A 57671-nucleotide genomic window follows, 5' to 3' on the forward strand; every position below is an offset into this window, starting at 1 on the left:
GCATAACCGGTGATGCTTACATGGAACTGAAGAATACAGAAGAAGGTATCAAATATTACAAGAAAGCTGGTCAGTACAGCGACAACGATTTTACCGGTCCAACTTACCTGTTCCGTGCAGGTGTAGCCCTGGAACTGGCTGGTAAAAACGACGAAGCGATCTCCATCTACAAAGAGATCCGCGAAAAATATCCTCAGTCAAACGAAGGTCGCGAGATGGATAAATATCTGGCGAGACTGGGTGCAGTTAGAGAATAATTTCGGAAGAGGAGGATGCAACATTGAATGGTGTATTCTTACTCCCGGTAGAATATATTCAACATGTCAATACATAATCAAAGTTTATTGGACGATACTGGCATTCTCGGAATTGAGGATGCCAGTGTTGTTATAGTGTATACCGAATGGAATGATACTGTCATCAATGAGTTGGTGGCTGGCTGTGATAAGACACTTGCCGGATATAAAGTATCTAAAGTTGCTAAAGTAAAAGTACCGGGGGCATTTGAACTGCCTTTCGCTGCGAAACAATATTGGGAGCATACCCAGAGCACCGGTGCACAGCCTGGCGCTATTATTGCATTTGGTTGTGTGATCCGTGGGGAGACACCGCATTTCGATTACGTTTGTAAAGGGGTCACAGAAGGGTTGATGCAGCTGAACCTGGAATTGCCGGTACCTGTTATCTTCGGGATTTTGACGGTGGATAATATGGAGCAGGCGACGGACAGATTGGGTGGTAAGCATGGACATAAAGGTGAAGAGGCTGCGCTGACTGCATTGAAGATGATCAGTATGATGCGGAAGTTGCAGCAGGGTAAGTAATGCTTTGTGGCCTTACTTGCGGGCTGGTGAATGATCGGCATGATAGGATAGAATTTACAGCAGGGCTGGTAAATCTCTTGTAGCTTGACGGCTGGTATAATGGGGAAGTTGCAGCAGACAATTTAAATTTTCAAGTAGCTAGCAGGTTTCATATGCTACATATAAAGACTAACTCGATGAACGTTCATCTTTTTATCCCCTGCTTTGTAGATCAGTTATTTCCCGAAACAGCCTTCAATATGGTCAAAGTATTGGAGAAACTGGGTTGTAACGTCAGTTACAATGCAAACCAAACCTGCTGTGGACAGCCTGCTTTTAATGCAGGGTATTGGGATGAGTCGAGAGCTGTGGCGACCAAGTTTGTAAAGGATTTTCACACTTTTGACTACATCGTGGCACCCAGCGGCTCCTGCACAGGGTTTGTACGCAATTACTATGGGAAGCTGTTCGACAATTCTGCCGCTCACAATGATGTAAAACTGTTGCGCAAGCAGCTGTATGAATTTACAGAGTTTCTGACGGAGGTACTGCATGTATCTGATTTAGGCGCTACGCTGAATGGGGTAGCTACCTATCATGATTCCTGTGCAGCGCTGAGGGAATGTCATATCAAACAGGGGCCAAGAAACCTCCTGAGTAAGGTGAAAGGACTGGAACTGACGGAGATGAACGATTGTGAGACCTGCTGTGGTTTTGGAGGTACTTTTGCTGTGAAATACGAACCTATTTCGATTGGAATGGGTGAGCAGAAGGTTCACAATGCAATAGCCACAGGGGCGGAATACCTGATATCTACGGATCTTTCCTGCCTGATGCACCTGGATGGGTATATCAAAAAACATAACCTGAATATTAAAACCATGCATATTGCCGATGTATTGGCGAGTGGCTGGTAAAAGGATATGAACTGATAGCTAAATCCTGCCAATGTACTGGCCAGTGATAGGTAATTCAGTAACCATGACTTGAATATTAATACCGTGCATACTGCTGATGTAGTAGCTGGTAATTTTAAAACTTTCTTTTGATGAATTATTGGTTAGTTAAATCGGAACCGTTTAAATATTCCTGGGAGCAGTTTGAAAAAGATGGAAAGACGTTTTGGGATGGAGTGAGAAACTACCAGGCCAGGAATAATATGAAGGCGATGAAGAAGGGTGACCAGGTGTTGTTCTATCATAGCAATGAGGGACTGGCGGTAGTAGGGATTGCAAAAGTGGCGAAGGAGTCTTATCAGGATCCGACTACACCTGATCCTAATTGGGTGGTGGTAGATCTGCAACCGGTGAAGCCTTTTAAAGAGCATGTGACACTGGCGCAAATGAAGGCGGAGAAGAGATTGGCGGATTTTCAGCTGATCAGACAGGGAAGGCTTTCAGTATGTGCCGTGACGGAAGATGAATACAATACGATCCTCGAATTGGGAGGGATGAAGAAATAGTTCGAAGTTGGCCTGCGGCAGCATGGGAATACTCAAATTCATAGCCAACAATAAGTTCAGCGAGATAATTAACTTCTGAATACCAGGAGAAATTATGGTACAAAATCCTTTCTGATAAAGGATTCTGACTTATTTCGATTCCTCTTTCTCTTAATAACTACTCACTAACTTTTTAATGTTACCCTAATTTTGTATCAACCGGACATCAGCTTCAAAAAAAGTTTTTAATAGTTGAAAATGTTTTTATCGACGATGAAAAACATTTTTCGCAGGAATTGACTGTTACTAAGTTGCATTGTAAAGAATAAATTGTAAATTGAACACTATATACCTTATCACTTCCAATACTTAAATGTTACCCATTGGAGGCAGAGACTTAAGCAATCATATACAAGGAATATGCGTATGAACCTACTTATGATCCCACAGGTATCATGGCCAGCTACTTTCAGAACCCATTATTATTAAAGAGTAATAATAGTTCGTTAATTCAGTCTTTAAACACGCTCGCCGCTTTGTAGGATTTTCTATGTACATCTGAGAGATTTTTTAAACCCAAATAAAAACAAACATGAAAAGTTGTTGTCCCCTATCCTGATTTCATTTGGCTTATATGCAGCAAATTAGGTCATGCTGCAGATTAGTTTAATTTTACAGGCGTCTTTCATAGCAAAAGGTGCTTGTCTAATTCCGGTGGAATGAGTTTTTATAAACACGTATTTGTTTACCTGATATTATTTGCCTCCTTTACTGTGCACGCCCAACAAACCGGTAAAATATATGGCCAGCTGTCTGATACCGTTAGCCATCAACAGCTCAAAAACGCATTTATTACTATCACACAGGATAATATTATCAGGAAATCCATCTTCTCAGATCATACAGGTGGTTTCAGCGCTGACAATATTCCTTTTGGGCAGTACACCTTAAACATTTCCTTTCAGGGCCTCGCCCCTATGCAAAAAGCTTTTACCATAGACGGCAATCAAAAGGTAGTAAACATGGATACCATCTATATGTTCATCCGGGTAAAAGAACTGGATACTATTGTAGTACAGGAACCTCCCATCGTGATAAAGAAAGATACCCTTGAATATAACTCCAGTGGCTTCAAAACAAAAGAATATGCTGCACTTGTAGAACTGCTTAAAATGCTTCCAGGTATACAGATCCGGAATGATGGCACTATTACTATCAATGGTCAGCCTGTGGACCAGATCACAGTAGACGGTGAGCCCTTCTTCTCAGGTGAACCTTCTAAAGCACTTGAACACCTGCCCGCAGAGATTGTAAAAAAGATCCAGGTATATGCTACCAACTTCAACAACAATATGCCCGGGCCACCGCCCCCACCGGGTTTCTCGGGCAGCAAAACGCTGAACATTGTATTGAAGGCGGACAAAAGAAAAGGTAACTTCGGTAAAGCTGGTGCAGGTGCCGGTACAGGAAATACCTACATCCTGAGTGGTGACCTGAACCATATGAATGGCGGTCAGCAGCTTTCTATCATTGCAGATGCAGGTAATGTAGACAAAGAGAAAACCGGCACTGATCCCATACATAGCAATGGGATCAGACGGGTGATGAACGGCGGCGTGAACTACCGTGACAGCCGTAATGCTTTATTTAAGTTTGCCGGCAACTATCTGGCCAATGACACCCGCAGCGAAATTGAATCCAGATCACAGATACTCAACATATTTCCAGGTGACTCCTCTACTTCCCTGAGCCAGTTTACCACCGGAGTAAACAATATGTACGCACACCGCTTTAATGGTAAGATAGATATTAATCCGGATGAGCTGACTACACTCAGTATCATACCGATGGTAAATCTGCAAAGTTCGGATAATACCAGTGTGCAACAAAGTACTCAACATTATGCAAGTTCAGGTGAGCCGCTCTATCAATCATCCGGTACAAGCAATTCTAATAGTAATAACACACAGCTAAGTTCAAATTTCCAACTCACCCATCGTGCTAAAAAGATGGGTGAATTGCTGATGGCAAACCTGAACATACGCAATAATGAAAACAAGCGTAGCTCTTTGAACGAAACCCTGACGGAATATACATCCTACAGCAAAAATATTCATCAGCTGTCGGACAATAAAAGCGGTAGCTTCAATGTCGGTGCCAATATGATGTATACCATACCACTGGGAGAAAAATATAATTTCACAGCACAGGGTAGTTATGGTTTTAACAGAGACAATAACATCTACAACACCTACAAATTCAATGATGCCAACCAACACTATGATCAGCTGGATTCCAGCCAGAGTAATAACTTCGTCAGCAACTATCACAGCGGGTTAGCACAGGCTTCCATCAGGGGGCAGGCAGGCAAACTAAATATCACTTTGGGTGGAGGCCTGCAAGGCGACTGGCTGCTGACAGACAATGTGAGTGAACACATAAAACTTTCCCGTCGCTTTATCAACCTGCTACCACAGGTGATGGTGAGTATTAGCCCGAAAGGTGGAAAAACATTGATGTTGGGTTATAACGGCAGGCCAATGGCGATATCTATACAGCAATTACAACCCGTGACCGTAACATCAGATTCTCTCTTTATACAGGAAGGCAATCCTGATCTGAAACAACCGTATACCCACTCCCTTAATCTGAGTTACAATGCCATTAAGATGGGCACTATGCAGCTCTTTACCATCAGCATGGGTGCCAGTGTCACAGAACATAGCATTGCGCAGTCTACCACCTTACTCGATAATGGTGGCCAGCTAACTAAACCAGTGAACCTGGAAGGTGCGCAAAGTGGTAACATCACACTCAATTACTCAACTTCTGCACTGAAGGGCAGGTTGATTATCAATATGATGGGAACTGCTGCATATTCAAAGAGTCCTGTGTTAAGCAATGGTGCACGGAATGACAGTCGTACCTTCACTACCAATAGTGATTTGACCTGTACCTACAATGACCAGAAAGGCTGGGATCTGAGTCTCAGTGTTGGCCCGGGGTATAATATGATGACGACAAGTAGTGGCGTAACGACCAACTATTTCCAAACTGGTATCACTGGTAAAGGATTCTATTCATGGAAGAACCTGGAAAGCGGGTTATCCTGGTATTATAACTTCAACAGCAGTCTGCCCTCAAATTACCAGCCCGATTTTCCCATTCTTTCACCGGTGGTACGCTACCGGTTTTTAAAAAACAGGGCGTTGCAGGCGAGTTTGACATGTGTGGATCTGTTGAATCAGCAGTCTGGTGCCAGCAGGAGTGTGAGTGCTTCGATGGTTGCTGATTCATGGACAAGGACGAGGGGACGTTACTTACTAATCAGTTTGATATACAATTTCAGACATTTCAAATAGCCATAATTTTTTTTAAACCCAAAAATCCCTCACATGAAAAAAACAATCATTTTGCTCTTGCTTTGTGCCTGTTCCATGATTGCCAAAGCAGATCCCCCTTCCAAGTATTACATTGTATCAGCCACTAATATTGTAGGCTACGTTGTAATCCAGACGACTAATATTGGTATTACGACTTCCCAGACCACCTCACCGGGTGTGACGGAAAGCTGGACCAATACTGCACCAGGTGGTTACTACACCAATCCTTCCGGACAGTTTTCTTATGGTGCATATTGGTCTGATCCAACCTTGTTTACGCCTGTGACAATACAGGTATTGTCAGGTTACACTGCGACTGTTTATAATGCCAATTCAGGATCTCAATCAGTGCGGATTGGGCTTGCGTTTACAAAGCCTAATGGTACAGAGACGTACTTTTATGGGCCTTCTGTGACAGTGGGATATGGGCAGACCGCAACGGCAAGTATTCCGGCGGGGGCTTATACCTATACGGCGGCATTGCCGATTGCTTCAGGAGAGGTTTATCCTACGCCGATGAGGATATTCCTGACTTATGGTGATTAAAAAAAATAAGGTTGCAGTCAATGGGCTGCAACCTTATTCATAAGATTTTATCAATAACTTTTACATCGTGGCTGCTCTCGCCGCCAATGCCTTCTTCCGTTCCATTTCCCGCTGATGCCGGAATACACTTTTCGTCACAAAATACCCTAACGACGCCCCTACCCATACATCACTACTCCAATGCCTGATCTGGTACATTCTCGTAGCACCAGTGGCAATCGCAATACTATACGTCACCCACGGCACCCACGGATGTTTCTCCCCATAGATCTCTGCCAGTGCAGTCGCCACCGTAGTCACCGTATTCATATGCCCTGAAGGGAATGACGTATGCTGCTTATTCATGGTAAACGGACGATTGTAATCAAACGGAGAATCAAAATAAGTAGGTCGTCCACGACGAATAACAGACTTGGCAGTCGTATAGAGCAGTGTTGAAATCAATAGGGATTTTGCTGACATGAGCCCCGCATTCTCCAGTTTCCGGTCCTTTGCGATCACTCCCGCCAGGTACATCCCACCAATCAGATAAGGGGAATACGCATTGCCAAATGGCTCGATTTGCCCGGTAATAGCATTCCATCCACCGGTATGATTGCGCAGCAGGAACTGCTTCACTTCATAATCAGCTGTGGTCATCAATATGCCTGCACCTCCCACAACTACACCCAGGCGTATAAAATCGCGCTTCTCCCAATGAGCAGGGCGGGACACCGTATATTTTAAATCTGTCCAGATACTCTTCAGGTATACACCATTGATGCGGTAACTGATAGCAGTATCTTCCTCCGTCAGGGGTTTATTATGCTGTAAACTATCCAGCTGTTTTTTAGCGATGGCGCTATCTGCTGGCACATGGGTTGTATCGTTCTGAGCACTGGCTGTTGTATGTAATAATATAATCAGCGAACAGAAAATAAGCGTATAAATGATCTTCAAGGCTGGTCCATTTAGAAAATAATATATAAAGTTACGTTAAATGTTAAAACCAGTATATTCGAATCAGAAAATCATAAAAAACATTCATTGTATGAAACTTCGGATGGTTGTATTAACAGGAGCGGGCATCAGCGCAGAGAGCGGCTTAAGAACGTTCCGTGACAGCGATGGACTGTGGGAGGGTTATAATGTATACGAAGTGGCCTCTCCGGATGGCTGGAAGAAGGATCCCCAGCTGGTGCTTGACTTTTATAATATGCGCAGACAGGATATCCTGAAGGCGCAACCCAATGCCGCACATACAGGGCTGGCGGACCTTCAGGGGCATTTTGACCTGCACATCATTACCCAGAATATAGATGACCTGCATGAAAGAGGTGGTGCCACACAGGTTTGGCATTTACATGGAGAGATCACTAAAATGAGGAGTGTATTGGATACAGAACGTACTTACCCTTATAATGACGATATCAAATTGGGTGATCTGGCAGCAGATGGTGGTCAGTTACGACCTTTCATTGTATGGTTTGGAGAGGAAGTACCGATGATAGAACAGGCAGTTCAGCTGGTCAGACAAGCGGATATTTTTGTGGTGATTGGTACGTCATTGCTGGTGTATCCGGCAGCAGGATTACTGGATATTGTGCCGCGACATGTACCCGTGTACGTAATAGATAAAAATCTGCCGCAGGTAAAGCAGCGGCCGTATTTGCATCTGATAGAAAAACCTGCTACAGAAGGGGTAAAAGAATTTAAAGAACTGGTGCAGACATACATTCAGAGCCAGCAAAACTGATATTCATTTTCGGTAAACTGATATTCAGACAAAGCAAAACTGATATTCATTTCCGGCAAAGCTAATATTCAGCTAATCATAACCATCCTTCATTTCCATCAAAACTCATATCCACTACTAATATTAAAGGCTGACCATTTGGTCAGCCTTTTCCTTGAATGAGGGTCATTTACCATAGGAAAATATTATTCTATTCGAAACTCTCCTCAAATCGAATATTATACTCTTCCAGTTCTTTCAGAACAGGATTATAAATATCAGGTGTGACAGGTATCTGCAAACCAGTAAGGTTCACTTTACCTTGTAAAATCATCTTTGCCATAATGCCCAACGGCAGTCCCACAGTCTTTGCCATAGCGGTACGCAGGTGATCTTCACCCTGTACTATCATGTAACTATGCAACCTTGTAGTGATACCTCTGCGTTCGAATTCTATCTCATGGATCATCACGATCATATCCTTGTCAGTCGGTTCCATAGCCAGTTTGGACTCTACGATGTTCTGCAGCACGCCGGCGTTTGTAAGTGTACCCTGGTGGATCGTTTCCCCATTCAGTAAACCTAAAAACTTCAGCTGACGAATGATCTTGGACTTGGCAGATATACCAAGAAAGTGAGCGATGTTTTCTTCATTACTCAGGTCCTTCGCTGGTTTCAGGTTCTGACTCGCCCATTGATAATAGGTCATATCATCCGTCTGAATCTTTGTGTTATCATCCGTAAGTCCCAGTTTTACGAGAGTACTCCATCCTTCGCAGAAGTCAGGATACCGCAGGGTAGCGCGCATGAAGGTCTGGATATCTTCCAGCTTATAAGCTTTCATATACGCCAGTGAATCCCTGTTAGGATACCATGCGAGTTTGCCCAGGGTAGGGATCTGTATAGTTTTGCTCTGATCAAACAGGTGCTGATAATCTGTTTCTTTGACCTTCCCTTTCTCCTTATAGATAGCGCCTGAACTACCTGCCATCACGATATTGCGGGCATTCCACGAGATCTTGTACTGCCATGGATTATCATTACTCTCGGGAGAAATGAGTCCGCCGCAATAAGATTTAAACGAGGAAATTTGCCCGCCTTTCTTTTCGATAGAATGGATCAGTTTCATGGCGCTCATGTGATCGATACCGGGATCCAGTCCCATTTCGTACATGAACAGCAGACCGGCGTCTTCAATTTCTTTTTCCAGCGCTTTTATTTCCGGATCGATATAAGATGCGGTGAGCAGATTTTTGCCAAATTTCAGGCAGTCCTTTGCTACAATAATGTGTAGGGGTGGAGGGAGCAGAGATATTACAAGATCAGTTTCCTGTATGAGCTGTTGTCTGGCTGCTTCATCCTGGATGTTGATAGCTGCTGGGGTTACATAGTACGACTTGCCGGTTTTTGACCTGATCAGCATCAGGTCATGATCCGCTACGGTCACATGCCACTTCTGCCGGGGAGCATTTACCAGCAGATAATCGATCAGGCAGGTGGCCGATTTACCAGCACCAAACAATAAAATATTCTTCATGTTACCTAAATATATTCTTTACTATGGTTTACGGAACAGGGATTTAACATCAGTGGTAATAGTAATGTTCGAAATTTTAGGAAATTTCGAATTTATATTTGACTCTTTAACTGCGCTTTGTCCCACGAGAATCTGATTTTCATAGGGTTAAAAACAAATTGTTTGCCAATATTTCATTTCTCCTATATAGTAATTATTTATGATATAGCATAAATATTGGCAGTGAGTGCAATTTAAAAGATTATTCAGACTCAGCTACAAAAAATATTTATTATCGCATTGTGTTTTAGCGCAATATGACAATCCCTTTTTTATTCACATTTAATGTCAAAATGGCCGTATTTCGGCCTGAAATGGCTATATTTGCGCTCATTTGTTTTTAAAGCAAAACAACCATCTAAATGTCAGAAAATACTGAAAATTCTCAGGACGGAAGGATTGTCCAGATTAACATCGAGGAGCAGATGAAAACGGCTTACATCGATTACTCCATGTCAGTAATCGTAGGTCGTGCGCTTCCTGATGTAAGGGACGGTTTGAAACCCGTGCACCGCAGGGTGTTGTTTGGTATGAGTGAGCTGGGTAACAACAGCAATAAACCCTACAAGAAATCAGCCCGTATTGTGGGTGAGGTAATGGGTAAATACCATCCTCACGGTGATGCTTCCATTTATGACACCATTGTACGTCTTGCACAGCCCTGGACACTGCGTTACATCCTTGTAGACGGTCAGGGTAACTTCGGTTCCGTGGATGGTGATGCGCCAGCGGCCATGCGTTATACGGAAATCCGTCTGCAGAAAATTGCAGAAGCCATGTTGGAAGATCTCGACAAAGAAACAGTGGATTTCTCCCTGAACTTTGACGATACCCTCGAAGAACCTACTGTATTGCCAACCCGCATCCCTAACCTGTTGGTGAACGGTGCATCTGGTATCGCTGTAGGTATGGCTACGAACATCATGCCCCACAACCTTACCGAGGTGGTGGATGGTCTGATCGCTTACATCGAAAATAAAGAGATCACCAGTGAAGAGCTGATTAAATATGTGAAGGCGCCTGACTTCCCAACCGGTGGTATCATCTACGGTTATGAAGGTGTAAAACAGGGTTTTGAAACAGGCCGTGGCCGTGTGGTAGTACGTGGTAAAGTCAATGTAGAAACTACCAAAGCCGGTCGTGAACGCCTGGTGATCTATGAACTGCCTTACCAGATCAACAAGGCGGTACTGCACCAGAAGATTGCACAACTGGCCGATGATAAGATCATAGAAGGGATCGCTGAAGTACGCGATGAAAGTGACCGTGAAGGTATGCGCCTGGTAATCGATCTGAAACGTGAAGCGATTGCAAACGTTGTGATCAACCAGCTGTATAAATATTCTGAGCTGCAGACTTCTTATGGTATCAACAACGTGGCGCTTGTAAAAGGTCGTCCACGCGTATTGGCACTGAAAGAACTATTGTCTGAATTTGTTGAGTTCCGCCATGAAGTAGTGGTGAGAAGAACACGTTTCGACCTGCGTAAAGCAGAAGAAAAAGCACACATCTTACAGGGTTACCTGATCGCTCTCGATCACCTGGATGAAGTGATTGCTTTGATCCGTGGTTCACGTACACCTGAAGAGGCGAAAGACGGACTGATCTCTCAGTTCGAACTGAGCGAGCTTCAGGCAAAAGCAATCCTGGAACTGCGTTTACAACGTCTGACAGGTATGGAGCGTGATAAGATCAAGGAAGAATTTGATGAGATCATGAAACTGATCAGCCATCTGAAAGACGTATTGAACGACGAAGGAATGCGTTTCAAAATTATCCGTGAAGAACTGGAAGATGTAAAGAAACGTTTTGGCGACGAGCGTAAAACTGAAATTCAGTACCTGGCCAGCGAAATGAGAATGGAAGATATCATCGCAGAAGAAGATGTGGTGATCACCATTTCACACCTGGGTTATATCAAACGTACTTCTGCATACGACTACCGTCAGCAGAAACGTGGAGGCCGTGGCGCACTGGGTGGCAAGACCCGTGAAGAAGATTATATCGAGCACCTGTTCGTAGCGTCTACCCACCATACCATGTTGTTCTTTACAGAAAAAGGACGTTGCTACTGGCTGAAAGTTTACGAAATTCCGGAAGGAGAGAAGAGCGGTAAGGGTAGAGCGATTCAGAACCTGATCAACCTGCCTACCGACGATAAGATCCGTGCGATCATTGATATTAAGGACCTGGGTGATAAAGACTTTATCAACAGCAATTATATCGTACTCTGTACAGCAAATGGTATCATCAAGAAAACCATGCTGGAAGAGTTCTCCCGCCCACGTCAGAACGGTGTAAACGCAATTACCATCAATGAAGGCGACCAGTTGCTGGAAGCTAAGCTGACAAATGGTAACAGCGAAATCATGATGGCGATCAAGAGTGGCCGTGCAATCCGCTTCCCTGAAAACACAGTACGTGATACAGGTCGTGGTGCGATCGGTGTAAGAGGTATCGAAGTGGACAATGATAAGGACGAGGTAGTTGGTATGATTTGTGTAAATAAAGACGAAAATCGTACGGTACTGGTGGTTTCTGAGAACGGTTTTGGTAAGCGTACAGATATCGAAGAGTATAGAGTCACCAACCGTGGCGGTAAGGGTGTAAAAACCATTAACGTAACGGAAAAAACCGGTCGTCTGATTGCTATCCTGGACGTAACTGAAAAGGATGACCTGATGATCACCTGTAAATCAGGTATCACTATCCGTATGGCAGTAGGCGATATCCGCGAAGCGGGCAGGGCTACCCAGGGTGTGAGACTGATCCGCCTGGATGATACTGATCAGATTGCGGCAGTAGCCCGTCTGGATGAGCAGGAAGAACAGGGGGTAGAGCAGGACCTGGAAAACGTTGAGCAGGAGATCGCTCAGCAGGAAATCAGTGATGCTGAAGCCACCAGCGGTGAAGAGACAACTGATGAAGATCAGGCCCCTACAGAGGAAGCACCTAATGAATAATTGATAAAATTACCGCAATTTGCCTGTGCGAACTAATGGTTAAGCAGCGGTTGGTTGTATTTATATAATAAAATGCTGAACTCGTAAATAATACCTTAACCATACTTATAGCAAATAAAAAAAATTGATCATGAAAAAACTATTGGTATCATTTGTCTTTTGCAGTGCAGGATTAGCAGCTGTCGCTCAGCGTGCTAAAGTGAATAGTGCTGAGGAGGCGTTGAAAAGCAAAGATTACGCTAAAGCAACGGCTGACATTCAGGCTGCCCTGGAAAATGATAAGACCAAGAACGAGGCAAAGACTTTTTATGTAAAAGGTAAGATCCTGGAAGCACAGGCTACTGAGCATAAGAGCTCTGCTGAAGCACTGGAAGCATTCGATGCATATAAGAAAGCACTGGAAATCAATCCTAAATTGCCAGAAGCTCTGCTGGAACTGAATCAGCGCATGTTCAACCTGTATGCTACTATTGGTAACGCAGGTTATGGTAACCTGAACGATCAGAAATGGGATTCTGCTTATATCCACTTCAAAGAAGCGTTCTCTGTTGCAGAATTCTACAACAGCAAGAGCCTGGGTGGTTCCATTCCAACTGATACATCTATGACCTTCTACACTGGTTACGCTGCTAGCCAGGCAGGACAGAAAGATGATGCGATCACTTACCTGAGAAAAGCTGCTGACCTGCAGTTCAAAACTGAACCTGCGCTGTATGTAATCCTGGCTCAGGCTTACGAAGAAAAAGGTAACAATGAAGGTTGGCTGAAAGCAATCGAAGAAGGTAAAACTGCTTTCCCTAAGGACAAGCGTTTTAGCGATATGGAGATGATCTACTACTCCAAAACCGGCAAGACCAACGAACTGCTGGCTATCCTGGAGAAGAAGATGGCTGAAAATCCAAATGATTTCAATACAGTACTGGATTACGGTATCCGTGTAGATAACGTAGCTAACCCACGTGCAGAAGATGGTAAAGATGCTGCTAAACCAGCTAATTACGAAGAACTGATGGGTAAAGCAGAAGGTGCTTATAAGAAAGCAATCGAGCTGAAAGCGGATGATGCTACTGCAAACTTCCAGCTGGGTGCTCTGTACTTCAACCGTGCGGTTGGTTTCAACAAGGAACTGAACGATATGGATAGCAAGCAACAGAATTCACCTAAGGCAAAAGAACTGCAGACTAAAGTACAGGCCCTGATGGATCAGTCACTGCCTTACTTTGAGAAAGCTGACCAGAACTTCACTGCGAAGGCTTCATCATTAGATGCAAGCGATAAGCAAACTTACCAGAGCTGCCTGTATGCATTACAGAAGATCTATGCAATCAAGAATGATAATGCAAAGGTAGAAGTAACTAAGAAGAAGCTGGATTCACTGAACTAATTATAAGGGTTCCAGGTATATAACAAAGGCCCGTAGCATTCGCTACGGGCCTTTGTTATTGTGATAGGTTTAGAATTGGCCTGCGGCAGCAAGGAAGAATTCTCTTTTTGGCTGGCGTGGGTTTGAAATTAATTACCTCGCAGGATGTGTTACAAAGTGAAACGCCCAGAATGCTGCCAGCAGCATAAATAGTATAATGATACAGATGATCGCCAGTTGTGTATGACTCGCTATCTGATCTTTCTTTTGTTTTCTGTTTTTTAATTTCTTCATCATCTGCCATTTCATCTGGCGCAGATACACTGGAATAATTTCCTTCTTCTCAAACGCACTTAAGCCTTCCACTGCTTCACTGCACAATTCACAATCTGACAGATGCAACTCCACTTCATGCTGCTTCTCTGCCGACAACTTCCCCTGCACATAATCCAGCAGCTCCTGCTGACTCGGACACTGTGTCGTCGTGAACAAATCATTATATGCATCATTCATAAAATCGTCCATGATTATTGCTTTCCTTGTTTGCTTAATAACAACTTCAAATTTCTTTTCCCGTTTTGAATATAGCTCTTTACCTGTAGCAAACTATATCCTGTCTTTTCCGTAATCTCTGAATAAGAGCATTTTTCAAGATAGAACAATTTTACGCAGATACGTTGTTCATCATTCAACTGTTCCAGTGCCTGTTCCATATTAGTAAGGAGCACTTCTTTCTCTGCTAAGTTAGCTTTTTCTTCAGGAGGGGCAGGATCGTTCAGGTGTTTTTCGTTTACTTCTTCCTGTCTTACATGGTTGCGTTGTCTGAGTTGCATGAGACAATGGTTTTTGGTGACCATATAAATCCATGCCCTGAAAAACTGTACCTGGTGTTTGTTGATATCTGCTAATACTTTCAAAAAGATCTGTTGTACACTATCCCTTGCATCTTCCTCATTTTTAAGGTATTTCATGCACATACCGAGTAGGAGGATGGCATACCTGTCAAAGAGGATGCCTACCCATTGGCTGTTGTCATCGGATTTGTACCGTTGCAGCAGTTCTTCGTCTGTTAATTCCTGGCTGTTCTTGATATTCACGCGATAAAGATAGAAACTTATAATATATAGATGCAGGGTTGGAGGAATTCCATAAAAAAAAGGGGGCGCTACCCAAGGTAGCGCCCCCTTTTTTCTTTGAAAATAGTTCGTCCAGGCCATAATTTGATATGACTCTATAGGATTAAAATTTTCTTTTCGTGCTTATAGCAACAATCGTTTGTACTTAGAGTCTTAAATCAGTTTTTTCTACAGGCTGAAAAAGCACCAATAAAAGGTCGATTTTTGTAACTTAGTAATCTTATTGAGATGGGGGTAATGCCTCAAGCTCGCGCAGGCGTCTGAGATAATTATTTATCTGCGCCTGCTTTCTTTTTTAGCCACTCCTGATTATCAGGTTCCATATATGGCACTCTATTTTTGAGTATAAAATAAGCGGCAATTAGGATTTTGTGTGAAATTGCAATAAGTGCTCGTTTTTTGCCTCTTCGTATACTCAAAGTATAATATTTTCTTTTCAGATAAGTATCTTTCGTATGTGCTGCAGCCCATGCTGCTTCCACGAGTGCGGTTTTAAGGGATCTGTTGCCATGATTGATTCTTTCACTTTTCTTTTTCCGGCACTTTCATTATTACCAGGACATAAACCACACCAACTAGCCAAATGATGCTGATTAGGGAACGCATGCATATCTGTACCTATTTCGGCTAAGATGGCGGTAGCTGTTTGTTTTTGTACTCCGGGAATAGTCTGAAGTAATTTTACTTCTTCCTCCCATTTTTTAAGTACTGATCTATACGGTTATCCACCTGACCAAGTAGGTCATTTAGCTGTAAAATAACAGTTTTAGACAGGCTGAGCATAAAACGGTGATGCTCATTAAGATGGCCTTCTAATGCAAGAATAAGCTCTTGTTTTTTGATTTTGAGCCTACCTTTTGCCAAATTGGCCAATATCATAGGATCCTGTTCTCCTTCAATAATGGCAGTGATCATTGACCAGCCACTTACACCGAATACATCACTGACTACAGTGCTCAATTTGATATTGGCTGTCTCTAAAATGTTCTGTAACCGGTTATATTCACTGGACCGCTGTCCTATTACTTTACGTTTGTATCGGTACAATTCCCGTAATTCGCGAGTGTATTGCGGTGGAATAAAACTTCCCTTTAGTAGCCCGCTTAGCAATAATTTTGCAATCCAGGCACTGTCATTGCGATCGGTCTTATGCCCCGGCACATATTTAATATGCCGGGCATTGACCAGAATAAGTTCAAAGTGAGGTTCCAGTATATTAAAAACAGGCTTCCAGTAAACCCCCGTGCTCTCCATTGCGACATGTGTAATGCCGGATTCTTCAAGCCAAGCTACCAGGTCCCTAAGTGAACTTGTGAAAGTGCTAAAAGTGCGGGTTTGTTCTTCCAACCCATTTCCTCTGATGGTGGCTACTACATTCTCCTGGTGAACATCGAGGCCACAGCCGCGACTCACAACCTGTTCAAAACTGATATGTGATTGTTCCATGGTAGTACTTTTGTCGAAGGTACCACCATTTTCATAGTCGTTTGTGAACCCGGTTCATGAGGGTTTTTTATGAAGAAGAAATAATTACAAACTATCCAGTGCAGACTGTGCTTTATCTTTCATCGGCCCATTCATCCGCACTACTTCTTTAAACATCCTGCGGGCTTTTCCTGTCTGCCCTTTGCTACGATAGCAGACAGCCAGTTGATAACGGGACAGCTCCCCATATTTGGATTTACTATCTGAAAGGTGTTTATACCTCGAAATCGCTTCGTTTAAGTCACCTTGCTGATGGTAGACCATCGCTGCCTTGTACAGGAATTCATCCGTACCTGTGGGTTGTACATCGGCGGTCTTTTTATCATCGTCATCATCCTTTTCCTTCTCTTTTTTAGGAGCAGGAGGGGTTTCTTTTTTCTCTGCTACCGGGGCAGGTGTTTCTTTAGCCGGTTGCAAAGTGGATTTTTCCTCCTTTTTGGCCGGTGGTGAAGTAGACTTATCGTCCTTTTGCTCTGCAGGAGGAGTTTTCTTTACAGAATCTTTTGGAGGAGCCGGTTTTGGTGCTACTGGCGCCGATGCCGCTTTGATGGTGTCTTTTTTCACCACAGGGATTGGTTTTACCTCCCCTGGCACAGGTTGCCTCCGTTGCAATGTATCTGCTACAGGAGCAGCATGAGCCGTAGCTGCCGCCCTTTCCGTTGCCTGTACGACCGGCTGACTCTGACTCGTCTGAATTGGTTCTATCACTTTGTCAGCTGCCGCTAACTGCTGTACCGGATTCATTGCCCTGAACCGATTCTGATGCTGTACCAGATAAACCCCGCCAGCACCCAGTGCTACGGCTGCGACTACCCAGAAATATATCAGGAAACTCTCTTTCTTCTGCTCCAACCGCTGATACCGTTCTACCTTCTGTGTAGTCGATACCTTGCGCACACTATTGCGGATATACTGCTGTATATTCACTGACAAGGGTTGGTACTGCTCTCTATGTTTCGCCTGCGATAATGCCTGCAACGCATCAAAGCAAAGATCACAATCCACCAGGTGCTGTTCCAGCAAATGTTTTTCCAGGTCTGTGAGTCGCCCGTCTAAATAACGGGGCAATTGGTCCCTGTTCATACACCGAACCGTGCTGAAGATCTTGAGTATCTTATCGTTATTTTCCAAATTACTGCTCATTGGATTGTTTCATGAGTATTGAAGCCATATGCTGTTTAGCATTTTTCAGGATCTGCCTGGCTTTTTCGATGGAATACTTCTTACTCCCGGCCAACTGGGCCAAAGGCTGCTGTTCCAGGTAAAATTTCGTCAGGAATAATTTCTCCTCAGCGGGCAATTGACTAATCACCACATTCATCTGCGCTAAGAGCTGCTGCTGTTCCTTTTGGTTCATAGCAGCATGTTCAATCCTGTTTTCGACTTGCTGGATTTCTCTGGATTCAGTTGTAGAGAAGAAGGGCAGATTCCTGTCAGACTTATCCTGAATGGCCTTTACATTGTAATGGATCCACTCATTCACCTTATGAATGGTTTGGGTCTTCAAAGAATTACTCAGGCGCTGTAGCAGCACCGGAAACACTTCATCCGCGCCCCTTCCGGGGGCGGTATTTAAATAAGGCAGGCATACAGCCACCATGAGGTGACTATACCTTTCCAAAAGAACACCTTCGGCTTCCTGGTCTTTCAACTTTCTCGCCCGGGATATTAATTCTTTGTCCGACAAATTAGTTAACTGCTGTAGCATAGTGTTACCTATATTTACATATGAGAACCCAAAAGGTTTCATTAGACATATAATTATTTTAGACAATTAATATGCCATATGCAATTACGGTGGTGCCTGTCATGCCTTTAAGGGCAGAACCTGCCCACAGAAGTGAAATGATCTCACAGGCATTGTGGGGAGAATGCGTAACCATCACAGCACACGGACAAGATGGCTGGGTAAAGGTAAAATGTCAGTACGATGAATATGAGGGGTGGGTGACTGTTAACCACCTGGAAATCATAGAAGAAGAATTATTTAATGCGCCCTATACACACTACACTGCCAAATGGGCCAACACTGTCAGCATGAACGGTCAGCCTATGCAGGTGCCTTTGGGCTGCTTAGTAAAAACCACCGATGAGGCTGTAACAGTTTGGGGAAAGTATACGGTACAATTTGAGGAAAGCCTTTTAAAACCATTTTTGGACGAGGCAGGCCTGCGTGAACGGGCATTTCAGTTCCTGAATACAGCCTATTTATGGGGCGGAAAGTCTGTATACGGCGTGGATTGTTCCGGCTTTACACAGACGGTTTTTAAGACGCTTGGGATCTCATTAATGAGGGATGCTTATCAGCAGGCGGCACAGGGTACGGTGGTAGATTTTTTACAGGAGGTGAGATTGGGAGACCTGGCGTTTTTTGACAATGAAGCGGGTAGGATCACGCATGTGGGAATTCTGTTGAATGATCAGGAGATCATACATTCATCTGGTAGGGTAAGGGTAGATCCAATAGATAATCAGGGGATCATTAATTCAGAGACAGGAGTGCGTACCCACAACCTCAGAATCATCAAACGATATATCTAAAACAATACGCCGATTTGTATGGCCGGCTTGCAACAAAAAAGGTTTTGCCGGAGGCAAAACCTTTTTTGTTGCACTTTTTTAATTTAAAAGGGGGGCTGGCTGGCGCTCCCTTTTAAAAACTACTTATTGAACTTCTTCTTGTAGCCTTCAATGCTCTCAAGAATAATCCTTTCAGCAACTTCTTTATTCTGGAATTCAGCCACTTTAACTTCCTTATGCTCGAGTCTCTTGTACTCTTCAAAGAAGTGACGCATTTCAGCTGTGAAATGAGGCGGTAATTCAGAAATATCGTTAATATAGTTCACACTCATATCATTTGCAGCTACAGCGATGATCTTATCATCTGCCTCACCACCATCGATCATCTGCATTACACCGATAACCTTTGCTTCCATAATACACATTGGCACTACATCCACCTGTGACAGGATCAGGATATCCAATGGATCATGATCATCACAATATGTCTGAGGAATAAAGCCATAGTTTGCAGGGTAGTATACGGAAGAATACAGCACTCTGTCTAATTTAAGCAGACCAGTTTCCTTGTCCAGCTCATATTTAGCGCGGCAGCCTTTTGGTATTTCAATAATCGCATTTACGACTTTGGGTGATTCAGATCCTGTGCTGACTTGATGCCAGGGATTGTTCGTCGTCATCTTCAAAACTATTTATTTGTTTATTATTATTTTGGTGTCGCCGGCATCGTCAATATTACAAAAAGAAAGAAGCTGTCCAAGTCGGTTGCGGGACTTAGGTCAGCTGTTTAACTTTATGCAATGTGGAATTTAACTTTTGCTGGCGCGTAGCAAAAATAAGGAACTCAACTGTAAATCCAAACTTACAGGGATGTTAGGACTATTTTTGGTCCGGAGACTGTACTCCAACCGAATCCGGCTGCATCGCGCTGGCAGAATCCATGATCGGGGTAGCCGGAGGCATATAATTAGGAATTATACTTTCTAATGACAGCGATATTTTCCACTGGCCATTCTCTTTCACCAACAGTAAACGCTCCTGCTGTTTAGAGGAAGAGTTAAGCACGGTCACTGTCGCTTTATCTCCATTTTCCTCTGCATTTACGACCTCTATACCCGCTTTTTTGATCTTTTCTCTTTCTGTCTCATTCCTGCGGGCATCAAAAAATGAATATAACTGAATCACCTGCTGCGATTCCCTCGTCGCGTAATCTCTGGCGAGATCGAAGTTAGATTCCTGAATAGCATGCATAAAATTCAGTGCTACCTCCTGTGGGGAAGCCCGCTTTTTGCAACCGCTCAGTACAACACCGGATATTAAAACCAGGACAAGAAAGCGCAGATAATTGGTCATGCAATTGTTCATTATAGATAAGAGGTAACAAAAATAGGAGGAAAGTAGAAATTTACAAAAAAGCGATAATGAGTTAGTGGCCATGGTTGCAGACTTGTATTCCCTAAAAGAATAATTGTTGTGTCTGGCCATCGGTACAGGTTCGTGTTGTTGTTCAATTCGCATAATAAAAAGTGAACATACAATAAACACTGTTAAGGAAGTGTTAATTATCCCTGCGCTCCTCTTTTTCTTTATCTCTGTCCCGGTCTCTGTCCCTTTCCCTGTTACGGTGATTTTGATTTTGTTGCTGGTATTGTTCCTCTTTTTCTTTTGCCGCATCGTATGCACGTATAATCGCTTTTACCAGGCGGTGTCTTACCACATCTTCTTCATCCAGTTCCAGATAGCCAATACCATCTACGTTACGGAGAATACGACTGGCTTTTGTCAGACCTGACTGCTGATTTTTGGGCAGATCCACCTGCGTCATATCACCGGTGATGATCGCTTTTGCACTTGGACCGATACGGGTCAGGAACATTTTCATCTGTAGGTCGGTCGCATTCTGCGCTTCATCCAGAATAATGAAGGAGTTGTCCAGTGTACGGCCACGCATGTATGCCAGCGGAGCAATTTCAATGACACGGTTGGTCATATAATAGCTCAGTTTATCTGCAGGGATCATGTCGTCGAGGGCATCGTACAGTGGGCGCAGGTATGGATCAATCTTTTCTTTGAGATCGCCTGGGAGGAAGCCAAGGTTTTCACCAGCTTCTACGGCAGGACGGGTAAGGATGATTTTCCTGACAGCCTTATTTTTCAGAGCACGAACAGCAAGTGCCACAGCAGTATACGTCTTACCGGTACCAGCAGGGCCGATGGCGAAGATGATGTCATTCTTTTCTGCCATCGCTACCATCTTTTTCTGATTGGCGGTCCTTGCTCTTACATTGCGGCCGTTAGGACCAAATACGAGGATTTCGTTGGAATTACGGTCTTTGAAGTTATCAACCGCTTCTTCGTCTCCTAAAATTTGTTCAAAGTAATTTTCACTAAGGTTACCATTGCGCTCAAGGTAAGAAATGATTTGAGTGATTTTTTCCTGTGCTGTCGCTACTTCTTCCGGTGCACCGGAGATTTTGAGTTGAGTACCCCGGGAGAGAATCTTTAACAGCGGGAATTTTTTCTTCAGCAGGTCGAGCTTTCCATTGTTGACCCCAAAAAATTCTATAGGGTTAATGCTGTCTAAGTTGATGATTGATTCTGTCAAGTGTTGTCTTATTTAAGAGTGAAAAGGGACTGCCGGTCAAATCACGCACGGCTGTCATAAAAGCTGTGACAATAACCACGCCAAAGCCTGTTTCTTACATAGTTCTCTTACTTTGTCAGGATGATGATATGCAGCCGCAACGATCATTTCGTATTCAATGTTAAAAAACTGTAAGCATTTTGCAAAATGCCCCTTTTGATTTATTACCAAAATTAATGGGAAAACGACCTCAATGCAATTTTTAACAGGGAATATTCACAGGAAGTTCAAAAGAATAAATGAAAAGATTGTGATTGCGCTATGGGCTTGTAGAAAAATATCTACCAAAAAATAATAATATATTCCTTATTTTTAAGACCTTATCCTACAGAAAATTATGAATGATGCCATTATAAACAAGGCACTCGCTTCGTTTGTACCGGCACTGTTACTAGACCTTTATGGAAACCTGTTATCGGCCAATGATAAGGCCAGGGGACTTGTGCAGTTACCGGGGGGGAATGTAGAAAAAGTCCATTATGATCACCTGTTCGGAGAGAGAACGGGCGTATACTGGGGAGCATTATTAGCAACCTTTCAAAACGGACTAAAAGCCTGCGTGGAATTTGCAGGTCCGGATGGCCAATGGACAGCATGGCAGTTGTTGGCCCAGGATGAATATTTTGTACTACTGGGGCATGAAACAGCCCAGCCAGATAAACTATTTTTTCACCTTCCATTGGGTATTCAACAATTCTCAGTGGATGGCTACCCTATAAAAAGCAACGCTTTACAACAAGCTGTCTGGGGCCCTCATCACCCTGTTTTTATACAGCCTGGATACAATATCCTCCGGGACCCGGTATATCGCCAGATCGGCCTTAGCCAACTATTTGAGGAAGTAGCCGAAACCGGCCGGTCCGCTAAAAAAGAGATCTTACTCCGCTACCAGGAAAATACCGTTGGCGATTCCATCCGGCTATCTCCCTGTTATTATGAGGCGATCGTTTTCCCGGCTTTCAACCAGCAACGACAAATTACAGATCTATACCTGCTGCTCAAGGAAGTTACGGCGCAAAAATTGACCCTCATGGGTTTGGAAAAGAGTGCCCGCCTGCTGGAAAGTGTCGTGGAGCACCTGCCTATCGGCTATGTACAGTTCGATCACCATGGTTTCATGCGCCGGATCAATCACACTCACCGGGAGTTTTTGAAGGTACGGCCAGGCCTTGTAGAAGGCGCTTACAACATCATGAGCGATCCTTTTGCCCGTTTGTATGGGTTTAACGAACTGTTTATGACGGTAGTGACAGAGAATAAAATGGTCCGCAAAGAAATTGAAGTCGACTTCTCTGCCGAGACCATCTTTACAGACATGTCGGAGGTCCGCTGGATGGACTATACCCTTTTCCCACTCCAGGACCCAGTAAATAAAAAGACAATCGTCGTTGCACTCATCAACGATATCACTGACAAGAAGCTTGAACATTTCATGCGTACTGAGCTGCAGCGTAATACAGAACAACTGCACCTCTTCTTCGACGCTGTTGATATGGGATACGCCACCCTGGAGCGCGACGGCCGGGTCAACTTCATCAACAGAAAGGCTGCACAAATGGCCGGTGTGGAAATTCAGCCAGGGAGTAATATCTTTGACATTATCCCTGAGTTTAGAACGCCGTCTCCATTTTTGGACAGATTGGCACAGGCAATGAAAAGTACTGTATCAGAATCTTTCAGCAGTTACTTTTACAGGGTAGACAAGTGTTACGATTTCCTTGTCACACCTATGCGTGACAACACTGTCTCCGTTTTCATCCGGGATATTACCGGTAGCCGTAAACTGCAAAAAGAATTACACAGGGCAAATAGTCAGCTGAGTAAGCTGAACCGGAACTTATTGAATCAAAACCAGCAGCTGGAAGACTTTGCGCATATCACTTCGCACAACCTGCGGGCGCCCATCGCCAACCTGAAAGCACTGATGCAACTGCACAATCATTCCGATGAAGAAGAGGAGAAGATCGAATACCTGGGTATGCTCGAATCTGTGATCAACAAAACAGATGAGACACTCAATGACCTGGTAAACGTAGTGCAGATACGAAAAGAAACGGATATCCAGCAGGAAGTGATTTCGTTCGAAGAGAGACTGGAATATGTATTGCATGTACTGATGCAGGAAGTGAACCAGAGCGGTCTGCGCATTACCACAGACTTTCAGGAAGCATCAATGATCAGGTTTCCCCGTATATATTTAGACAGCATTCTGCAAAACCTGATCACCAACGCCATCCGTTACCGCATGCCCGATGTGCCGCCAACCCTGCACTTCAGCAGCCGGAAAGAGAAAGGCATGATCACGCTCACTGCGGAAGACAATGGAATGGGGATTGATATGAACCGCTTTGGCAGCAAGCTATTTGGGTTCAGGAAAACCTTTCATAAAAATGCTGACGCAAAGGGAATCGGCTTATTTATTACCAAAACTCAGGTAGAAGCAATGGGAGGAAGTATAAGTGCAGAAAGTAGACCTGGCTGGGGTACCAAATTTATTATTACCTTTAAAACCGAATAAATCCCTGTATGCAACTGCTCAATATGATCTTTATTGTTGACGATGACCCGATTCATCAGCAAATAGCGAACCTGATGATCAAACGACAAGGGATCGGGGAGAAGGTGAAGGCATTTTCTGAAGCACAGGACGCGCTCAAGTACCTGCGCGAATACATTTACGAGCCGGACCTGCTGCCAGACCTGATTTTGCTTGATCTGAACATGCCAGTCATGGATGGCTGGGATTTCCTGAATGATTATGCCGGATTCTATGAGCAACTACCAAAGAAGATCGGCATTTTTGTACTCACTTCCTCTATCGATGATAGTGATAGAAAGAAGGTAGACGATTATGCTTTTGTAAAAGGGTACCTCACGAAACCTTTATCCAGCGAGATTATCAACAAGCTCCAGGCGGAGTAAAAATAAAAAATCCCGCCATTTATAGTGGGCGGGACCAAATATGTGTTTGAACACGATTATGCATACTTCAGTGCCTTAATGGCTTCAGCAGGATCCGGGGCATTGAATACCGAACTGCCAGCTACCAATACATCGGCTCCGGCCGCTATTATATCCGCAGCATTGTCCGCAGTAATACCTCCATCTACTTCAATTAATGCATGTGCCTGATGAGCATCTATCAGGGCGCGTAACTGCTTTATTTTAGTCAATGACTGGTCTATGAAGTGCTGACCGCCGAAACCGGGGTTCACGCTCATGATGAGCACGAGGTCGACGTCTTTGATCACATTTTCCAGCAGCTGTACGGGTGTATGTGGGTTCAGGGCTACGCCTGCCTGCATGCCGAGGTTTTTGATCTGCTGGATATTGCGATGTAAGTGGGTACATGCTTCATAGTGTACGGTTAGAATGTCTGCACCGGCCTTTTTGAAGTCTTCCGCATACTTCTCCGGTTCTTCTATCATCAGGTGCACATCACAGATCTTGCGGGCTGCTCTTTTTATATGGGAAATGACGGGGAGTCCAAAGCTGATATTAGGCACAAAACGTCCGTCCATTACATCGAGGTGCAACCAGTCCGCCTCACTGTTATTCAGCATGTCTACTTCCTTGCCGAGCTCCAGGAAATTGGAGGCAAGGAGGGAGGGGGCTATAAGGGTGGTCTTCTTTTTCAAAGGAACAACGTTTTTTTGAGTGACGAATGTAACTTATTTCTGTATGTTGGCCAGCGCCTCTTTGGCTTCTTTGAAGTCTTTCTTAAAGGTTACAGCCTTGGAATAATCGTCGATAGCGGCCTGTTTACGGCCTAGTTTTTCGTTGCACCTGCCACGGTAGTAATAGGCTTCACCATCGGTCGGCCCTGACTTACAGGCCATGTTAAAGTAGTTGTAAGCCGGCTGCCATTCCTGCTGTCTGAAATAGATCATTCCTAAAGCAAAATAGTTGTCTCCATCTTCCGCATCGATATTGATGGCATTTTTGAATGCCGTGATGGCTTCTGCCATTTTACTTTCCTGCTCATAGAACTTACCCATAGCGTAGAGCGCGTCATCATTGGTCGAATCCATTCTGGCTGCCAGCTGATAGTACTGCAATGAAGCGGGTGCATGCCGCTGAGCCAGCAGATCGCCCAGCTCCATCACCGCATCGTAGTCACTTTGTAAACCTGCCTGATCCACAGCTGTACGCAGGTATTGGATGGCGAGGGTGGTATCTTTATTCTCTTCTGCGATCTTCGCTTTCAGATAATAGGCTTTATCGTGATTGGCAGGATCATTGGCCAGTTTAGAAGCCAGGCTGTCTGCGCGTTTGTATTGTTTATCTTCGATCAGGGCGGTGGCGAGGCGGTATTGCAGGTAAGCATACTTTGGCGCCAGGTGCTGGGCTTTTTCGAAGTTGGCCACTGCTTCTTTGTAGTTGGCGATTAAAATAGCGGCTTCTCCTGCACCTGCCCAATAGTCAGGAACGTTGGGCTTGAGCTGTGCAGCTTTTTCAAAGTCTTTTTGTGCCAGCGCCGGGTCTGTGTTGAATAATAGTAGGGCTCTTCTGAAATGCAGGTCTGCATTGTCAGGAAATTTATTGAGAGAATCTGTCAACGGCTGTATCATAGGCGCATAGAGCGCGGAATCTTTTGTTGCATCTGCTGAATGCCCTGCGGAGTTGGAGTTGCAGGCAAACAGGATCGGCAATGCAAAAACGGCCAGGTATTTCATACAGCAATATTAAAATAAAAAAGAACTTGTATCAAAAGAAAGATACAAGTTCTTTTAAGTAGAAAACCTTTATTGCTGCATCAGCCAGCCTTTCAGGGCTGCGTAGTCATTCGGGAGTTGTACAGACTCTTTTTCCAGTGAATACAGGTATTGTACGCTCTCCGGAGTTACAATCTGTGATTGCAGACTGGTGGGTGCGGTGTCTGCGAATTTTACCGGGTGAGCGGTTTCGAGGAACACACCGGTTGTATCGGCGCCTGCCAGGTACTTTTGCAGACCCAGGTAGCCTACGGCACCATGTGGATCCAGCATATAGTGATGTTTACTCCATACAGCTTCCATGGTGGCTACAGTCGCCTTATCATCGAAACTGTAAGCCGTGAGCTTTTCTTTCAGTGCCGGCAGGCTGTTGGTAAATAGTTGCAGTATTCTTACAAAGTTGCTCGGATCGGCTACGTCCATCGCGTTGGAAAGCGTAGGCTTTGCCTGTCCTGGTTCGTACTGGCCATTTTCCATGAAACGGGGTACGGTATCATTCACATTTGTACTGGCTACAAAATGTTTTACCGGCAGTCCCATAGCGGCAGCCATCATACCTGCGCAGATGTTACCGAAGTTACCGGAAGGTACAGAGAACACCACCTCTTTTTGCAGTTGTTTATAAGCCAGCAGGTAATAGAACATCTGTGGCAGCCAGCGGGCTACGTTGATAGAGTTCGCGCTGGTGAGGAGGCTGTGTGCCTGTAGTTCTGCATCCAGGAAAGCGGTTTTCACCATACGCTGACAGTCATCGAAGGTGCCGGCTATTTCCAGGGCAGTGATATTCTTACCCAGTGTAGTCAGTTGTTTTTCCTGCAGGGTGCTCACTTTACCACTTGGGTAGAGGATCACCACTTTCACACCTGGTACATCGTAGAAGCCATTGGCTACAGCGCCGCCGGTATCGCCGGAAGTAGCTACCAGCACGGTTACGGGGCGGGTATCATTCCTGCGGAAATAACCGAGACAACCAGCCATAAAGCGGGCGCCTACGTCCTTGAAGGCGAGGGTAGGACCATGCCAGAGTTCAAGGGAATAAATATTGTCGTGAACAGGTGCAACAGGGAAAGGGAAGCTCAATGTATCGGCAATGATCTTACGCAGCACATCATCAGGGATCTCTTCACCTACAAAAGGTTTGATGGCAGCATAGCCGATTTCAACTTCGCTGAGCGTACCGATATTTTCGAAGAAGCTTTTTTCAAATGCAGGAATGTGCTCCGGGAAGTACAAACCTTTGTCTGGCGCAAGGCCTGCTACTACTGCATCTTCGAACGATACGATATGATCTTTATTCTGTAAACTATAGTATTTCATTTGTGATTACGCTTTTGATATTTTCACACCTTCCGTATTGATTTTGGATACATGGATTTTATAATCCACGCCCAGGGGTGCATATACGGTATTCATCATCTCTGCTACATTGCGGGCATTGGCTTCACCTTTGCTCAGCATGAATACAGAAGGACCGGAGCCGGAGATACCACCACCTAGTGCACCTGCTTCCTTACATTTTACTTTCAGTTCATAGAAAGCAGGAATGAGGATCGCACGTACCGGTTCTACAATCACATCTTCCAGAGAACGGCTGATGAGGTCATAGTTTTCCTGGTAGAGGCCTGCTACGAGTGCGCCGACGTTGCCCCACTGGCGGATAGCATCTGTCATGAGCACTTTTTGTTTCAGGATCTCGCGGGCATCGGAAGTTTTCACTTCAATCTGGGGATGGATGACCGTCACCCAGAGTTCTGATGGTGTATGGAGGCTTGTAATATCAAGCGGTTTATAACTTCTTACGAGGGTGAAGCCACCCAGGATAGCGGGGGCTACGTTGTCTGCGTGTGCAGCGCCACTGGCCAGTCTTTCACCTTCCATTGCAAAGCGTACGAGTTGCTTACGTGTGAATGGTTCGCCCAGCAGATGGTTCGCACCTACTACAGCGCCTGCGCTACTGGCGGCACTGGAGCCAATGCCACTACCTGGCGTGATATTCTTAAATAATTCCAGCTCTATACCTGCATCCGGATTTCCAAGCTTTTGCAACAATGCCTGTATTGCCACGCCACATACGTTCTGCGCCGGGTCTGTAGACAGATTGGCACCATGTACTTTTGTGATAGTCACGCCTGGTTTGTCACTCCTGCGCATGATGAATTCATCGCCGGGTGCTTCCATGGCCAACCCGATCACATCAAAGCCACAGGCTACATTGGCTACCGTTGCGGGGGCAAATACTTTTATACAATCATTTTCCATCAGTCTTTGCTTTGTGATTGAACATTTAAGATAAACATTATCTGGCAGAACGGATAATATCTGCAAAGATACCAGAAGCGGTTACATCTGCCCCTGCGCCTGCACCTTTAACGATGAGTGGCTGGTCAGCATAGCGGTTAGTGGTATAGAGCACAATGTTATCTTTTCCAAGCAGGTTGTAGAAAGGATGATCTGGTGCTACGGACTGCAGACCTACAGAAGCTTTGCCATTTTCATAGCGGGCTACGAACTTCAGGCGTTTGCCTTCTTTCACAGCAGCTTCATAGAGACCTTTGAAGTGAGCGGCATGTACATCCAGTTGTTCGTAGAAGTCAGCAACAGATGGTGCGTTCAGTGCTTCGGCAGGCAGGAAGGAATGGTTAGTGATGTCTTCCAGTTCCATTCTGGCGCCACTTTCACGGGCCAGTATCAGGATCTTGCGCATTACATCCACACCACTCAGATCGATACGTGGATCTGGTTCAGTATATCCTTCGTCCTGTGCAGCTTTTACCACTTCACGGAAGCTTGCGCCATCCACAAAGTTGTTGAACACGAAGTTCAGGCTACCACTCAGTACGGCTTCGATGCTGTTTACTTTATCACCGCTGCGGATCAGGTCATTCAGGGTGTTGATCACCGGCAGACCAGCGCCTACGTTGGTTTCGAACAGGAAAGATGCGTTGAATTTACGTGCTGTTTCTTTCAGGCTCTTATAATAGTTGTAGTCAGAAGAACAGGCGATCTTGTTGCAGGTTACTACAGAGATACCGTGTTGCAGGAAGTCGCCGTATATCGCTGCTACTTCAGGACTGGCAGTGTTATCAACGAATACGCTGTTGCGGAGGTTGAGGGATTTGATCTTTTGTGCAAATCCTTTCATATCGGAGCTTTCGCCGTTTTCCAGCAACTGGCGCCATTCAGGCAGGTTGATGGAAGCATGGCCGAAAGCCATTTTCTTACTGTTGGCAATACCTGCAACGCGTACGTGCAGACCGAGTTCATTCATGAGGAAGTTGTGCTGTTGGTTCAGTTGTTCCAGCAGTTTGCCACCTACGTTGCCCACCCCGGCGATGAATACGTTCACCTGTTTCAGCGGGGCTTCGAAGAATGCTTCGTGGATCACGTTCAGCGCTTTCTTCACATCGTTTTTATTGATCACTACAGAGATGTTCTTTTCAGTAGAACCCTGTGCGATGGCGCGGATGTTTACACCGTTACGACCCAGTGCAGCAAAGAGTTTGCCGCTGGTACCATGGTGGTTTTTCATCTTATCACCAACTACCGCCACGATGCTCATATCTCTTTCAACCACGAGGGGTTGTATACGTTTTTCCTGTATTTCCTGTGCGAATTCGCTATCTACCGCCTGTTTGGATTTCAGCATATCTGCTTCGTGGATACCTACAGTGATAGAGTGTTCAGAAGAGCTCTGTGTGATGAGGATCACATTGATCTTTTCCTGGAGCAGGGCTTCGAACAGGCGTTTGGAGAAGCCTGGTATACCTACCATGCCGCTACCTTCGAGGGTAAGCAGGGCGATCTTCTGGATACCGCTGATACCTGTTACAGGGTAGTTGCGGCCATTGCCATCGGGTGTATGGATCAGTGTACCATAATCTTCCGGAGAAAAAGTGTTCTTGATCCAGATAGGTATTTTCTTGTCCATCACCGGTTGGATGGTAGGCGGGTAGATCACCTTGGCGCCGAAGTGAGACAGTTCCATGGCTTCAGCATAGCTGATGTGGGGGATAGGAATAGCCTGTGATACGAGACGAGGGTCGGCGGTCATCATACCGCTTACATCGGTCCAGATATCGAGTACCTCAGCGTTGAGGGCAGCTGCGATAATAGCAGCGGTGTAGTCGGAACCACCTCTGCCGAGGGTCGTGGTTTCGCCATCAGCGGTAGCGGCTACAAAGCCCGGGAGTACCACGTAGGTAGCGCTTTCCTGCTGAAAATACTGGTTAGTCTGATGATTGGTAGCGAGGAAGTTTACAGCGGCGTTACCAAAGTTACCATCGGTCACGATCAGTTCACGGCTGTCTTTCCATGCGGCAGAAAGGCCGCTGACTTTGAGTTTTTCGGCTAGCAGGTAAGAAGATACCAGTTCACCGAAGCTCATGATTTTATCCAACGATCTTGCGCTCAGTTCACCTACCTGGAAGATACCGTCACACAGTGTTTCCAGTACGTTAACGCGCTTTTTCACCTGAGAGATAATGCTGCTCTGCGCAGTGATAGGGAAGAGGGTTCGGATAGTGTCGAGGTGTTTGTTTTCAATCTCCTCCAATACAGTTTTATATTGTTCCTGTCCTTGTCCGGCGAGAGTACCTACCTGTATGAGTTTGTCGGTGATGCCGCTCATAGCAGAAGCTACGATGGTAAGACGTCCGTTTTGTTTTCTATTTTTTACGATCTCGCAAACCTGTTCTATCGCCTGGGCGCTTCCCATGGAGGTACCGCCGAATTTTAATACTTGCATGTCTGTAATTGTTAATACGTAAAGATCCTATCGCTTTTGCTGCTGGTTACCACTTGTGGTGGTCGTTGGATGATATGTGAAAATTAACCCCGGAGCGGGGTAATAATTGTGGTAGTAATAATAGTGCTGAAACCTGCACCGGAGATGGTGCGGGATGCAGAAGAGGAGTATGTAACTATTGGTAGCACTATTTTATATAATTTACTATTCGCAAACAAAAGTCCGGAATTACTTTTGAATTAGCAAATGAATTGTCAGAATTTTGAAATAATTTAAAATGAAGGGCGGTTTTTTGTAAAAATTTCCGGGTAATGGTTTGTCCTGGACAACAAAGCGTGTAATATTCAGTAATTCACTACATTTGTTCCAACCACGTTACGATGCCTTATTTTCGCAACTTCACATATTATATCGATAAGCGCCGCTGGAAATACTGTTTTCTGCTGGCAGCTTTGGCCATGGACGCCGCTTTCGTTTTTTAACGTTTGTCATAAAATTGTAACTCCACACATCAAAACATATTTGTAATGCCTCATTATTGTAAGCTGGGAGAGATCCCGCACAAGCGTCATACCCAGTTCCGCAAACCGGATGGGTCGTTGTACTCCGAACAGTTATTTTCCACTGAAGGCTTTTCTTCCAATTCTACGTTGTTGTATCATTGTCATCCTCCTACAGAAATTGTAAAGGTAGATACGCCATTTTCGGTAGCGCCAAAAGTAGCGGAAGAGAAGATGCTCAAGCACCGGAGTTTTCAGGGATTTAATATCATGCCTAAAAAAGATTTTCTGCAAAGCAGGAAACCGGTATTGGTGAATAGTGATCTGCACATCGTATTAGCGGCTCCGCAGGAGAGTATGACGGAGTACTTTTATAAAAATGCGGATGCAGATGAAATGATCTTTGTGCATGAAGGGAGTGGTACACTGCTTACACAGTATGGACAGTTGTCATTTTCCTATGGTGATTACCTGGTGGTACCACGCGGCACCATTTACCAGGTACACTTCAATACGGCAGACAACAGGCTGTTTATCGTAGAATCATTTAGTCCTATTCGTTATCCGCAGCGGTATTTAAGCAAGTTTGGGCAGTTGCTGGAACATGCGCCTTATTGTGAGCGGGACATCCGCCAGCCGGAGAACCTGGTAACGGTGGATCAGGCAGGTGATTATTTAATTAAGATAAAAAAGAAAGGCATGATGTATCCTATACACTATGCGCATCATCCATTTGATGTGATAGGGTGGGATGGATGCGAGTATCCGTTTGCCTTTTCCATACACGATTTCGAGCCGATTACGGGGCGCGTGCACCAGCCACCACCGGTGCATCAGACATTTGAAGGGCATAATTTTGTGGTGTGTTCATTTGTACCAAGAATGTATGATTACCACCCGGCGTCTATACCTGCGCCTTACAATCATAGTAATATTGATAGTGATGAAGTGCTGTATTATGTAGATGGTGATTTTATGAGTCGCAAGCATGTGACAAGAGGAATGATCACGTTACATCCCGGTGGTATTCCACATGGACCACATCCGGGCGCGGTGGAGAAGAGTATCGGGAAAACGGAAACGAAAGAGCTGGCGGTGATGGTGGATACTTTTCATCCATTGCAGATTACAGAAGAGGCGTTGGGAATAGAGGATGAAAGTTATACTATGAGTTGGAAGGAGTAGGGGGATCAGATTTAGTTTAAGCAGGGGGGTATTGCTGCAAGCAGTCGTGTTTAACGCTTTAGCCGGCCAGAGGCCCTTCCCAAAAAAAGAGCGTGTATCTTATGTTGAAGGTACACGCTCTTTTATTCGGATACCTGATGGAGCCGGATTTCCATTTTATGCGGGTCCAGGGAGTTTCATTTATTTTTGATCCATCCTGATTTTCTATATTGCATAACAATAAAACGGGAACAAAATGGAATTTAGACAATTAGGCGAAAGCGAACTGAAGGTAAGCGCCATTACATTTGGCGCATGGGCAATTGGTGGATGGATGTGGGGCGGCGCAGAGCGGAAAGACGCTGTGGAAGCGATCAAAGCATCTATTGATGAAGGTGTTACTTCTATTGATACGGCACCCATTTATGGCCAGGGATTAAGCGAAGAAATTGTAGGCGAAGCGCTGAAAGGAACAGACCGTAGCAAGGTACAGCTCCTCACTAAATTTGGTATGCGCTGGGATCTGGCAAAAGGTGAGTTTGGTTTTAAGAGCAAAGACAACAGCGGGAAAGATATTGATATCTACAAATATGCAGGGAAGGAAAGTGTGATCCTTGAGTGTGAGAATAGTCTGAAGAGACTGGGTACAGATTATATCGATCTGTTACAGATTCACTGGCCAGACCCGACAACACCGATTGAAGAAACTTTCGAAGCTGTGGCACAATTAAAACAACAGGGTAAGATCCGCGAAGCAGGTGTATGTAACTACAATGTGGAGCAGATGAAGAAAGCAGACAGCGTGGTAAAACTCGCTTCCAACCAGGTGCCTTTCAGCATGGTAGAGCGGAATATCGAAAAGGAAACAGTACCTTATTGCATAGAAAACAAAAAAGGTATTTTGGCATACAGTCCGCTGCAGCGGGGGGTGCTGACAGGGAAGATCAAACCGGGGCATCAGTTCGGAGAGGGCGATACCCGTGCGGGATCTAAATACTACAAGGAAGATAACCTGGTTCGTATCAATGCATTCCTTGACCAGATCCGCCCGATGGCAGAAAGTAAGAATGTAACACTGGCTCAGTTGGTGATCCGCTGGACGATTGAAAGGCCGGGTATTACAGTAGCGTTGGTAGGTGCCCGGGATGCGAATCAGGCGATACAGAATGCAAGAGCTATTCATGTAAAACTGGGTGCAGAGGAGATCAAGTATATCAATGATAAATTATATCAGCTGGAATTGATTTAATTCATGTAGCGTTAGCAATTTCCTGCAAGTTCGGTACATCTTGCTATTAAAAGGGTACTTCATTATTGTAGAGATATTGAGGTGCCCTTTTTGAGTAGTTTGCTGGTCGAAGGAGCATCGAAGAAGCATCGAAGGAGCATCGAAGAAGCGTCGAAGAAGCATCGAAGAAGCATCGAAGAAGTATCGAAGAAGCGTCGAAGGAGCATCGAAGAAGTATCGAAGAAGCATCGAAGAAGTATCGAAGAAGCATCGAAGAAGTATCGAAGAAGCGTCGAAGAAGCATCGAAGATAGATTAGCAAAACAATAAAACAAATACGGGTAATGTATCAAGCTGATACACTACCACAAATGTGATATTTTGTTTTATTCAAAAGGAATGCATATTATTGCACTAGCAACTATTTCATGTTCAATACGCGCACATACCACTCTTCCAAATCAGACCAGCGTCACAGCAAGTACTGCTTCCTGATGTCCACGCTGGCCATGGATGCTGTAATCGCCTGATTACAGATATGCGCCCGATTTTCACTATTACATATCTGTAACCTCTCCTTGTAATGATGCCAATGCTTATGCGCATTGCTTTCATTCATTCACATACACATACACCAAAACTTTCTACATCTCTTAAAAATCAAACCACCATGAGTACTGCTCCTGATGCTGCCCTGGCAGCAGCTCCTGCCAATGTAAAAGACTTTTTACCATTGAACGGCACTGACTACGTTGAATTCTACGTAGGGAATGCAAAACAGGCCGCCCACTATTACAAAACCGCTTTCGGCTTCCAGTCCCTCGCTTATGCAGGCCCGGAAACAGGTGTGAAAGATCGCTCCTCCTATGTACTGGTGCAAAACAAACTCCGTTTTGTACTGACCACGCCGCTTCAGCCTAACAACGACCTGGCTGCACACATTGCCGCCCACGGTGATGGTGTAAAAGTACTCGCGCTATGGGTAGACGATGCCCGCTCTGCATTTGAAGAAACTGTAAAGAGAGGTGCTAAACCTTACATGGAGCCAAAAGAGGAGAAAGATGAATTTGGTACCGTAGTACGCAGTGGTATTCACGCTTATGGCGATACCGTACACCTTTTTGTAGAAAGAAAGAACTACAACGGTCCTTTCCTGCCAGGTTACAAAGAATGGAAATCAACTTACAACCCAACCGATACCGGTCTTCAATATGTAGACCATTGCGTAGGCAATGTGGGTTGGAATGAAATGAATACCTGGGTAGACTTCTACGAACAGGTAATGGGTTTCCGGAACCTGCTCAGCTTCGATGATAAAGACATTTCTACCGAATATTCTGCCCTCATGAGTAAGGTAATGAGCAATGGCAACGGTCGTGTGAAATTCCCGATCAATGAGCCTGCAGAAGGTAAGAAGAAATCGCAGATCGAAGAATACCTCGATTTCTATGGTGGTCCGGGCGTACAGCACGTAGCCATCGCAACCAATAATATTATTCAGACAGTAACCGACCTGCAGGACAGGGGTGTAGAATTCCTGAAAGTTCCGGGATCTTACTACGATACCCTGCTGGACAGGGTAGGAGAGATCGACGAAGACCTGCAGCCACTGAGAGAGCTGGGTATTCTCGTAGATCGTGACGACGAAGGTTACCTGTTACAGATATTCACCAAACCCGTACAGGACAGACCCACTGTTTTCTTTGAAATCATCCAGCGCAAGGGCGCCCAGTCATTTGGTAAGGGCAACTTCAAGGCTTTGTTTGAATCTATTGAAAGAGAGCAGGCATTAAGAGGTAACCTGTAAAAATTCGGGTAGGTCTATTCTATCGAAGATCCGCCGTTCTATTGTTGTTTTAGCAAGTAGGGCTGTTCCGTACGGAACAGCCCTTTATTTTTCGTTAAAATGGTTTTCTACAAAAACTCCCTGTTTAATTTTTCCTACTATCACCCTCATGATATTTCCAGGCTTCCTTCCTCACTTTTCCAAAAATCCCCCCTATTTGATAGTTTAACATTTCCTTGACAACCAGTACTTTACCCCCAACAGCCGCGACTATGGCGCTGATGCCTCCGGCATGCCACATTCGGGGGATTGCTATTGTTGCAAATTTTGAAATAATTTGCATGACAGATCGTTGTTTATGAGAATACAAACATTACTAGGCGCGTTATTTCTATTGGCAGGAATTTTTCAAATGATTACAGCTGTGCTGATCTATCAGGGAGAGCGCCACTACATACTCCGTTTTGCAAATCGCAAGGTCGGAATCGTGATATACGCTATTTTTTCAATATTATTGTTTTATCTTGCATATAGAACGTTCAATGCGCAACCGGGCGCCACACCGGCTAAACCGTAAACGTGAAATAATAAAGGGTTAAAATATCTATGAAGCAGGTCGTTTTAGCAGTAATGATACTACTTGGGGTAGGAAAAGTGTTTGCCCAGCAGCAGTCATTTCTGGACAACCAGAAGATGTTCCCGAAAGTAGGCTTAGCCTACAGGGATAAGGAGGAGCAGTTAAAGAAGGAGTTTGAAAAGAAAGGCCTGGAATACCCGGCTAAATACATCTTCCTCCGGTCGTTCAAACTGGATAGTGAACTGGAAATCTGGGTGAAAAATAAGGCTACCGACACTTTTCGTCTCTTTAAATCTTACCGGGTATGTACCCTGTCAGGCAAAATGGGCCCTAAACGCAAAGAAGGGGACCAGCAGGTACCAGAAGGGTTCTATTATATCAATGACTTCAATCCGAATAGTAACTACCACCTTTCACTGGGTATCAATTATCCGAACTTCTCCGACAAGATCCTCAGCGATCCGAAGAAACCGGGCAATGAGATCTATATCCATGGTAGCTGTCTGACCATCGGTTGCATTCCGCTCACCGATGAATTTATTGATGAAGTATACATCCTGGCTGTCAATGCCAAGAACGCTGGTCAGGACTTCATTCCGGTACACGTATTCCCGGTTAAGTTCGGCCGCACCCGTTCTTTGGAATACCTGCAGGGCGTAAAACTGAACCCGGAAGATAAGACGTCTACCAAGTTCTGGGCGGACCTTAAAACCGCATACGATTACTTTGAACAGCACCACCGTCTCCCGGTTGTCCTTGTAGACAACAAAGGCCAATATGTTATGTAAGAAATTCATTGCTTCCATAAAAAGCGCTCCTACCGCCGGTAAGAGCGCTTTTTGCTTTTATATCCCCCTTTCTTTTTGTAACTTTTCCTTCCGCTTATTTATTTTTTCTATGAAAAGTCAGTTTTTTTTCGAAACTTGAGACTAAAGGTCAAATCAATTTACTATTATGAACAGAAGAGAAGCCATTCGGAACGTTGCCATTCTCTTAGGGTCGGCAATTTCCGCGTCCACGTTGTCAGCCCTTGAAGGCTGTAATCCAAAAGGCCCCGACAATTATGCGTTGCAGGCGCCTGAAACCCAAAAGATGCTGGCCGGGATTGTAGATACGATCATCCCTGAAACCGATACACCTGGTGCCAAAGCTGCCAAAGTAGACGAGTTTATTGCCCTCATGCTGAATGATTGCTACAAACCAGAAGACCAGAAACTGGTATTGGATGGTCTGAAAAAGATCGATGAGTCAGCACAAAAGCAATTCAAAAAGCCATTCGTAGACCTGAGCGCAGATCAGAAAACTACCATTCTGACTGATATCGACAAGGAACGTGTTGCTTACAATAAACGTGAAAACAAAAAGGAAAAGGATCCCACGCACTATTTCCAGATCCTGAAAGAACTGACCCTCGTCGGGTATTTCACCTCCGAAGCCGGTGCTACCAAAGCACTCCGTTATGTACCGGTACCTGGCAAATACGAAGGTTGTATACCTTATACTAAAGGGGAGAAAGCCTGGGCTATGTAGTTATTCAACAGGTGTAAAAAACCTGGACTATGTAGTTATTCAACAGGTGTAAAAACCTGGACTATGTAGTCAATCAACAGGTGTAAAAGCCTGGGCTATGTAGTTATTCAACAGGTGTAAAAAACCTGGACTATGCAGTCAATCGACAGGTGTAAAAAACCTGGGCTATGCAGTCAATTAACGTTAAATAGATAAGACTCGTTCGCGCACATTAATTCATCAACTCAAGTAGAATTCCATGAATCTGAATACTAAGGCTCAGGAGCAGAACACGTATGATGCCATCGTGATCGGCTCTGGCGTAAGTGGTGGCTGGGCTGCCAAGGAAATGACAGAAAAAGGTCTCAAAGTGCTCATGCTGGACAGGGGCAAACAATTAGAACACGTTAAGGACTACGATACTGCCACCAAGGCTCCATGGGAGTTCCCACACCGTGGTAAAATTACTACTGAACAGAGAGAAACGCATCCTAAACTAAGCCGTGACTATCCATATAGTGAATACAATGAGCGCTTCTGGCTCAATGATTCCAAATCGCCTTACAATGAGGTAAAACGTTTTGACTGGTTCCGTCCTGATATCGTGGGTGGTAAATCCATCATGTGGGGCCGTCAGTCTTACCGCTTGAGCGATATCGATTTTGGCGCCAATGCCAAAGATGGTATTGCTGTCGACTGGCCGATCCGCTACAAGGATATCGCGCCATGGTATGATTATGTAGAGAAATTCGCGGGTATCAGTGGGCAGGCAGAAGGCTTGCCACAACTACCGGATGGCCAGTTTATGCCAGCGATGGAAATGAACTGCGTGGAGAAAGAAGTGAAGAAACGCATTGAATCCAGTTTCAAAGGCCGTATCATGACTATGGGTCGTGTGGCGAATATTACCAAACCACTGCCTGGCCGTACCAATTGCCAGTACCGTAACCTTTGTAGCCGTGGTTGTCCGTTTGGCGCTTACTTCAGCACCCAGTCTTCTACGCTGCCTGCAGCGATGGCGACGGGCAACCTCACCTTACGTCCGGATAGCATTGTGAATTCCATCATCTATGATGAGAAAGCAGGCAAAGCAACCGGTGTACGGGTGATCGATTCACATACAAAACAGATGACGGAATTTTATGCAAAAGTCATCTTCGTAAATGGGTCCACCCTGGGTACCACCTTTGTATTGCTGAACTCTACCTCCAGCCGTTTCCAGAATGGTTTGGGCAATGACAGTGGCGTACTGGGTAAATACCTGATGGATCACCACTTCCGTACCGGTGCATCTGGCAGGGCAGAGGGCTTTGACGATAAATATTACTTTGGCCGCCGTGCAAACGGTATCTATATTCCACGCTATCGCAATATTGGTAGTGACAAACGTGATTACCTGCGTGGATTTGGTTATCAGGGTGGCGCCAGCCGTGAAGGTTGGGCACGTGGAGTAGCCGAACTGGGAGTAGGTAAAGATTTCAAAGATATGCTGTCAGAACCGGGCAACTGGTCCGTAGGTCTTGGTGGTTTTGGCGAATGTCTGCCTTACGAATCGAACCAGGTAACCCTCGATACATCTGTAAAAGACGATTGGGGACAGCCCGTACTGAAGTTCGATGCAGAGTTCAAAGAGAATGAAAAGAAGATGCGTGTGGATATGATGAACGATGCGGCAGAAATGCTGGAAGCAGCTGGTATGAAGGATGTCAGGACTTATGACGCCGGTTCTTATCCTGGTATGGCGATCCATGAAATGGGTACCGCACGTATGGGCCGTGATCCTAAAACGTCTATCCTGAATGGGTACAACCAGATGCATGCCGTAAAGAATGTGTTTGTGACAGATGGTGCGTGTATGACATCGGCAGCCTGCGTAAATCCTTCGCTCACATATATGGCGCTCACGGCACGTGCAGTCGACTATATGTATAAGGAACTGAAGAAAGGTAATATCTAAAATATAGAAAGGCTGACCCGAAAAGTCAGCCTTTTTTAATTAACCTATATGAACCTCAACATTAGAGCAACAAAAGAAAATACCCTTTAATGCAATTGTAGTGGGTTCCGGTATCAGTGTAGGATGGGCAGCGAAGGAGTCGTGTGAAAAAGGGCTCAAAACGATGTATTGGAAAGAGGCAACAATGTGGAGGACAAAGAAAATCCATATAGGTAGATACAACTCATACAAGGTACACATTGTTATAATGGATCGAAGGATGCAACTATAGATTAGCCAGACGATTCTGAAATTACTGTGCCTGTGGGAAGTTTTTTATTGGATCAATTTGTAACAAATATTTATGCTATTGATATTACCCTCCTTAAAAATGAAACGGTAATTTTAGATACAACAATTACCAAAGGGAAATTTGAAAAAAATAAAAATCGACTCTAAACAGATCCTTGCCTTAGCCGCCACTTTCTATCAGGCTTATATGTCCTTTTACAGGTTTCCCGGCGATTCCCGTGGGGAGTTTATCACCTACTTTAAAGAACGGGAAGATGAGATGAATTGCCTCCAAGCATTCATAGAACGATGCCAGCAGGAGAAGGTACCCATTCGATTCGAAAAGTATCCACCCCTCAGGTGGGAACAACGTTTACAATACAGGCTCTTTCAAAAGCGGTCTTTAACTGAAAGGGAACTTGGTACCGCTGCTTTCTTTTGCCGGGAGCTCCTACAGGTTATTGCAGATCCATCTGCGGAAGCCATCAAAAAAACAAAATTCTTTCATAATTGTTCCCCTTTTTGCCGCTGTGTGCTATTCCCTCATTTGACGTTACGGCAAATTCACAATGCTCACCGCATTGATTTTTATTATCATACCTTTTTCTGGACATCCTTTTCACTAAAGGAAATCCTGTCAGCCAAACAAAAACTGGTATCTATTTATATAAAGAACCCTAATAAACAGCACCAATATTAATTGCACCCGAAATCTTTAAATTTAAACCATGAATCTTTTAAAACGCGCATTATCCCTTGCCGTGGTGTGTATCCTGTGCAGTCATAAAACCTATCGTCTGAAAGTGGGGCACAACGTCTGACGCCTGCTTTCGTTCCTGCTACTTAAAAATCCTCTATAAGAAACGATCACCTCCAGGCCGCCTCTTCTTTGCGAAGCAGCGGCCAGTTTGTCGACATTTACATCATAACTCAATCCAAAGAGAAAGTTATACATCTCCATCCTGACAACAGGTATGATCGCATCATTCTTCCTGTACAACAAACCTATCGTAAAATTCTTAGACAGATCTATTTCGTCTGATAAGTCCCAGCTATACATCGCTCCAAATTGCATGGTACTGACACCGACTGCATCCACAGGAATTATTCTCCTGAATTGTCTGAAGTAATCTGCATATAAAATAAACCTGTTCACCTCACTGGTAGGTACAGATAAACCTGCATTGAGAGACACTTTTTTATTTAAAGTAATTTTATTTCCTTTAAAGAAACCCACCTGCGGACTATTCAAATGGTACCCTGCTGCGCCTACAAACAAATCCACCTCATTCTTCAACGTTCCATTATAACTCACGCCCGCAGCCATATCAAAATAATTCACGCTGGTCATATCAAACGTTTGTCTGGAAGAAGGCAGGATACTGAACGCACCATTGCTACCCATTACAAACTGATCGTTGAATTGTAACTTACTGGGATCAAACCGTTGTTGCATGAGTCCACCCATAAATGCAACAGAGATATAAGAGACCTTTTCTCTCCCGATATAAAAGCTACTATTCACCGCAGGCATAATCTGCGTAGTACTGAACTCCGAAGTGCCTGCTACATCCCGCAATACCTGCAAGCCATAAGTGACGGTACTGTTCTCTGAAAACAATGCATGGAAAGGGGTTTTATACTCTGCACTCAATCCAAAAGTTCTGTAGGGTACCGTCACACTTTCCCATTGATTTCGATAAGAAGCAGTGACCCGCACGTCTCCTTCAAAGATACCTGCCAATGCGGGATTTCTAAGCAACGGCTGGTCGTAATATTGAGAGTAGCCCACATCCTGTGCGCTTAATTTCAGGCTATATAAAAATAAAAAGACGATGATCTTTTTCATACTACATACTTTAGAATAATGTTACATTCCCTTTCAATGTATAAGGGGTACCATTCTCGCAGACAACTTCTACGGTGTAGACATACACACCTGTATCTGCTTTCTTGCCGTTGATATACCCGTTCCAGCCAAACTCACTGCTGTTTGGTGCGAAGTTGCTCCGCTCGTACATTACCCTGCCCCAGCGGTTAAATACCCTGAAAGATTTCACGGCAGAGATACCGCTGGCGCGTACCATCAGTATCCTGTTTTCCGGCAGACCATCAGGTGTAAAAGCATTGGGAACAAAGACCTGTGCCTCTTTACAGAAGGCCCGTACACAGATCGTATCGCTGCCACTACAACCGTATATATTGGTGGCTTTTACGGCATAACAGGCATCGTTCTTAACTGTCAATAAAGGTTTGTCACACAGTGCATCATTGCATTGCAGATCATCGGCCGGTGTCCAGATGTAGCTTTGCATAGGCAGGATACCGGGTTCACTGGCGTTCGTCAGGACAGGATCGGGTTGGATGTTGAACCCGGTAGGAAGAATAAGTGTATCTGTTGCAAAATGTAGGATCGGGTAGTTCCCGATTTCAATCAACGTATCTGTGGTAGATGCACAACCTGTTTCACTGGAAGTCACGGTTATGGCATATCTGCCTGCATCAGTCAGTGCTACCTTGTCAATGCCGGCATGTGTACCATTCACGGGAAAACCGCGGCCGGGGCCTGTCCAGAGATAGGTCAGGGTAGAGTTATCACCAATACCGCTGGTGGCGCTTAAGTACAGCTCATCGCCTACACAGAGTGGGTTGCGGGTACTGATCACAGGTTTTGACGGAGACCGGTTGATTACCACAATAAAGCTATCGGCGGCGGAGATACAGTTGTGTTGAGTGGCATACACCACATAGGTACCTGCATCCGAAACGCTGGCGGAAGGGAATGTCACGACAGAATTATTCACCGTATCCGGGTAAGGGCCAAAGGCGGGACCTGCCCATACGAATTCGATGTCGCCAGCCTGCGGACTGGTTGCTGACAGCGCTGTCAATGTCAATGGGGTCTCGCTGCAGATAGGCGGATTGTAGCCTGCTACCGGTTTTGCCGGTGGATCAGGATCTTTTAAAACGAAGACATCATTCAGATGTGCAGTGGTACAACCACCTGTACTTTCTGCATAAAAATCAGTGTAACTGCCAGCGGTCAGTGAGAGGGTGATCTTGCCATCGCTATCGGTAAAACCGGTAGCTACCAGTGCCGTGTTGAATTTTTTATAGTGAACGATGACGGGGATATTCGCAACGATCTGGTCATTCAGATCCCTGGTCTGCAATACGATGGTGCCTGAAGGAATGCCACAGGCAAGAGGATTGGTAAAGTCCGCACCAGTGATCTTTAAAGTAGGATGCACAATGGCGATCACACTTACCTTAGGCCCTTCACAGCCAAAGCTGCTGCGCTGGTTGGCATAGTATTGCAAACGAACGGAATCAGTCGTAGTGATAACGGGTGCCGAAGGCAGTAATGCCTGTTGTGCATCATACCAGCGAATGGTATGCCCCGGCAGGGCAGTGGCCTGCAGCGTGACAGAAGCTCCTCCCATACAGGTGCTCACATCACTGACAGCCGGCGCCGGCACTTCAGGATGCACCGTGATATGAATATTGCATGCAACACCGGCGCAGGTAGTTTGCAGAGGATTGAAAGGCGTGACCCTTACAGTGATGATGACATCATTATTCCCTTTGTTTGTAAATAAGAGGCTTAAATCGCCCGTAAAATCACCATTGCTAATTCCAGTCACATTTGAAGGCAAAGTGCCGGAAACGGCCCAGGAATAGATTGTATTTGAAACAGATGAAACCGGGGTGAAAGTAGCAGACGTACCAGAGCAGACAGCCTGATCAGGGATAGGGAAATTGATCACCGGACTTTCATAGATGGTGATATTTGTAGTGGTCGTAAATCCCGGACAGGGGCTTAATGTTGCAATTGTATAAGTAACCGTATAAGTACCTGGTGTACTTGCCGCTGGGGTAATAGCCCCTGTAGTGGCATTGATACTCAAACCTGTGGGGGCAGAAAATATTCCCCCTGTAGTACCTGTATTTGTCACCGGTTGTGGTGTACTGATATTTCCGCAGTAAGGACTGCCGGCATATGATATCGTTGCATTGGGTGTACTGCTTACATTGACAATCGTGGTCGCAGTTACATTTGCGCAACCGTTGCCACCAGGCAGGGTATAGCGAATTGTATAATTTCCGGGCGTAGCACCAGCAGGGTTTAAAGTTCCGGTAGCAGGATCGATGGTCAATCCTGATGGCGAAATACTATAGGCACCACCGGCATCGCCAGTGCGTGTTACATTTACAGGCGTGCTTGTGCTGGTATTACATAAAGTAGCGGGTGTATAACTGATGGCGGCAGCAGGTGGTCTGGTGATCGTAATATTCGTTGTCGTTTGAAAACCCGGACAAGGTGGGGCTGCGGCAATCGTATACGTGACAATATAATTACCCGGTGTACTTGTAGCAGGTGTAATAGCTCCTGTAGTGGTATTGAGGCTCAACCCTGCTGTAGAAGAAAATATTCCCCCTGTAGTACCTGTATGTGTTACTGGCTGTGGTGTACTGATATCTCCGCAGTAAGGACTACCGGTATATTGTATTGTTGCAGTCGGTGTGCCGCTTACATTGACAGTAGTTGTCGCTGTTACATTCGCACAACCACCTGTACCTGTTAATGTATATCGGATGGTATAATTCCCCGGTGCAGCACCAGCAGGGGATAGTGTTCCGGTAGATGGATCAATTATCAATCCTGATGGCGAAATACTATAGGCACCACCGGCATCGCCAGTGCGTGTTACATTTACAGGCGTGCTTGTGCTGGTATTACATAAAGTAGCGGGTGTATAACTGATATTGGCTACAGGTGCTTTTGTAATAGTAACATTGGCGGTGGTCTGGAAGCCCGGGCAAGGTGGTGTTGCTGCGATCGTATAAGTGACCATATAATTACCCGGTGTACTGGTAGCAGGTGTGATCGCTCCTGTAGTGGCATTGAGGTTCAACCCTGCTGTAGAAGAAAATATTCCCCCTGCACTGCCACTTAAAGTAACTGCCGTTATACCATCAGCAGAACAGATAGCCCGATAGCTGATCGTTGCATCAGGCGTACCATTGACCGTAACAGTCGCTGTTGCTACTACATTTGCACAACCACCTGTACCTGTTACCGTATATCGGATGGTATAATTTCCCGGTGAGGCACCCGCTGGAGTCAGCGTGCCGGTAGATGAATTGATCGTCATGCCTGCCGGCGAAATACTGTACACACCACCGGTACTTCCTGTTTGATTGACATTGACTACTGCGCTTGCGGTTGCATTGCACAATACTGCAGACGAATAGCTGATAGTCGCTGTCGGTGCAGGATTGACATTCACTGTGATGGAGGCTTTCGGACTTTCTCCGCAACCATTACTCTGACTCACGGAATAAGTCGTACTACCCGGTGTAGCTGTAGATGGGGTAGGAGCGCCCGGTAATAATACATTATTGGCATCATACCATTTTAACCCGGTGCCACTTGCTGTCAATGGACCTGCTGCCTGTCCCTGGCAATAATTGACCGGTGTGGTCACTGTTGGTGTGATGGGAAATGTACCTATGATCACATCGATCTCAGCTCTCGGTCCTTCACAATTATTCGTCGTCTGACTTACATAATATTTAGTTGTGCCAATGTTCGTCGTTGATGGTGTCGGCGCGCTGGGCAGTGGTGTGCCACCTGCATCGTACCATTTTAAATTTGTTCCGGTCGCTGTTAATGGGGAAGCTGTCGTATTCTGACAAAGCGTTACGGGCGTGGTCACTACGGGTTTTGCCGGCAATGCATTTACAGTTACCACAATAGGTGTCTGCTCACTTTCACATTGTCCCGTCAATGTTTGTGTGGCATAATAAGTGGTGTTCCCTGCACTGGTTGTAGATGGTGTCGGTGCATTGGGTAATTGGCTTCCCCCGGCTGTATACCATTTTATATTCGTACCAGTCGCCGTCAGCGCTGTCGCTGTTGCGCCCTGACAATATACCACCGGCGTTGTCACCGTAGGTTTGGGAGAAATGGGTAATACGATAATGTCGATGTATTTCGTATCCGAACCACAGGTTACACTGGTCGCTGTCAGTGTAATTCTGTAAGGACCTGCTGCTGCATACTTATGACAAGCAGGATCTCTTAGTGTAGAAGTAAATCCATCTCCAAAATCCCATAGATAGTCTGTATTGGAACTACAATAATTTCCACTCGTACCTGTATTGGATTTATTGGTGACACATAAATCCTCATTCACACATATCGTAGGTTTGACAGTGAAATCTGCCACCGGTTTAGAGCGTATCACAATCTGGTTCAGGGTATACGTGGTCGTGTAACAGGCATTCCTGGTATATAAAGTAGCGGTGTAATCCGCCTTGGGACAGGAAGATTTTGTATAGGTATGAGAGATTTTAAATACGGTATTTGTCGCATTCAATGGATGTGTTAATGTCTGAGGAGTGGTGCCATCTCCATAATCCAGGATATACTCCGTGCCTGGTGAGTTAGTGAACCAGTTGCCGATCTGGAACTCTACTGCTGCCGGTGCACAAAGGCCTGTAGTGGAGGTAGAGGTGGTCAGACTTGCCAATGGGTTCTGACCATTGTAAAACTGGTAGGTAGTGATTCTGGTACAACCATTTGTAGGGGTGATTTTTATTGTCAATACGAAATACCCCTGTGAACTATAGGCATGTGTTAACTGCGATCCCGATGCCCAATCCATTTGTGTAAACGTGGGACTTCCATCGCCCCAGTTGATCTCATAGTTATTACCGGTGCCCGTCACCACGGAGGAGTTTTCCACCTTCAGGGTATAGTTATTATTTCCGTTACAGTTTGTAAAAGGTGCATCCAGGGTATTGAGATCTTTCAGGGAAGGTTTGGGCGAAGGTTTGATGGTTAGGGTGCCGCCTCCGCTTATGCCCTCTACACTGACGCCGCCAGTGGTCGCATCTTCCGCTACAGTGGCTGTAATAGTAGTGGCGTTGTTGATAGTAAAACCTGCTGCTGCCCGGGAGCCTAAAACCACATTTTGAATACCTGTGAAATTGTTGCCTGTAATTATGACCTGGCCCCCCTGGCAGATAGTCGTGGGAGTGAAAGAGGTAACGGTAGGAGATTGTGCATAGACAGAGGTGGTTATCAGTAAGAAAAAGAAGAACAAGACACTACGGGGCATCATATAGGGAGTTGTGATTTAATGTGTGTTGATGTATGTTGCTAAAGTATGTTGATGTATGTTGCTAAGGGCAACAACGATAACAGCATGGCCGGCGGAATTGTTTAAGATTGATAAAATAAATTATGGATACCGGGGAGCTTTATTTATATTTAAATAAAATATAAATTGATGTTATTTACACTTTTACTCTGTAGTATGATCAACAGGGCAGATACCTTGCCCGGGGGCTTTTGCAAGCCGGTAGAGGATACGATGTTTCATGAGTGGGTAGTGCGTTATCCAGAGGTGGCGCCTTCATTTCCGGGGGGAGAGGAGGGGTTGGGGAGGTATATTTCAAAGAATTTGCATATTCCCGAAAGGGAGGGGATAGAGCAGCCGTACTATGCGTCTAGTTATCCGGAATTTATAATAGATGTGAATGGGAAAATCACTAAAATGAGGTTTGCGAATTATAAGAATCCGCAGACATTGTTGGATAGTTGTATTCAGAATGTGATAGTGAAAATGCCGAAGTGGAAACCGGGGATGTGTAATGGGGTGCCGGTGCAGGTGTTGTATTATTTGCCGGTGAGGTTGTGAGGAGTGTGATCTGCTTTATCTAAAATTTTTTAGACCGTACCTATTCAGCATTCAAAACCGTACATGTTTTTATCTAAATATTTTATGCATGAATCGCTTCCATCTACTTGATTTTACATACACAATAGCAGGCATTCCCAATACCGCCGCACTCATATCGAGCACCCAACGTGTAGGTTCATTTGCCTTCAGTTGCTTTTCAGGTACAGTGACCTCTTTTATTTCATAACCTACGTATCGCAATTGCACTTTTAATCCCGTCTCATATTCTTCAGGTATTAACAAACTAAATGTTCCATCTGCATTGGTGGTAGTGCCTGTATTGGTTGTTTTACCCTGCCGGTCCATTACTATTACAGTTACTGATGCTAAAGGATCGTGACTCGTTGAGTCGTGTACAATCCCTGTAAGTTTATATTGTCCCTTTCCGCTTTCAGGGATCACCAGCGCCAGCATACCTGCTATCAGGGCCGCCGGCATCCAGGTACGACCAGGTTTTATTATTATCTCCTTATCTAACTGCGAAGGCAGAAAACTTCCGCAGCAGTTAGGATGCTTTTCAAAATAAGTGATCATTTGCTGATTGGTCATGCCGGAAAAATCTACCACCTGCTTTTGACAACTGCTACAATATTTGCCTCCGGGCATTGGAGTCATATCCTGCAAAGGAACAGTACATGGTTCTGGGATCGAGACAATATATTTTTTCATTTTAATGATCTTCTATCTGGTGGAAGTAAGCTATAATCTGATCGCATCCATTTAGTCGTATAATAGGATGCCATTCCATAACTATAGGATGCCGGAATCCCCCTGATTCCACAATTAAATTACTTGTTTTTACAATACTGATACCTCTACTAATACTATTTTAACCTTTATATTACCATAACATTCCTTATTTTGCCAGCTTAATCAATTGTTACAGGGACGAATGAGAAAACTAATTGTCATGAGCGCACTCGCGCTCCTCAGCTGTCAAATGGTACAGGCCCAGGCAAAACACACCTTTGCCTTAGCAAAGAGTGAATTCCTTCTCGATGGAAAACCTTACCAGATCATCAGCGGCGAACTACACCCTGCCCGTATTCCCAAAGAATACTGGCGGCACCGTATCCAGATGGCCAAAGCCATGGGCTGCAATACCATTGCTGCTTACGTATTCTGGAACTATCTCGAAGAGGAAGAAGGCACCTTCGACTTCTCTTCGGAAAACCGAAACGTAGCTGAGTTCATCAAAATCGCTCAGCAGGAAGGCATGTGGGTACTCCTCCGCCCAGGTCCATACGTTTGCGGCGAATGGGAATTCGGTGGCTTACCACCCTACCTGCTCCGTACGCCAGACATCAAAGTTCGTTGCCTCGATCCCCGCTACATGGCTGCTGTAGAGCGCTATGTAAAAGCCCTCAGCGAACAGGTGAAACCCCTGCTGGTGACAAACGGCGGTCCGATCATCATGGTACAGGTAGAGAACGAATATGGTAGCTATGCCAACGATAAACAATACCTCTACAAACTGAAAGGCCTCTGGGAACAAAATGGTATCAATGTACCTTTCTATACTGCGGATGGTCCTGTAGACCCATTGCTGGAAGCCGGTTCAGTACCCGGTGCTGCAATCGGTCTTGACTCCGGTGGCTCTGAAGGCGACTTCGAAGCTGCAAAACGCCAGAACCCTGACGTACCTTCTTTCAGCAGCGAATCTTATCCAGGCTGGTTAACACACTGGGGCGAGAAATTCGCACATCCTGATACCTCCGGTATTCTGAAAGAGATCAGGTTCCTGCTCAGCACTAACCGCTCTTTCAACCTCTATGTCATTCACGGTGGTACTAACTTCGGCTATACTGCCGGCGCTAACTCCGGTGGCAAAGGGTACGAGCCGGACCTGACTACTTACGACTACGATGCTCCTATCAATGAACAAGGTGTACCGACTGCCAAATATATGGCGCTGCGCAACCTCATCGCCAGTTATACCAGGAAGAAACTGCCTGCTATTCCAGCACCCATTCCTGCTACTGTAGTGGCTAACTTCGAAGTGAAACCTTATGCAAACGTATGGGAAAACCTGCCTGCACCTGTTGCATCTGTACAGCCAAAGACTTTCGAAGCTTACGGTCAGGACTATGGTTTCATGGTGTACAAAACAAAACTGATCGGTCGTAAACATGGTACGCTGAAAATCACTGACCTGCATGACTATGCTACTGTATTCCTGAATGGGAAATTTGTTGGTAAAATAGATCGTCGTCTTGGTGAAAACAGCATCAATCTGCCAAAGAGTGATGTGAAAGATCCGATACTGGAAATCTTTGTAGAAGCAATGGGCCGTATCAACTTTGCACAGGAACTGATCGACCGTAAAGGTATCACTGATCGTGTTACCCTCGAAGGTATGACGCTGATGGATTGGCAGGTATATGGTTTGCCAATGAAAGATGGTTTTGTGTCACAGCTGAAACCTGGTGCTGATACCAGCCGTCCGGGCATCTTCTTCAAAGCAGGCTTCAACCTGAATGCCGCTGCTGATACTTATATCGATATGAGTAACTTTAAGAAAGGTATTGTATGGGTGAATGGACATAACCTGGGACGCTATTGGGAAATTGGCCCGCAGAAACGTTTGTATTGTCCTGCTCCATGGCTGAAGAAAGGGGAGAATGAGATTGTGGTGTTTGATCTGTTGCAAACAACTGCTGCTACTGTAGGTGGCGCGAAGACTTTGGAATAATAAATAGAGAGGTTGTATCATAAATAAAACCTCCGAGAATCACATAAGCAGGAACCAGGCTCCATTAGGTTTCCGAATAAAACCTTCATGAAAGAGGGAATTCACCAACGGGGAATGAAAACCATTTTCATAAAAAACCCTCATGAACCGGGTTCACAAACGACTATGAAAATGGTGGTACCTTCGACAAAAGTACTACCATGGAACAATCACATATCAGTTTTGAACAGGTTGTGAGTCGCGGCTGTGGCCTCGATGTTCACCAGGAGAATGTAGTAGCCACCATCAGAGGAAATGGGTTGGAAGAACAAACCCGCACTTTTAGCACTTTCACAAGTTCACTTAGGGACCTGGTAGCTTGGCTTGAAGAATCCGGCATTACACATGTCGCAATGGAGAGCACGGGGTTTACTGGAAGCCTGTTTTTAATATACTGGAACCTCACTTTGAACTTATTCTGGTCAATGCCCGGCATATTAAATATGTGCCGGGGCATAAGACCGATCGCAATGACAGTGCCTGGATTGCAAAATTATTGCTAAGCGGGCTACTAAAGGGAAGTTTTATTCCACCGCAATACACTCGCGAATTACGGGAATTGTACCGATACAAACGTAAAGTAATAGGACAGCGGTCCAGTGAATATAACCGGTTACAGAACATTTTAGAGACAGCCAATATCAAATTGAGCACTGTAGTCAGTGATGTATTCGGTGTAAGTGGCTGGTCAATGATCACTGCCATTATTGAAGGAGAACAGGATCCTATGATATTGGCCAATTTGGCAAAAGGTAGGCTCAAAATCAAAAAACAAGAGCTTATTCTTGCATTAGAAGGCCATCTTAATGAGCATCACCGTTTTATGCTCAGCCTGTCTAAAACTGTTATTTTACAGCTAAATGACCTACTTGGTCAGGTGGATAACCGTATAGATCAGTACTTAAAAAATGGGAGGAAGAAGTAAAATTACTTCAGACTATTCCCGGAGTACAAAAACAAACAGCTACCGCCATCTTAGCCGAAATAGGTACAGATATGCATGCGTTCCCTAATCAGCATCATTTGGCTAGTTGGTGTGGTTTATGTCCTGGTAATAATGAAAGTGCCGGAAAAAGAAAAGTGAAAGAATCAATCATGGCAACAGATCCCTTAAAACCGCACTCGTGGAAGCAGCATGGGCTGCAGCACATACGAAAGATACTTATCTGAAAAGAAAATATTATACTTTGAGTATACGAAGAGGCAAAAAACGAGCACTTATTGCAATTTCACACAAAATCCTAATTGCCGCTTATTTTATACTCAAAAATAGAGTGCCATATATGGAACCTGATAATCAGGAGTGGCTAAAAAAGAAAGCAGGCGCAGATAAATAATTATCTCAGACGCCTGCGCGAGCTTGAGGCATTACCCCCATCTCAATAAGATTACTAAGTTACAAAAATCGACCTTTTATTGGTGCTTTTTCAGCCTGTAGAAAAAACTGATTTAAGACTCTAAGTACAAACGATTGTTGCTATAAGCACGAAAAGAAAATTTTAATCCTATAGAGTCATATCAAATTATGGCCTGGACGAACTATTTTCAAAGAAAAAGAGCGTGTATTTCTTTTGATACACGCTCTTTTTAAATTTAAGAAAAGTCTTCAATCAGGTTTTTAAGCTAATAAATCCTTACAGTCAGCTAATCTAATAAATTCCTATTACGAGCATTATAATCTAATAATTTCCTACACTCAGCAACTCCTCTTCAAATATCCCTTTCAATCTTTCTCCATAATTCCGAAGCACCCCTTCTCTCTCTTCCTCCGTCATTCTCACCGGTGCATACACCACCTGCGGCTCCAACACACTAAACCCTACAAACTCCAACATCCCTCTGTTTATCGGTTTTAATATCGCATCTATATCACCATGCTCCCCTGTTTTTTCATACTTTTCGGCAGTACCGCCGGTGGTCAATGACAACAAAGCTTTCTTGCCTTTAAGCACCCCATTCTCATAACATTTTGCCTCTCCATAAAAACGACCATAAGCAAATACCTTATCCACCCAGCCTTTCAATATCCCCGGTACAGTAAACCACCACAAAGGAAACTGCCAGATCATCATATCACACCATTCTACTTTCTGCTGCTCTGTTTCAATGTCAGGAGAGAAAACGCCATCCTTCTCTTCCAGCTGCTGCTTAAAATAGGAAGGGTTATGCACTGTCGTAAAATTCCTTCTGTCCGACACCGGATCAAATGCCTGTCTGTAAAGATCACTTACCTTTACTTCATGTCCTTCTGCCTGCAAGGTCTCGATTGCAGTATGATACATCGCGCCATTCATACTCTGTAATTCCGGATGCGCTAAAACTATCAGTATTTTCATAATTTTATGTAGCTTTTTACAAAAGTAAATGGCAGTGGTGGAATGAATAATGGTGAAGCTAATTGTGTGCTTCACACAAAATTGTAAGTAATGGGAAAACGTAAGGAAAGTTCTTCGAATAGTATCAACCAGAAAAATCTAAATTCGTTTTGCGCTACGACTTATGCGATCAGTGTGCTTGGCGGTAGGTGGAAACTGGTTATTTTGTATAAGCTGGAAAAGCGTACCATGCGGTTTGGAGAGTTGAAAGAGCATATACCGGATATCTCTGATCGTATGCTGACCTTACACCTGCAGGAGATGGAAAAGGATGGCCTGATTATCAGAACAGCGTATGCAGAAGTGCCGCCACGTGTGGAATATAGTTTGACTGAAAGTGCCAGGAGTCTGGCGCCAATATGGAAACAACTGGAAGAGTGGGGGGTACAACACCAAAGTAGATGAAATGATGCTGTGATCACCATTCATGCAAAAACTGATACAACCCTTATTGAATTAAAAAAGGAGTCTCATTAAAGAAACTCCTTTTTTAATTTTATGAAAAACTTATTTCGATCGTGTCACATCGCTCCTCTTAACCTTATCACAAATCCACACTCCATCTTGCTACATGGCCCCACTCAACCTCACCACAAACCCACCACCCGGTGCCATCTTCAGCGGCAACCTCGCACCACTTCCTATCGCTCTCTTCTCCAACTTAAAATCCTTCGCATTCTTATCCGCATTCACCCCATCCTTCCATAACTGCATCTGATAAGTACCTGCCGGTAAAAAAGACAAATCCACCTCCACATCTCTCGCATCCCAATTCGTCATCCCTGCCACATACCAATCTCCATTCAGCGCCTGTCTCGCCATCACCACATATTCCCCCACCTTTGCCTGCAAAGGAATCGTCTTTGCCCATTGCACCGGCACCTTACTCAACAACTCCATTGCCTCCGGCTCATGCAGGTAATGCGTAGGTATATCACACAACATCTGCAACGGACTTTCGAATACAATGTACATGGCTAATTGATTACATCTCGTACCCAATGTCATCGGCTCTGCCGGTTGTGCACTCCATTGGTCTTTCTGTACATTGATCATACCGCCTGGCGTAAAATCCATCGGCCCTGCTACCTGCCTGATAAAGGGTAGGGTAGTGGTATGTACCGGATCAATCAGGTTCGCAAACTTGCTGATCTCATTTCCCATCACACCCTCTGACGTCAATACATTCGGATGTGTACGCAGCCATCCAACAGGTTTGTACGCCCCATGAAAATCTACGAGTAACTGCCTTTTAGCAGCGGCATTCGCCACCTTTTCATAGTACTGTACCATTGGCTGATCATCTCTTTGCATAAAGTCTACCTTAATCCCTTTCACGCCCCATGCTGCAAAGGTATCCAGTGCCATATCCATCTGCTGGTTCAGCACCATCCAGCTGCTCCACAACAATATATCTACATGACGTTTCTTTCCATATGCCACCAGTTCTTTTACATTGATATCCGGCGCCAGGCTAAAGAGGTCGCGGGTACTGCACCAGCCTTCATCCAGCAACACATATTCAATACCATATTTGCTGGCCACATCAATGTAGTATTTGTACGTATCATTGTTAATACCTGCCCTGAAATCTACATCGTATACATTGTTGTAATGCCACCAGTCCCACTGCACTTTACCGGGTTTTACCCAACTAAAATCGCCTTTGGCATCGGGTGCCAGCTGGTAGACCAGTTGGTTGGTAAGCAGGTCCCCGTCTTTGCGTGCGATCATGACTATTCTCCATGGAAACGCCTGCGGACCTTTCAGCTCTGCAATATAATCCTGCCTTGATTCGACCTGCTCATCTCTGTCGCTGGTGATTTTCACTGCTTTGGGAAAATGCGGAAACACGCCATGGATACTGTTGCCGCCACGTAGCCACATACCTGCGTAGTTGTATAAACCTGATTCTGTGATAAGGAGTTTCGTACCGTTGACTTCGAACAATGCTGGCAGACTAGCCAACTTGTTTTCGTCTATTTCACCCACCCCATAAGGAATATATTTCCGTTCATTATGAGAATAGAACCCGTCTTCCTGCGGATACCACGCTTTGCCTGTCTTATCCATATTGAATTCTGCCTGCTCGTCTGTGACCTTATAAGGGCCCTTTTCGCGGCTTATCCAATGCCAGGCAACTCCATTGTCATATGCCCGCCATTCCAGCGACAATGCGTTGTTAAAATCAATATGCAGCTCATTGTAGCGATCTTCAATGGTGGTAGTTTTTTGTTTTACGATGGGCGTGAGCTGCCCTTCGTGTGAGCTTTGTTTTGATTTGCTCACTTTCCAGTTGCCTTTGTTGAAGGAAACCACCGAGTTACCGATCAAAGGCTTGTTATCCTGCGATACGCTGTAGGTGATATTGGCGCCTACGGATACGGACAAGGTAATAGACTTGTCGGGTGATAGTAAAGTAAATTTTTGTTGTGCATGAATGGCGGAGGCACTTCCTAACAGGAAGGCGCATGCAAGCCATGGGTGGAATTTCATAAATAGACCTGAGTTTTTTTAAAGGTATAAAAACAATCCTGAAAGAGATAATTTACCCCAAGGGAGGAAAACTATTTTCAGAAAAATCGGCTGCTACTGCCGGGGATTTATCCCAAGGGAGGAACCCCATTCAAAAAAAAAACATAAAAAAGGAAGTTCACAAACAGGCATGAACACCATTTTCAGAAAAAACATTTATGAAAAAGGTTATTCACCAACGGGGAATGAAAACCATTTTCAGAAAAAAGCCGCTGCTACCCGTGGTAACAGCGGCCTATATGCAATTAGATGATCATTACTTATCCAGCAACAACGCGGCAGTCCATAACACCGGCGCCTGACCCACCAGGCTACCCGTTACTTTCTCCCTGTTGAGGTAATAATTTGGATCATTCCGCTTCTTTGTCTCTTCACAAATATCTTTCAGATCTCCCGCTTCATTGAGCCCTTTCACAACCGCCATCCACGCATTTCTGGCCATTGTACCATACGCCTCATCTTCCAGCCATTTCCTTTTCACCCCCATTACGAGTGCATAAGTAAACATTGCCCCACCGGAATTCTCCGTCCAGCTCTTTTCATCATCTATGATCTGTCCCCATTTAAAATCAGGTGTCTGATACTGTTTCAGGGCGGCCATCATTTTCTTATAGCTATCCAGGATGTGGGCGCGGTTTGGATTTTCAACAGGTAAGTAATTGAGTATTAATGCCATACTTGCTGCTGCCCAACCATTACCACGGCTCCAGTAAATGGGAACGTCTGCCGATTGGTTGAATAAACCTGTTGGTTGCTGTAAGGCATCTATGTACACGGCCAGCTCAGTCGCTGCCCTGTTGATATATTCTTTGGTACCGGTCGCACGAAAAGCCTGTGTTTGCAACAGGGTGAAGAGGAACATATCTTCTACCTGCATACGTGACTGCCAGGAGAGGCCTCTGCCGGCTAATACCTGTTGTTCCGGTTTAGGACCTTCGGGCAGTTCCCACTGCTGGTCTGCAAAAGGCTTACCTACGTCAAGGTAACGGTTCTGGTTGGTCTGAAGGTAAAGTTCCAGCGGAACAGCGCCAAATACGCTGTGTTCCAGCATGTCGGGAGTAGGCATCATATGGTGTGCCTGCGCCACGAGTGGTTCATACCTGAGTGCCAGCTTTTCGGCAAGGGCTTTATCACCCGTTACTTTGGCCAGTTGCAGGGCGCCGTACCAGGTGAGTACTTCAGGATAAGTAATGGAAGTAGGGGCCTCAGAAGACCCAAAGTTGTCAAAGTTAGATGCTACATAGTGATTAGCTACATAAGGACCAATAACGGCCGGTTCATTGCCAAGGGGCCATTCCTTGAATATTTTTTGGCCAAATGTCCCTCCCAGATTCACGAACAACGCTGACGTAGCGATCAAAACCCGGAATTGTGTTCGATAATTCATATATGATGAATGTTATAGGGTAGATTTTGATGTAAAATTGGCGTAAAGTAATATTTAAAATTTTGTAATGCAATATTTTGTCAACGAAATTTACGTTAAGGACGGAATTTAACCTTGAAGGCGGTTTTTTGCTCCAAAATTCTTAACTTGGAAATAAAGCAGTACTCTTTTCTTCACCTCCAAAAACTCCTCGTTATGGGAACAGTACGCGACATTCTGCAGGTCAAAGGCCATGCAGTCTACTCCATCGATCCCGATAGTACCGTCTTCGATGCACTCAGTGTGCTGGTTGACAAAAACGTTGGCGCACTCATTGTTTTAGACAATGAAAAACTCCTTGGTATCTTCTCTGAACGTGACTACGCCCGCAGGGTGATCTTAAAAGGCCGCGCCTCCAGGGATACCCTTATCAGGGAGATCATGACAGAACACCCTTACTCCGTCACCGAAAATGATTCGATTGAGGATTGTATGGTAAAAATGACGGAAAAGCACATCCGCCACTTACCGGTCATTGACCATCAAAACAGGCTGGTAGGCATGATCTCCATAGGGGATGTGGTCAAGCACGTTATTGATGAGCAAAAGTATATTATAAATAACCTTGAAGGTTATATAAAAGGTACCAGGTAAAAGTAAAAACGGCTGCCCGGTAAAAAAGGGACAGCCGTTTTATTTTATATGTCAAAACCTAAAAAAACTTATCCGTCTGAATGAAGTCTGAATGAAAGAAACTTTTCTGCCAGCAAGCAAAGACTGCCGTTTCGATTCATTCTTCAGCACTTAAAACCACCTCTTCAGGCAAAGAAATCCTCAACCACCTTCCCGCCTATCCAGGCAAGAAATCCTCAACCTCCTGATCGCTTCGC

Annotated in this window: 49 protein-coding genes and 2 pseudogenes (2 of these 51 running past the window's edge); 26 read left to right on the top strand and 25 right to left on the bottom strand. The window is 44.8% G+C overall.

Annotated elements, in window-relative coordinates:
* From QQL36_RS20555 to QQL36_RS20580, 6 genes are all read left to right on the top strand, one after another.
* Window positions 1–257, top strand: the 3' end of a protein-coding gene (locus QQL36_RS20555) for a tetratricopeptide repeat protein (protein WP_083729096.1). Its footprint begins 445 nt before the window's first position; 257 of the gene's 702 nt are visible here — the last part of the coding sequence; the start codon falls outside the window, past its left edge; it ends in the stop codon at window positions 255–257.
* Between the two features lie 63 nt (window positions 258–320).
* Window positions 321–824, top strand: coding sequence for a 6,7-dimethyl-8-ribityllumazine synthase (ribH, locus tag QQL36_RS20560; RefSeq protein ID WP_083729098.1), 504 nt, complete (start codon window positions 321–323; stop codon window positions 822–824).
* A 176-nt stretch (window positions 825–1000) separates the two neighbouring features.
* Window positions 1001–1720 carry a (Fe-S)-binding protein gene (locus QQL36_RS20565; protein WP_083729122.1) on the top strand — a complete coding sequence of 240 codons (720 nt, stop codon included), beginning with the start codon at window positions 1001–1003 and terminating at the stop codon, window positions 1718–1720.
* A 131-nt stretch (window positions 1721–1851) separates the two neighbouring features.
* Window positions 1852–2265 carry an EVE domain-containing protein gene (locus QQL36_RS20570; protein WP_321566630.1) on the top strand — a complete coding sequence of 138 codons (414 nt, stop codon included), beginning with the start codon at window positions 1852–1854 and terminating at the stop codon, window positions 2263–2265.
* 698 nt (window positions 2266–2963) lie between these two features.
* Window positions 2964–5606, top strand: a complete 2643-nt coding sequence (locus QQL36_RS20575; RefSeq protein ID WP_321566631.1) for an outer membrane beta-barrel protein — start codon at window positions 2964–2966, stop codon at window positions 5604–5606.
* Window positions 5607–5639: 33 nt separating this feature from the next.
* Window positions 5640–6173 (top strand): hypothetical protein, encoded by a 534-nt coding sequence (locus tag QQL36_RS20580; protein ID WP_143709068.1) that lies wholly within the window; start codon window positions 5640–5642, stop codon window positions 6171–6173.
* A 60-nt stretch (window positions 6174–6233) separates the two neighbouring features.
* On the opposite strand, the gene QQL36_RS20585 is transcribed toward QQL36_RS20580, so the two are convergent.
* Entirely contained in the window at window positions 6234–7112 is an 879-nt protein-coding gene (locus tag QQL36_RS20585; protein ID WP_083729106.1) for a phosphatase PAP2 family protein, read from the bottom strand.
* Window positions 7113–7203: 91 nt separating this feature from the next.
* On the opposite strand from QQL36_RS20585, the gene QQL36_RS20590 reads away from it, so the two are divergent.
* Window positions 7204–7908 (top strand): NAD-dependent deacylase, encoded by a 705-nt coding sequence (locus tag QQL36_RS20590; RefSeq protein WP_321566632.1) that lies wholly within the window; start codon window positions 7204–7206, stop codon window positions 7906–7908.
* Between the two features lie 190 nt (window positions 7909–8098).
* Here the strand turns inward: QQL36_RS20590 and QQL36_RS20595 are convergent, their stop codons facing one another.
* Window positions 8099–9424 (bottom strand): saccharopine dehydrogenase C-terminal domain-containing protein, encoded by a 1326-nt coding sequence (locus QQL36_RS20595; protein ID WP_321566633.1) that lies wholly within the window; start codon window positions 9422–9424, stop codon window positions 8099–8101.
* 401 nt (window positions 9425–9825) lie between these two features.
* Here QQL36_RS20595 and gyrA point away from each other — a divergent pair, with 401 nt between their 5' ends.
* Window positions 9826–12426: a DNA gyrase subunit A gene (gene gyrA, locus QQL36_RS20600; RefSeq protein ID WP_083729112.1), complete on the top strand. Its 2601-nt coding sequence runs from the start codon at window positions 9826–9828 to the stop codon at window positions 12424–12426.
* A gap of 130 nt (window positions 12427–12556) precedes the next feature.
* The gene (locus QQL36_RS20605) at window positions 12557–13810 is read left to right on the top strand and encodes a tetratricopeptide repeat protein (RefSeq protein WP_083729114.1); all 1254 of its coding nucleotides are present in this window, start codon (window positions 12557–12559) and stop codon (window positions 13808–13810) included.
* Window positions 13811–13942: 132 nt separating this feature from the next.
* On the opposite strand, the gene QQL36_RS20610 is transcribed toward QQL36_RS20605, so the two are convergent.
* The 7 genes and pseudogenes from QQL36_RS20610 to QQL36_RS20635 all read right to left on the bottom strand — a co-directional run bounded on the left by QQL36_RS20610 (window position 13943) and on the right by QQL36_RS20635 (window position 18118).
* The gene (locus tag QQL36_RS20610; RefSeq protein ID WP_321566634.1) at window positions 13943–14314 is read right to left on the bottom strand and encodes a hypothetical protein; all 372 of its coding nucleotides are present in this window, start codon (window positions 14312–14314) and stop codon (window positions 13943–13945) included.
* 2 nt (window positions 14315–14316) lie between these two features.
* Window positions 14317–14886, bottom strand: coding sequence for an RNA polymerase sigma factor (locus QQL36_RS20615; protein WP_083729118.1), 570 nt, complete (start codon window positions 14884–14886; stop codon window positions 14317–14319).
* Window positions 14887–15194: 308 nt separating this feature from the next.
* Window positions 15195–15407 carry a hypothetical protein gene (locus QQL36_RS20620; RefSeq protein WP_321566646.1) on the bottom strand — a complete coding sequence of 71 codons (213 nt, stop codon included), beginning with the start codon at window positions 15405–15407 and terminating at the stop codon, window positions 15195–15197.
* Window positions 15408–15592, bottom strand: a pseudogene (locus tag QQL36_RS35720) (IS110 family transposase); the annotation flags it as partial.
* 14 nt (window positions 15593–15606) lie between these two features.
* Window positions 15607–16371 carry an IS110 family transposase gene (locus QQL36_RS20625; protein ID WP_321566635.1) on the bottom strand — a complete coding sequence of 255 codons (765 nt, stop codon included), beginning with the start codon at window positions 16369–16371 and terminating at the stop codon, window positions 15607–15609.
* A gap of 84 nt (window positions 16372–16455) precedes the next feature.
* Window positions 16456–17553 carry a tetratricopeptide repeat protein gene (locus QQL36_RS20630; protein ID WP_321566636.1) on the bottom strand — a complete coding sequence of 366 codons (1098 nt, stop codon included), beginning with the start codon at window positions 17551–17553 and terminating at the stop codon, window positions 16456–16458.
* Window positions 17543–18118: a sigma-70 family RNA polymerase sigma factor gene (locus tag QQL36_RS20635; RefSeq protein ID WP_143709132.1), complete on the bottom strand. Its 576-nt coding sequence runs from the start codon at window positions 18116–18118 to the stop codon at window positions 17543–17545. Before QQL36_RS20635 ends, QQL36_RS20630 begins: the two co-directional genes overlap by 11 nt.
* Before the next feature lie 71 nt (window positions 18119–18189).
* On the opposite strand from QQL36_RS20635, the gene QQL36_RS20640 reads away from it, so the two are divergent.
* Complete coding sequence (locus tag QQL36_RS20640; protein WP_321566637.1) at window positions 18190–18951, top strand: C40 family peptidase; 762 nt, start codon at window positions 18190–18192, stop codon at window positions 18949–18951.
* A 119-nt stretch (window positions 18952–19070) separates the two neighbouring features.
* Here QQL36_RS20640 and QQL36_RS20645 read toward each other — a convergent pair whose 3' ends face one another.
* From QQL36_RS20645 to QQL36_RS20655, 3 genes are all read right to left on the bottom strand, one after another.
* A complete protein-coding gene (locus tag QQL36_RS20645) occupies window positions 19071–19610 on the bottom strand; it encodes an inorganic diphosphatase (RefSeq protein WP_083729879.1) in 540 nt (179 codons plus the stop codon).
* A 199-nt stretch (window positions 19611–19809) separates the two neighbouring features.
* Window positions 19810–20283, bottom strand: a complete 474-nt coding sequence (locus tag QQL36_RS20650) for a DUF4878 domain-containing protein (RefSeq protein WP_321566638.1) — start codon at window positions 20281–20283, stop codon at window positions 19810–19812.
* Between the two features lie 205 nt (window positions 20284–20488).
* Window positions 20489–21535, bottom strand: coding sequence for a PhoH family protein (locus QQL36_RS20655; RefSeq protein ID WP_083729877.1), 1047 nt, complete (start codon window positions 21533–21535; stop codon window positions 20489–20491).
* Between the two features lie 376 nt (window positions 21536–21911).
* Between QQL36_RS20655 and QQL36_RS20660 the strand changes: the two genes are divergently transcribed.
* Both QQL36_RS20660 and QQL36_RS20665 read left to right on the top strand, forming a co-directional pair.
* Window positions 21912–24092 carry an ATP-binding protein gene (locus QQL36_RS20660; RefSeq protein WP_321566639.1) on the top strand — a complete coding sequence of 727 codons (2181 nt, stop codon included), beginning with the start codon at window positions 21912–21914 and terminating at the stop codon, window positions 24090–24092.
* Window positions 24093–24100: 8 nt separating this feature from the next.
* Entirely contained in the window at window positions 24101–24496 is a 396-nt protein-coding gene (locus tag QQL36_RS20665) for a response regulator (protein WP_083729875.1), read from the top strand.
* A 56-nt stretch (window positions 24497–24552) separates the two neighbouring features.
* Here QQL36_RS20665 and rpe read toward each other — a convergent pair whose 3' ends face one another.
* The 5 genes from rpe to thrA all read right to left on the bottom strand — a co-directional run bounded on the left by rpe (window position 24553) and on the right by thrA (window position 31033).
* Entirely contained in the window at window positions 24553–25212 is a 660-nt protein-coding gene (gene rpe / locus QQL36_RS20670; RefSeq protein ID WP_083729874.1) for a ribulose-phosphate 3-epimerase, read from the bottom strand.
* Window positions 25213–25245: 33 nt separating this feature from the next.
* Window positions 25246–26250, bottom strand: a complete 1005-nt coding sequence (locus tag QQL36_RS20675; RefSeq protein WP_083729873.1) for a tetratricopeptide repeat protein — start codon at window positions 26248–26250, stop codon at window positions 25246–25248.
* Window positions 26251–26319: 69 nt separating this feature from the next.
* Complete coding sequence (gene thrC, locus QQL36_RS20680) at window positions 26320–27606, bottom strand: threonine synthase (protein ID WP_321566640.1); 1287 nt, start codon at window positions 27604–27606, stop codon at window positions 26320–26322.
* 6 nt (window positions 27607–27612) lie between these two features.
* Window positions 27613–28548, bottom strand: a complete 936-nt coding sequence (locus tag QQL36_RS20685; protein ID WP_083729871.1) for a homoserine kinase — start codon at window positions 28546–28548, stop codon at window positions 27613–27615.
* Window positions 28549–28585: 37 nt separating this feature from the next.
* Window positions 28586–31033, bottom strand: a complete 2448-nt coding sequence (thrA, locus tag QQL36_RS20690) for a bifunctional aspartate kinase/homoserine dehydrogenase I (protein WP_083729870.1) — start codon at window positions 31031–31033, stop codon at window positions 28586–28588.
* Between the two features lie 527 nt (window positions 31034–31560).
* Between thrA and QQL36_RS20695 the strand changes: the two genes are divergently transcribed.
* The 3 genes from QQL36_RS20695 to hppD all read left to right on the top strand — a co-directional run bounded on the left by QQL36_RS20695 (window position 31561) and on the right by hppD (window position 35731).
* Window positions 31561–32718, top strand: coding sequence for a homogentisate 1,2-dioxygenase (locus QQL36_RS20695; RefSeq protein WP_321566641.1), 1158 nt, complete (start codon window positions 31561–31563; stop codon window positions 32716–32718).
* Between the two features lie 235 nt (window positions 32719–32953).
* Window positions 32954–33946: an aldo/keto reductase gene (locus tag QQL36_RS20700; RefSeq protein ID WP_083729868.1), complete on the top strand. Its 993-nt coding sequence runs from the start codon at window positions 32954–32956 to the stop codon at window positions 33944–33946.
* A gap of 648 nt (window positions 33947–34594) precedes the next feature.
* Complete coding sequence (hppD, locus tag QQL36_RS20705) at window positions 34595–35731, top strand: 4-hydroxyphenylpyruvate dioxygenase (RefSeq protein WP_083729883.1); 1137 nt, start codon at window positions 34595–34597, stop codon at window positions 35729–35731.
* Between the two features lie 124 nt (window positions 35732–35855).
* Here hppD and QQL36_RS20710 read toward each other — a convergent pair whose 3' ends face one another.
* The gene (locus QQL36_RS20710) at window positions 35856–36053 is read right to left on the bottom strand and encodes a hypothetical protein (protein ID WP_321566642.1); all 198 of its coding nucleotides are present in this window, start codon (window positions 36051–36053) and stop codon (window positions 35856–35858) included.
* Between the two features lie 263 nt (window positions 36054–36316).
* Here QQL36_RS20710 and QQL36_RS20715 point away from each other — a divergent pair, with 263 nt between their 5' ends.
* The 3 genes from QQL36_RS20715 (at window position 36317) to QQL36_RS20725 (ending at window position 39753) form a co-directional block, all read left to right on the top strand.
* A complete protein-coding gene (locus QQL36_RS20715) occupies window positions 36317–37075 on the top strand; it encodes a L,D-transpeptidase family protein (protein ID WP_083729865.1) in 759 nt (252 codons plus the stop codon).
* Window positions 37076–37241: 166 nt separating this feature from the next.
* A complete protein-coding gene (locus QQL36_RS20720; protein ID WP_083729864.1) occupies window positions 37242–37817 on the top strand; it encodes a gluconate 2-dehydrogenase subunit 3 family protein in 576 nt (191 codons plus the stop codon).
* 238 nt (window positions 37818–38055) lie between these two features.
* Entirely contained in the window at window positions 38056–39753 is a 1698-nt protein-coding gene (locus tag QQL36_RS20725; protein WP_083729863.1) for a GMC oxidoreductase, read from the top strand.
* Window positions 39754–40813: 1060 nt separating this feature from the next.
* Here the strand turns inward: QQL36_RS20725 and QQL36_RS20730 are convergent.
* Window positions 40814–41872, bottom strand: a complete 1059-nt coding sequence (locus tag QQL36_RS20730; RefSeq protein ID WP_321566643.1) for a PorP/SprF family type IX secretion system membrane protein — start codon at window positions 41870–41872, stop codon at window positions 40814–40816.
* 10 nt (window positions 41873–41882) lie between these two features.
* Window positions 41883–47153: a PKD domain-containing protein gene (locus tag QQL36_RS20735; protein WP_321566644.1), complete on the bottom strand. Its 5271-nt coding sequence runs from the start codon at window positions 47151–47153 to the stop codon at window positions 41883–41885.
* Between the two features lie 168 nt (window positions 47154–47321).
* Between QQL36_RS20735 and QQL36_RS20740 the strand changes: the two genes are divergently transcribed.
* Window positions 47322–47732, top strand: a complete 411-nt coding sequence (locus QQL36_RS20740; protein ID WP_143709131.1) for a hypothetical protein — start codon at window positions 47322–47324, stop codon at window positions 47730–47732.
* A gap of 69 nt (window positions 47733–47801) precedes the next feature.
* Here the strand turns inward: QQL36_RS20740 and QQL36_RS20745 are convergent, their stop codons facing one another.
* Window positions 47802–48443, bottom strand: coding sequence for a carboxypeptidase-like regulatory domain-containing protein (locus tag QQL36_RS20745; RefSeq protein ID WP_321566645.1), 642 nt, complete (start codon window positions 48441–48443; stop codon window positions 47802–47804).
* A gap of 241 nt (window positions 48444–48684) precedes the next feature.
* Here QQL36_RS20745 and QQL36_RS20750 point away from each other — a divergent pair, with 241 nt between their 5' ends.
* The 5 genes and pseudogenes from QQL36_RS20750 to QQL36_RS20765 all read left to right on the top strand — a co-directional run bounded on the left by QQL36_RS20750 (window position 48685) and on the right by QQL36_RS20765 (window position 51842).
* The gene (locus tag QQL36_RS20750; protein ID WP_235643980.1) at window positions 48685–50466 is read left to right on the top strand and encodes a glycoside hydrolase family 35 protein; all 1782 of its coding nucleotides are present in this window, start codon (window positions 48685–48687) and stop codon (window positions 50464–50466) included.
* A gap of 200 nt (window positions 50467–50666) precedes the next feature.
* Entirely contained in the window at window positions 50667–51008 is a 342-nt protein-coding gene (locus tag QQL36_RS20755) for a hypothetical protein (protein ID WP_321566369.1), read from the top strand.
* Window positions 50924–51430, top strand: coding sequence for an IS110 family transposase (locus QQL36_RS20760; RefSeq protein WP_321570555.1), 507 nt, complete (start codon window positions 50924–50926; stop codon window positions 51428–51430). Before QQL36_RS20755 ends, QQL36_RS20760 begins: the two co-directional genes overlap by 85 nt.
* Window positions 51431–51489: 59 nt before the next feature.
* Window positions 51490–51629: pseudogene (locus tag QQL36_RS35725) on the top strand (transposase); the annotation flags it as partial.
* Window positions 51630–51842, top strand: a complete 213-nt coding sequence (locus QQL36_RS20765; protein ID WP_321566646.1) for a hypothetical protein — start codon at window positions 51630–51632, stop codon at window positions 51840–51842.
* A 342-nt stretch (window positions 51843–52184) separates the two neighbouring features.
* Here QQL36_RS20765 and QQL36_RS20770 read toward each other — a convergent pair whose 3' ends face one another.
* On the bottom strand, window positions 52185–52841 hold the full coding sequence (locus QQL36_RS20770) for an NAD(P)H-dependent oxidoreductase (RefSeq protein WP_083728731.1): 657 nt from the start codon (window positions 52839–52841) through the stop codon (window positions 52185–52187).
* 90 nt (window positions 52842–52931) lie between these two features.
* On the opposite strand from QQL36_RS20770, the gene QQL36_RS20775 reads away from it, so the two are divergent.
* Window positions 52932–53285, top strand: coding sequence for a winged helix-turn-helix transcriptional regulator (locus QQL36_RS20775; RefSeq protein ID WP_083728729.1), 354 nt, complete (start codon window positions 52932–52934; stop codon window positions 53283–53285).
* 162 nt (window positions 53286–53447) lie between these two features.
* On the opposite strand, the gene QQL36_RS20780 is transcribed toward QQL36_RS20775, so the two are convergent.
* Complete coding sequence (locus tag QQL36_RS20780) at window positions 53448–55376, bottom strand: glycoside hydrolase family 97 protein (RefSeq protein WP_321566647.1); 1929 nt, start codon at window positions 55374–55376, stop codon at window positions 53448–53450.
* 295 nt (window positions 55377–55671) lie between these two features.
* Window positions 55672–56802: a glycoside hydrolase family 105 protein gene (locus QQL36_RS20785; RefSeq protein WP_083728725.1), complete on the bottom strand. Its 1131-nt coding sequence runs from the start codon at window positions 56800–56802 to the stop codon at window positions 55672–55674.
* A 195-nt stretch (window positions 56803–56997) separates the two neighbouring features.
* Here QQL36_RS20785 and QQL36_RS20790 point away from each other — a divergent pair, with 195 nt between their 5' ends.
* The gene (locus QQL36_RS20790) at window positions 56998–57435 is read left to right on the top strand and encodes a CBS domain-containing protein (protein WP_321566648.1); all 438 of its coding nucleotides are present in this window, start codon (window positions 56998–57000) and stop codon (window positions 57433–57435) included.
* Between the two features lie 215 nt (window positions 57436–57650).
* Here the strand turns inward: QQL36_RS20790 and QQL36_RS20795 are convergent, their stop codons facing one another.
* A protein-coding gene (locus tag QQL36_RS20795; protein WP_321566649.1) for an outer membrane beta-barrel protein crosses the window boundary here: on the bottom strand, window positions 57651–57671 show its end. It continues 2424 nt past the right edge of the window; only the last 21 of its 2445 coding nucleotides appear in the window; its start codon lies beyond the right edge, outside the window; its stop codon occupies window positions 57651–57653.

This window comes from Chitinophaga sp. LS1, assembly GCF_034274695.1.
In the GTDB taxonomy this organism is placed as follows: domain Bacteria; phylum Bacteroidota; class Bacteroidia; order Chitinophagales; family Chitinophagaceae; genus Chitinophaga.

Excerpts from the sequence above, each read along its gene's own strand:
- ribH (WP_083729098.1), top strand. The coding sequence starts at position 321 with ATGTCAATACATAATCAAAGTTTATTGGACGATACTGGCATTCTCGGA.
- QQL36_RS20565 (WP_083729122.1), top strand. The coding sequence starts at position 1,001 with ATGAACGTTCATCTTTTTATCCCCTGCTTTGTAGATCAGTTATTTCCC.
- QQL36_RS20570 (WP_321566630.1), top strand. The coding sequence starts at position 1,852 with ATGAATTATTGGTTAGTTAAATCGGAACCGTTTAAATATTCCTGGGAG.
- QQL36_RS20575 (WP_321566631.1), top strand. The coding sequence starts at position 2,964 with ATGAGTTTTTATAAACACGTATTTGTTTACCTGATATTATTTGCCTCC.
- QQL36_RS20580 (WP_143709068.1), top strand. The coding sequence starts at position 5,640 with ATGAAAAAAACAATCATTTTGCTCTTGCTTTGTGCCTGTTCCATGATT.
- QQL36_RS20590 (WP_321566632.1), top strand. The coding sequence starts at position 7,204 with ATGAAACTTCGGATGGTTGTATTAACAGGAGCGGGCATCAGCGCAGAG.
- QQL36_RS20595 (WP_321566633.1), bottom strand. The coding sequence starts at position 9,424 with ATGAAGAATATTTTATTGTTTGGTGCTGGTAAATCGGCCACCTGCCTG.
- gyrA (WP_083729112.1), top strand. The coding sequence starts at position 9,826 with ATGTCAGAAAATACTGAAAATTCTCAGGACGGAAGGATTGTCCAGATT.
- QQL36_RS20605 (WP_083729114.1), top strand. The coding sequence starts at position 12,557 with ATGAAAAAACTATTGGTATCATTTGTCTTTTGCAGTGCAGGATTAGCA.
- QQL36_RS20610 (WP_321566634.1), bottom strand. The coding sequence starts at position 14,314 with ATGGACGATTTTATGAATGATGCATATAATGATTTGTTCACGACGACA.
- QQL36_RS20625 (WP_321566635.1), bottom strand. The coding sequence starts at position 16,371 with ATGGAACAATCACATATCAGTTTTGAACAGGTTGTGAGTCGCGGCTGT.
- QQL36_RS20630 (WP_321566636.1), bottom strand. The coding sequence starts at position 17,553 with ATGAGCAGTAATTTGGAAAATAACGATAAGATACTCAAGATCTTCAGC.
- QQL36_RS20635 (WP_143709132.1), bottom strand. The coding sequence starts at position 18,118 with ATGCTACAGCAGTTAACTAATTTGTCGGACAAAGAATTAATATCCCGG.
- QQL36_RS20640 (WP_321566637.1), top strand. The coding sequence starts at position 18,190 with ATGCCATATGCAATTACGGTGGTGCCTGTCATGCCTTTAAGGGCAGAA.
- QQL36_RS20645 (WP_083729879.1), bottom strand. The coding sequence starts at position 19,610 with ATGACGACGAACAATCCCTGGCATCAAGTCAGCACAGGATCTGAATCA.
- QQL36_RS20650 (WP_321566638.1), bottom strand. The coding sequence starts at position 20,283 with ATGACCAATTATCTGCGCTTTCTTGTCCTGGTTTTAATATCCGGTGTT.
- QQL36_RS20660 (WP_321566639.1), top strand. The coding sequence starts at position 21,912 with ATGAATGATGCCATTATAAACAAGGCACTCGCTTCGTTTGTACCGGCA.
- QQL36_RS20665 (WP_083729875.1), top strand. The coding sequence starts at position 24,101 with ATGCAACTGCTCAATATGATCTTTATTGTTGACGATGACCCGATTCAT.
- QQL36_RS20675 (WP_083729873.1), bottom strand. The coding sequence starts at position 26,250 with ATGAAATACCTGGCCGTTTTTGCATTGCCGATCCTGTTTGCCTGCAAC.
- thrC (WP_321566640.1), bottom strand. The coding sequence starts at position 27,606 with ATGAAATACTATAGTTTACAGAATAAAGATCATATCGTATCGTTCGAA.
- QQL36_RS20685 (WP_083729871.1), bottom strand. The coding sequence starts at position 28,548 with ATGGAAAATGATTGTATAAAAGTATTTGCCCCCGCAACGGTAGCCAAT.
- thrA (WP_083729870.1), bottom strand. The coding sequence starts at position 31,033 with ATGCAAGTATTAAAATTCGGCGGTACCTCCATGGGAAGCGCCCAGGCG.
- QQL36_RS20695 (WP_321566641.1), top strand. The coding sequence starts at position 31,561 with ATGCCTCATTATTGTAAGCTGGGAGAGATCCCGCACAAGCGTCATACC.
- QQL36_RS20700 (WP_083729868.1), top strand. The coding sequence starts at position 32,954 with ATGGAATTTAGACAATTAGGCGAAAGCGAACTGAAGGTAAGCGCCATT.
- hppD (WP_083729883.1), top strand. The coding sequence starts at position 34,595 with ATGAGTACTGCTCCTGATGCTGCCCTGGCAGCAGCTCCTGCCAATGTA.
- QQL36_RS20710 (WP_321566642.1), bottom strand. The coding sequence starts at position 36,053 with ATGCAAATTATTTCAAAATTTGCAACAATAGCAATCCCCCGAATGTGG.
- QQL36_RS20715 (WP_083729865.1), top strand. The coding sequence starts at position 36,317 with ATGAAGCAGGTCGTTTTAGCAGTAATGATACTACTTGGGGTAGGAAAA.
- QQL36_RS20720 (WP_083729864.1), top strand. The coding sequence starts at position 37,242 with ATGAACAGAAGAGAAGCCATTCGGAACGTTGCCATTCTCTTAGGGTCG.
- QQL36_RS20725 (WP_083729863.1), top strand. The coding sequence starts at position 38,056 with ATGAATCTGAATACTAAGGCTCAGGAGCAGAACACGTATGATGCCATC.
- QQL36_RS20730 (WP_321566643.1), bottom strand. The coding sequence starts at position 41,872 with ATGAAAAAGATCATCGTCTTTTTATTTTTATATAGCCTGAAATTAAGC.
- QQL36_RS20735 (WP_321566644.1), bottom strand. The coding sequence starts at position 47,153 with ATGATGCCCCGTAGTGTCTTGTTCTTCTTTTTCTTACTGATAACCACC.
- QQL36_RS20740 (WP_143709131.1), top strand. The coding sequence starts at position 47,322 with ATGTTATTTACACTTTTACTCTGTAGTATGATCAACAGGGCAGATACC.
- QQL36_RS20745 (WP_321566645.1), bottom strand. The coding sequence starts at position 48,443 with ATGAAAAAATATATTGTCTCGATCCCAGAACCATGTACTGTTCCTTTG.
- QQL36_RS20750 (WP_235643980.1), top strand. The coding sequence starts at position 48,685 with ATGAGCGCACTCGCGCTCCTCAGCTGTCAAATGGTACAGGCCCAGGCA.
- QQL36_RS20755 (WP_321566369.1), top strand. The coding sequence starts at position 50,667 with ATGGAACAATCACATATCAGTTTTGAACAGGTTGTGAGTCGCGGCTGT.
- QQL36_RS20770 (WP_083728731.1), bottom strand. The coding sequence starts at position 52,841 with ATGAAAATACTGATAGTTTTAGCGCATCCGGAATTACAGAGTATGAAT.
- QQL36_RS20775 (WP_083728729.1), top strand. The coding sequence starts at position 52,932 with ATGGGAAAACGTAAGGAAAGTTCTTCGAATAGTATCAACCAGAAAAAT.
- QQL36_RS20780 (WP_321566647.1), bottom strand. The coding sequence starts at position 55,376 with ATGAAATTCCACCCATGGCTTGCATGCGCCTTCCTGTTAGGAAGTGCC.
- QQL36_RS20785 (WP_083728725.1), bottom strand. The coding sequence starts at position 56,802 with ATGAATTATCGAACACAATTCCGGGTTTTGATCGCTACGTCAGCGTTG.
- QQL36_RS20790 (WP_321566648.1), top strand. The coding sequence starts at position 56,998 with ATGGGAACAGTACGCGACATTCTGCAGGTCAAAGGCCATGCAGTCTAC.